This is a genomic window from Raineyella sp., from assembly GCF_034933565.1.
Taxonomy (GTDB): Bacteria; Actinomycetota; Actinomycetes; order Propionibacteriales; family Propionibacteriaceae; genus Raineyella.
The window spans coordinates 1-57,671 of the sequence record NZ_JAYFNG010000006.1; the positions used below are offsets into that span (position 1 = coordinate 1).

The 57,671-nt window shown below is 70.7% G+C and carries 49 protein-coding genes and 2 pseudogenes (1 of these 51 running past the window's edge); 13 read left to right on the forward strand and 38 right to left on the reverse strand.

What is annotated here, in order from left to right; genetic code table 11:
* The first annotated feature begins 475 nt into the window (after positions 1–475).
* Together VB059_RS01700 and VB059_RS01705 are read left to right on the forward strand one after the other, a co-directional pair.
* On the forward strand, positions 476–1,852 hold the full coding sequence (locus tag VB059_RS01700) for a sensor histidine kinase (protein ID WP_323420293.1): 1,377 nt from the start codon (positions 476–478) through the stop codon (positions 1,850–1,852).
* Positions 1,849–2,547, forward strand: a complete 699-nt coding sequence (locus VB059_RS01705) for a response regulator transcription factor (RefSeq protein ID WP_323420294.1) — start codon at positions 1,849–1,851, stop codon at positions 2,545–2,547. Before VB059_RS01700 ends, VB059_RS01705 begins: the two co-directional genes overlap by 4 nt.
* 214 nt (positions 2,548–2,761) lie before the next feature.
* Here VB059_RS01705 and VB059_RS01710 read toward each other — a convergent pair whose 3' ends face one another.
* The 3 genes from VB059_RS01710 to VB059_RS01720 form a co-directional block, all read right to left on the reverse strand.
* Positions 2,762–2,929 carry a hypothetical protein gene (locus tag VB059_RS01710; protein ID WP_323420394.1) on the reverse strand — a complete coding sequence of 56 codons (168 nt, stop codon included), beginning with the start codon at positions 2,927–2,929 and terminating at the stop codon, positions 2,762–2,764.
* Between the two features lie 353 nt (positions 2,930–3,282).
* Positions 3,283–4,527 (reverse strand): MFS transporter, encoded by a 1,245-nt coding sequence (locus VB059_RS01715; protein WP_323420383.1) that lies wholly within the window; start codon positions 4,525–4,527, stop codon positions 3,283–3,285.
* Between the two features lie 150 nt (positions 4,528–4,677).
* Positions 4,678–5,376: a YafY family protein gene (locus VB059_RS01720; RefSeq protein WP_323420295.1), complete on the reverse strand. Its 699-nt coding sequence runs from the start codon at positions 5,374–5,376 to the stop codon at positions 4,678–4,680.
* A 73-nt stretch (positions 5,377–5,449) separates the two neighbouring features.
* Here VB059_RS01720 and VB059_RS01725 point away from each other — a divergent pair, with 73 nt between their 5' ends.
* On the forward strand, positions 5,450–6,181 hold the full coding sequence (locus VB059_RS01725) for an alpha/beta hydrolase (RefSeq protein WP_323420296.1): 732 nt from the start codon (positions 5,450–5,452) through the stop codon (positions 6,179–6,181).
* 23 nt (positions 6,182–6,204) lie between these two features.
* Here VB059_RS01725 and VB059_RS01730 read toward each other — a convergent pair whose 3' ends face one another.
* From VB059_RS01730 to VB059_RS01740, 3 genes are all read right to left on the reverse strand, one after another.
* Complete coding sequence (locus VB059_RS01730) at positions 6,205–6,402, reverse strand: hypothetical protein (RefSeq protein WP_323420297.1); 198 nt, start codon at positions 6,400–6,402, stop codon at positions 6,205–6,207.
* A gap of 62 nt (positions 6,403–6,464) precedes the next feature.
* Positions 6,465–8,861 (reverse strand): MMPL family transporter, encoded by a 2,397-nt coding sequence (locus VB059_RS01735; RefSeq protein WP_323420298.1) that lies wholly within the window; start codon positions 8,859–8,861, stop codon positions 6,465–6,467.
* Between the two features lie 64 nt (positions 8,862–8,925).
* A complete protein-coding gene (locus tag VB059_RS01740; protein ID WP_323420299.1) occupies positions 8,926–9,501 on the reverse strand; it encodes a TetR/AcrR family transcriptional regulator in 576 nt (191 codons plus the stop codon).
* Between the two features lie 147 nt (positions 9,502–9,648).
* Between VB059_RS01740 and VB059_RS01745 the strand changes: the two genes are divergently transcribed.
* The 5 genes from VB059_RS01745 (at position 9,649) to VB059_RS01765 (ending at position 15,892) form a co-directional block, all read left to right on the forward strand.
* The gene (locus tag VB059_RS01745) at positions 9,649–12,381 is read left to right on the forward strand and encodes a cation-transporting P-type ATPase (protein WP_323420300.1); all 2,733 of its coding nucleotides are present in this window, start codon (positions 9,649–9,651) and stop codon (positions 12,379–12,381) included.
* Between the two features lie 536 nt (positions 12,382–12,917).
* The gene (locus VB059_RS01750) at positions 12,918–13,526 is read left to right on the forward strand and encodes a biotin transporter BioY (protein ID WP_323420301.1); all 609 of its coding nucleotides are present in this window, start codon (positions 12,918–12,920) and stop codon (positions 13,524–13,526) included.
* Positions 13,527–13,596: 70 nt separating this feature from the next.
* On the forward strand, positions 13,597–14,598 hold the full coding sequence (locus VB059_RS01755) for an acetyl-CoA C-acyltransferase (RefSeq protein ID WP_323420302.1): 1,002 nt from the start codon (positions 13,597–13,599) through the stop codon (positions 14,596–14,598).
* Positions 14,592–15,284 carry an ABC transporter ATP-binding protein gene (locus VB059_RS01760; protein ID WP_323420303.1) on the forward strand — a complete coding sequence of 231 codons (693 nt, stop codon included), beginning with the start codon at positions 14,592–14,594 and terminating at the stop codon, positions 15,282–15,284. Before VB059_RS01755 ends, VB059_RS01760 begins: the two co-directional genes overlap by 7 nt.
* Positions 15,284–15,892: an energy-coupling factor transporter transmembrane protein EcfT gene (locus tag VB059_RS01765; RefSeq protein ID WP_323420384.1), complete on the forward strand. Its 609-nt coding sequence runs from the start codon at positions 15,284–15,286 to the stop codon at positions 15,890–15,892. The genes VB059_RS01760 and VB059_RS01765 overlap by 1 nt, the downstream gene beginning before the upstream one ends.
* 106 nt (positions 15,893–15,998) lie before the next feature.
* Here the strand turns inward: VB059_RS01765 and der are convergent, their stop codons facing one another.
* From der to metH, 14 genes and pseudogenes are all read right to left on the reverse strand, one after another.
* Complete coding sequence (gene der / locus VB059_RS01770) at positions 15,999–17,327, reverse strand: ribosome biogenesis GTPase Der (protein ID WP_323420304.1); 1,329 nt, start codon at positions 17,325–17,327, stop codon at positions 15,999–16,001.
* A 74-nt stretch (positions 17,328–17,401) separates the two neighbouring features.
* On the reverse strand, positions 17,402–18,229 hold the full coding sequence (locus tag VB059_RS01775; protein WP_323420305.1) for a lysophospholipid acyltransferase family protein: 828 nt from the start codon (positions 18,227–18,229) through the stop codon (positions 17,402–17,404).
* A gap of 16 nt (positions 18,230–18,245) precedes the next feature.
* Positions 18,246–18,923, reverse strand: coding sequence for a (d)CMP kinase (gene cmk, locus VB059_RS01780; protein WP_323420306.1), 678 nt, complete (start codon positions 18,921–18,923; stop codon positions 18,246–18,248).
* Between the two features lie 190 nt (positions 18,924–19,113).
* Entirely contained in the window at positions 19,114–20,184 is a 1,071-nt protein-coding gene (locus VB059_RS01785; protein WP_323420307.1) for a prephenate dehydrogenase, read from the reverse strand.
* Positions 20,181–20,909 carry a proteasome subunit alpha gene (prcA, locus tag VB059_RS01790; protein ID WP_323420308.1) on the reverse strand — a complete coding sequence of 243 codons (729 nt, stop codon included), beginning with the start codon at positions 20,907–20,909 and terminating at the stop codon, positions 20,181–20,183. The genes VB059_RS01785 and prcA overlap by 4 nt, the downstream gene beginning before the upstream one ends.
* 127 nt (positions 20,910–21,036) lie before the next feature.
* Positions 21,037–21,837 (reverse strand): proteasome subunit beta, encoded by an 801-nt coding sequence (gene prcB / locus VB059_RS01795; RefSeq protein WP_323420309.1) that lies wholly within the window; start codon positions 21,835–21,837, stop codon positions 21,037–21,039.
* On the reverse strand, positions 21,834–22,019 hold the full coding sequence (locus VB059_RS01800) for a ubiquitin-like protein Pup (protein ID WP_323420310.1): 186 nt from the start codon (positions 22,017–22,019) through the stop codon (positions 21,834–21,836). Before VB059_RS01800 ends, prcB begins: the two co-directional genes overlap by 4 nt.
* Before the next feature lie 35 nt (positions 22,020–22,054).
* Positions 22,055–23,557 (reverse strand): depupylase/deamidase Dop, encoded by a 1,503-nt coding sequence (gene dop, locus VB059_RS01805; protein WP_323420311.1) that lies wholly within the window; start codon positions 23,555–23,557, stop codon positions 22,055–22,057.
* Positions 23,554–23,919: a DUF3054 domain-containing protein gene (locus VB059_RS01810; protein WP_323420312.1), complete on the reverse strand. Its 366-nt coding sequence runs from the start codon at positions 23,917–23,919 to the stop codon at positions 23,554–23,556. Before VB059_RS01810 ends, dop begins: the two co-directional genes overlap by 4 nt.
* Before the next feature lie 79 nt (positions 23,920–23,998).
* Entirely contained in the window at positions 23,999–25,669 is a 1,671-nt protein-coding gene (arc, locus tag VB059_RS01815; protein ID WP_323420313.1) for a proteasome ATPase, read from the reverse strand.
* Positions 25,662–26,555 (reverse strand): annotated as a pseudogene (locus VB059_RS01820) (tRNA (adenine-N1)-methyltransferase); the annotation flags it as partial. The pseudogene VB059_RS01820 and the gene arc, both read right to left, overlap by 8 nt.
* Positions 26,556–26,699: 144 nt before the next feature.
* Complete coding sequence (locus VB059_RS01825) at positions 26,700–28,256, reverse strand: ABC transporter substrate-binding protein (protein ID WP_323420314.1); 1,557 nt, start codon at positions 28,254–28,256, stop codon at positions 26,700–26,702.
* The gene (locus VB059_RS01830; protein WP_323420315.1) at positions 28,253–28,987 is read right to left on the reverse strand and encodes an HAD family phosphatase; all 735 of its coding nucleotides are present in this window, start codon (positions 28,985–28,987) and stop codon (positions 28,253–28,255) included. Before VB059_RS01830 ends, VB059_RS01825 begins: the two co-directional genes overlap by 4 nt.
* On the reverse strand, positions 28,977–32,471 hold the full coding sequence (gene metH, locus VB059_RS01835; RefSeq protein ID WP_323420316.1) for a methionine synthase: 3,495 nt from the start codon (positions 32,469–32,471) through the stop codon (positions 28,977–28,979). Before metH ends, VB059_RS01830 begins: the two co-directional genes overlap by 11 nt.
* A 70-nt stretch (positions 32,472–32,541) precedes the next feature.
* Between metH and VB059_RS01840 the strand changes: the two genes are divergently transcribed.
* Positions 32,542–33,387, forward strand: coding sequence for a PAC2 family protein (locus tag VB059_RS01840; RefSeq protein ID WP_323420317.1), 846 nt, complete (start codon positions 32,542–32,544; stop codon positions 33,385–33,387).
* A gap of 3 nt (positions 33,388–33,390) precedes the next feature.
* Here VB059_RS01840 and thrC read toward each other — a convergent pair whose 3' ends face one another.
* Together thrC and rpe are read right to left on the reverse strand one after the other, a co-directional pair.
* On the reverse strand, positions 33,391–34,836 hold the full coding sequence (gene thrC / locus VB059_RS01845; RefSeq protein WP_323420318.1) for a threonine synthase: 1,446 nt from the start codon (positions 34,834–34,836) through the stop codon (positions 33,391–33,393).
* Positions 34,837–34,923: 87 nt separating this feature from the next.
* A complete protein-coding gene (gene rpe / locus VB059_RS01850; RefSeq protein ID WP_323420319.1) occupies positions 34,924–35,601 on the reverse strand; it encodes a ribulose-phosphate 3-epimerase in 678 nt (225 codons plus the stop codon).
* Positions 35,602–35,643: 42 nt separating this feature from the next.
* Here rpe and VB059_RS01855 point away from each other — a divergent pair, with 42 nt between their 5' ends.
* From VB059_RS01855 to VB059_RS01865, 3 genes are read left to right on the forward strand one after another with little or no spacing between them, the layout of a single operon-like run.
* Positions 35,644–37,611 carry a primosome assembly protein PriA gene (locus tag VB059_RS01855; protein ID WP_323420320.1) on the forward strand — a complete coding sequence of 656 codons (1,968 nt, stop codon included), beginning with the start codon at positions 35,644–35,646 and terminating at the stop codon, positions 37,609–37,611.
* 15 nt (positions 37,612–37,626) lie between these two features.
* Positions 37,627–38,550: a methionyl-tRNA formyltransferase gene (gene fmt, locus VB059_RS01860; protein WP_323420321.1), complete on the forward strand. Its 924-nt coding sequence runs from the start codon at positions 37,627–37,629 to the stop codon at positions 38,548–38,550.
* Positions 38,547–40,013 (forward strand): RsmB/NOP family class I SAM-dependent RNA methyltransferase, encoded by a 1,467-nt coding sequence (locus VB059_RS01865; RefSeq protein ID WP_416339473.1) that lies wholly within the window; start codon positions 38,547–38,549, stop codon positions 40,011–40,013. The genes fmt and VB059_RS01865 overlap by 4 nt, the downstream gene beginning before the upstream one ends.
* 838 nt (positions 40,014–40,851) lie before the next feature.
* Here the strand turns inward: VB059_RS01865 and VB059_RS01870 are convergent.
* The 12 genes from VB059_RS01870 to efp all read right to left on the reverse strand — a co-directional run bounded on the left by VB059_RS01870 (position 40,852) and on the right by efp (position 52,367).
* Entirely contained in the window at positions 40,852–41,241 is a 390-nt protein-coding gene (locus VB059_RS01870; protein ID WP_323420323.1) for a hypothetical protein, read from the reverse strand.
* Positions 41,238–42,017, reverse strand: a complete 780-nt coding sequence (locus VB059_RS01875; RefSeq protein ID WP_323420324.1) for a TRAFAC clade GTPase domain-containing protein — start codon at positions 42,015–42,017, stop codon at positions 41,238–41,240. The genes VB059_RS01870 and VB059_RS01875 overlap by 4 nt, the downstream gene beginning before the upstream one ends.
* 50 nt (positions 42,018–42,067) lie before the next feature.
* On the reverse strand, positions 42,068–43,297 hold the full coding sequence (gene coaBC / locus VB059_RS01880; protein ID WP_323420325.1) for a bifunctional phosphopantothenoylcysteine decarboxylase/phosphopantothenate--cysteine ligase CoaBC: 1,230 nt from the start codon (positions 43,295–43,297) through the stop codon (positions 42,068–42,070).
* A gap of 9 nt (positions 43,298–43,306) precedes the next feature.
* Positions 43,307–43,726, reverse strand: coding sequence for a DNA-directed RNA polymerase subunit omega (gene rpoZ, locus VB059_RS01885; protein ID WP_323420385.1), 420 nt, complete (start codon positions 43,724–43,726; stop codon positions 43,307–43,309).
* Positions 43,727–43,763: 37 nt separating this feature from the next.
* A complete protein-coding gene (gmk, locus tag VB059_RS01890; protein ID WP_323420386.1) occupies positions 43,764–44,258 on the reverse strand; it encodes a guanylate kinase in 495 nt (164 codons plus the stop codon).
* Positions 44,259–44,320: 62 nt separating this feature from the next.
* Positions 44,321–44,632 (reverse strand): integration host factor, actinobacterial type, encoded by a 312-nt coding sequence (mihF, locus tag VB059_RS01895; RefSeq protein ID WP_323420326.1) that lies wholly within the window; start codon positions 44,630–44,632, stop codon positions 44,321–44,323.
* 47 nt (positions 44,633–44,679) lie between these two features.
* Positions 44,680–45,567, reverse strand: a complete 888-nt coding sequence (gene pyrF / locus VB059_RS01900; protein WP_323420327.1) for an orotidine-5'-phosphate decarboxylase — start codon at positions 45,565–45,567, stop codon at positions 44,680–44,682.
* 77 nt (positions 45,568–45,644) lie between these two features.
* Complete coding sequence (locus VB059_RS01905) at positions 45,645–46,769, reverse strand: quinone-dependent dihydroorotate dehydrogenase (RefSeq protein WP_323420328.1); 1,125 nt, start codon at positions 46,767–46,769, stop codon at positions 45,645–45,647.
* 1 nt (position 46,770) lies between these two features.
* On the reverse strand, positions 46,771–50,229 hold the full coding sequence (carB, locus tag VB059_RS01910; RefSeq protein ID WP_323420329.1) for a carbamoyl-phosphate synthase large subunit: 3,459 nt from the start codon (positions 50,227–50,229) through the stop codon (positions 46,771–46,773).
* Position 50,230: 1 nt separating this feature from the next.
* Positions 50,231–51,367, reverse strand: a complete 1,137-nt coding sequence (gene carA, locus VB059_RS01915; protein ID WP_323420330.1) for a glutamine-hydrolyzing carbamoyl-phosphate synthase small subunit — start codon at positions 51,365–51,367, stop codon at positions 50,231–50,233.
* Between the two features lie 26 nt (positions 51,368–51,393).
* On the reverse strand, positions 51,394–51,813 hold the full coding sequence (gene nusB / locus VB059_RS01920) for a transcription antitermination factor NusB (RefSeq protein WP_323420331.1): 420 nt from the start codon (positions 51,811–51,813) through the stop codon (positions 51,394–51,396).
* A complete protein-coding gene (efp, locus tag VB059_RS01925; protein WP_323420332.1) occupies positions 51,810–52,367 on the reverse strand; it encodes an elongation factor P in 558 nt (185 codons plus the stop codon). Before efp ends, nusB begins: the two co-directional genes overlap by 4 nt.
* A 639-nt stretch (positions 52,368–53,006) precedes the next feature.
* Here efp and VB059_RS01930 point away from each other — a divergent pair.
* Positions 53,007–54,197, forward strand: coding sequence for a pyridoxal phosphate-dependent aminotransferase (locus tag VB059_RS01930; RefSeq protein WP_323420333.1), 1,191 nt, complete (start codon positions 53,007–53,009; stop codon positions 54,195–54,197).
* Positions 54,198–54,362: 165 nt separating this feature from the next.
* Here the strand turns inward: VB059_RS01930 and aroB are convergent, their stop codons facing one another.
* The 4 genes and pseudogenes from aroB to VB059_RS01950 form a co-directional block, all read right to left on the reverse strand.
* Entirely contained in the window at positions 54,363–55,502 is a 1,140-nt protein-coding gene (aroB, locus tag VB059_RS01935) for a 3-dehydroquinate synthase (protein ID WP_323420387.1), read from the reverse strand.
* Positions 55,491–56,021 (reverse strand): annotated as a pseudogene (locus VB059_RS01940) (shikimate kinase); the annotation flags it as partial. The gene aroB and the pseudogene VB059_RS01940, both read right to left, overlap by 12 nt.
* Complete coding sequence (gene aroC / locus VB059_RS01945; RefSeq protein WP_323420334.1) at positions 56,018–57,214, reverse strand: chorismate synthase; 1,197 nt, start codon at positions 57,212–57,214, stop codon at positions 56,018–56,020. The gene aroC and the pseudogene VB059_RS01940, both read right to left, overlap by 4 nt.
* Positions 57,215–57,227: 13 nt before the next feature.
* Positions 57,228–57,671: the 3' portion of a shikimate dehydrogenase gene (locus VB059_RS01950; RefSeq protein WP_323420388.1), read on the reverse strand. It continues 387 nt past the right edge of the window; the window shows 444 of its 831 coding nt (coding positions 388–831); its start codon lies beyond the right edge, outside the window — the gene reads right to left on this strand; its stop codon occupies positions 57,228–57,230.

Here is a 57,671-nt window from a genome sequence, read left to right on the forward strand (position 1 = left end):
ACGACACGAGGACCCCGGAGAACCGCAGCCCGGCAGCGCCAGCCGGCCCTTCACCATGCCCCCACACCACACCGACCACCGGCGGGGACGACGACATCGCATGACCTCGCCTCACCGACACTCATGAAAGACCGGGGCTAGCATGGCCAGCGCGAAATCGAACCCCGCCCGAGCGACCCTCCGCGCTCATGCCGCAATGCCACGAGAAAGGCTCTCCCGGTCAGCTTCGGTCTCATTCTGTGCGTCGTGGGAATGCTGATTACCTGGTCACCCCGTCACCGTGACAGCATGCGTTGGCGGCACGGCGGCGCGGATCGGCTGCTGCCTCTTGTTGGTCTTTCGGAGCCTCCGCATTGTCGTCGGAAGCCTGTCGGTCGCGCTCATCCAGTAGCCGACCGGTGAGCTGATGACGTTCATCGGGGGCTGGTACCCCGACTTTGTCGCAGGATAAGGATGGTTGCATGCGAGGGGAGACATGAGCGAACAGGCCGGCAGCACATCGCATAGCAGCGTGCAGCACCTCTGGCCGTCGCTCGGTGACTGGGTGCAGCAGTCCACCGTCGCCCCTGCACGCCCAACCATCGGTGCGATCATCTCCGTGCTGCTCTGTACCAGCTATCAAACGCTCCTCACCGCCCGCCTACTGTTCGCCGGCACCACGCTCGACGGAAACGCCTACAACTTCACCCGCAACTGGTACGGGGCGCTCATCGTCGCGTTCATCGCGATCGGCGCGGCAGTGCTCCTCATCTGGCGATCTCGGCAGCCATTGACCGTGCTCCTGATCGAGTGCACCCTCTATGCCATGGCCTCGGCTGCCGGAATGAGCAATTACCTGGTGTTCCCGCTCCTGTTCGCTCTCTTCAGTTGCATCGCCCGCCCTCCCGTCCGGCAGATGATCGTCGGGACGGGTTCGGTGTGGGTGGTGATGACGTTCAACGTATTCGTCGCGCCGACGTCGGCGGGCTTCGCAGTGGAATACCTAAGTCAACTCCTCACTGCGCTTGCCACGACTGCGCTGGCCGTCGCCACCCGCAGCATCCACGGTTGGCAGCACTCCCGGAGACGTGCTCTGGAAGAAGCACGCCGCTCCGAGAAGCTTGTTCGACAGCGCGCTCGAGCCGTGTCCCGTACGCAAATCGCCGCCAAGCTGCATGACAGCGTCGGACATGGCCTGACGACAATCATCGCTCTGGCCGAAGGGCTGGCGGGGACTACAGGCGACGCGGAGATTGACGAGGCCCTGGCCGGAATCAATTCGGTGGCCAGAGAAAGCCTGAAGGACACCCGGCAAGCAGCCCGGGCTCTCTCCGGCTCCGACGAGGGTGCCGCCGCCGAAGAGTTCGTGAATGCCCCGCCTCCAGCTGACGACGCATCCCCAGGCCCTGTGGCGTCGCTTCACGAGTGGGCCGAGATCCTTCCCGTACTCGGGCACGTTCGCTCTCTCGGCGTGACCGTAGTCTTCACCGAAACCGGCCGACGCTCCTCGAACATGCATCACGCCGACCTGTGCTTTGCCATCACACGAGAGGCCATCACCAACGCGATGCGCCACAGCGACGGACTGCGGCAGCTCGCCGTGTCCTGGGATCACGATGCCGTCCAAGAGACAACCGTGACAGTACGGAGCATCAGCGGCACACGGGTCGGGACGACCGACCGTTCGGCTGTATCTCCGCCCGGCACCGGGTTGTACCGACTGCAGCTCACCGTGGAAGAAACCGGCGGGACAATGTCCTATGGATGGACCACCGACGATGAGTGGGTGGTGAGGGCAGTCGTGCGAACCGGCGGTGACACCGCTATTGCGACACCTCCGAACCGCGCCGACCCTCCGGAGGAGAACCCGTGACGGCCCCCAGCGAGACAGGTATTTCCCGGATCAGCGTCATGCTGGTCGACGACCAGCACTTGGCGCGCACGGGGTTCTCCCTGATGTTGCGAAAAGCACCTGATATCGACATCATCGCGGCGGCAGGAGACGGGCAAGAAGCACTCGACGTCATCGCCCAGCGAGCACACGGCCGCAGCGGCCTCCCCGATGTCGTGCTCATGGACGTGCGGATGCCCCGGATGGACGGCATCGAGGCGACCCGCCGGATCGCCGGCGCACACCCGTCCGTCAAGGTTCTCGTGCTCACGACCTACGACGAGGACGATTATGCGTTCGGTGCTCTTGCCGCCGGTGCCTCGGGTTTCCTCCTGAAAGACGTGCGCACTCCACAACTCATCGCGGCTATTCACTCCGTCGCCCAGGGGGACGCCATCCTCACCCCGAGAGTCACCAGACAGGTCATCGAACGCGGCGTACCGCGCGCGCTTCCGGCAGCTCAACGCGAGCACATTCGGGCCCTCTTCAGCACTCTCAGCCCGCGCGAGGCAGACATCGCGCGACTAATAGCAGACGGGCTCTCCAACGCCGAAATCGCCGACCGGCTCGTCATCCAGCAAGCATCAGTCCGCCGGAATGTCAGCAGGATCCTCGCCAAGCTCGGCCTCCGAGACCGCGTGCAGATCGCCGTCGAGTGGTACAGGAGCGGCATGTAGCAGGAATCTCAGGGTCCTTGTCGAAGTGCAGTTCCACAAGGATAGGAAGACGCAGATGGCCTCCTCACTGGCACGCTCTTGAGGTTCCTGAATGCGGGTTCTCTGAGCTGGGTCGCCCGAAGCCTTACCAGGCGATCGTCATTCCGCCCCTCACGCTCGGTATCTGACCTGTCCACCAGGAGCACAGCGTGACCTCGAGACGTGCTCCGGGCCGTCAGCGCAGGTCCCGGCGGAGCGGTGCGAGCACCGCGACGCCCGCGGCGACCAGGGCGTAGCCGACGAGCACCACCGCGCCGGCCAGCTGAGGCCGCAGCGGCACCGATCCCAGGGACGTCTCGGCGGCGACCGCCTCCGTGAGGAACGCGAAGCACGTGAGCGACACCGTGGCGTCGCCGGGAGGGTACAGGTACAGGACGTTAGGGTCTGAATCCGCCGGATTCGAGCAGGTAGCAGGCGTTGTAGAGCGAACAGGGCCTGGATGCGTTCGGTGAGCAGATCGATGCCGATGTGCAGGGTCTGCCGGGCGGTGGTCAGGCGGGCGACCACGAGTCCCTCCACGGTCCAGCGCAGCCCTCTTCGGGACAGCTTCGCCCTGGGCCCGGCCGCCTTCAAGGTATCCGGACGCCACGCATGGCCGCACAGCTCATCGTCGTGTCGGAGGCGCTGGCGGGCACTACGTGAGCGTCCACCGCCCAAGGCGCCGCCCCGCTCGTTTCCGGGACGACCCCGCACGCGCTACTCCGCGCCGCCGGCGCGGCGCGGAGTACGGACCTGCCAGGCGACCGCGACCACGAGCAGTCCGACGGCGATCACGAGGAACGTCGTCGGCATTCCGACCGCGCCTGCCACGGCCCCAAAGCCGGCTGCACCGATCGGCAGGGTGCTCATGATCGCCACGCGTGCGGCGGCGTTCACACGACCGAGCAGCTGCGGGGGTGTGAGCCGTTGCCGCATGGTCACCAGGGTGATATTGATCAGCGGCGCACTGAGTCCAAAGCAGAGCTGGGCGGAGGCGAACAGGACCAAGCCGCCGTACGCTGGCGCCAAGAACAGCAGCACCGCGCCTGCCGTCATCAGGCAGAACGACGCAAACACGATCCCGCGCTCGCCGATCCGGCGCGTGAGCCACGGGGCCAGCGCCGCCGCGGCGAGCGCCGCGCCGCCCTCGAGTGTGAGCGCCAAACCTAGCTCGGCCGGCGACATGCCGAGCAACTGCACTGCGAACAGCACCTGTAGCGCCATGGCGCCCGCAGTGAACAGGTTACTGGCGGAGGCGGCTGTGATAACTAGGCTGATCATCGCGCTGCCCCGGATGAAGCCGATCCCTTCCCGGATTGACGCCACCATGCCCTGGTTCACGCGCGGTTGCACCACGCTCGCCTCCGGCGCCCGCCACAACGGCGCGAGTAGGAGGACGGCGACCGCGAAGCTTGCCGCGTCGACAAGGACCGCGGTCGGCGCCGATAAGGCGGTTACAAGAAGGCCCGCCGCTGCGGGCCCGAGCAGCTGCGCGACGGACCTGCTCAGTTCAAGTCTGCTGTTCGCCGTTGCGAGGTTCTCCCGGGAAACGGTTTGCGGTAGGTATGTCTGATAGGCCACGTCGAAGAAGACGGCGCCGATGCCTGCGGCAAACACCACGGCCAGCAGGATCGGCACGCTCAGCATTGAGGTGGCGTATGCAACGGGTATCAGCGAGATCAGCACGAGTCTGACCATGTTGCTGGCAACCATGATCCATACCGGCCTCCCGCGGTCGACGTACGCCCCGGCGAGCAGGCCGAAGACTACGATCGGCAGCCAGCCTGCGGCCGACAGTAGACCCATCGTCGTGCTCGATGCTCCCAGCTGCTGCACGGCAACAAGCGGAACGGCGACGAGCGTTACCTGCGTGCCGACCAGCGACACGCTCTCCGCCCCCCCCAGAGCGACCAGAACCGCCTGCCTACTGGCGATCCTGAATGCTCCGTATCGACCTCGAATGCGGCCGGATCAGCCATGCGTCAGTCCCCTCCAGTACGTAAGGTTGATCGACCGGCGAGGTGTCACTCTTGCCGCGAGCGAGGTCCTTCACGGACGAGTGGGCGCTCGCTGCTAGCGCATCTCATAGTTGCAACAACTCGTGAGATTGACTTACTCGCCGCGGCCGTGCACCGGTCTTGCGTTCACCGGGGGCTCTCCGACCTCGTGGATGGTGTGGCCGCTGCAGGCCGTCTTGGTGACGCTGGCCCGCTCGATGCGCGACACGGCGAACCACCGCATCGCGTCGCGCAGGCGGCACCACCCGACCAGGTACCACCGGCCGTTCGTGGAGGCGAACAGCACAGGCTCGACGTCACGGGTGGTCGTGGCGCCGTTCCCTGATGTGTAGCGGATCCGGATCACCCGCTGCTCGGCCATCGCCTCCTCCAGCCCCGACCTGATTGCGCGCGAGGAGGAGGGAGACGAGTTGACCCAGACGCGATGGGCCAGCTCGTCGGCTTGCGCTCGGGTCCTGGGATCAAGGACGTCCATGATCTTCCGGATACCGGCTGCTGCCAGATCCGCGTAGGGGGCATCGGGTGCGGCTGACACGGCCGCCATGAGCGCCACGGCCTGCGCCGGGGACAGGCTGACGGGCGGCAGGGACGCGCCTTTGGCCAGTCCATATCCACCGCCCGGGCCCGGGCGGGACCAGATCGGCGCGCCGCTGTTCTCCAGCGCATCGAGGTCTCGCTTGACGGTGCGTACGGACACCTCGAACTCTCGTGCCAAGCGTTCGGCGGAGACGCCCCGCGCGCCGCTGCGACGCAATATCTCGGACAGGGCATGAAGACGTTCGGCTCGCCTCACTGTTCAGGCCTTGGCAAATTCATGACATAAATAGTGACACACTCTTGTCCATCGGGGCTGGGAGGGTTGTCACATGACAACTACTACGAGCAGTCCGACCATCATTCTCATCGCCGGTCATTGGCTGGGAGCATGGGCATGGGACGAAGTCCTTGAATACCTCGAAACTAACCACACTCTCGCAGTCGCGATGACCCTGCCCGGTCTCGACGGAGACGACGCCGACCGTGCGGCGAAGACTCTCGACGACCAGGCAGCAGCGATCCGAGACGTCATCGCCCAGCACGGGGATCAGCCTGTGATTCTCGTCGCGCACAGCGGGGCCAATGCCCCCGTCAGCCTCGTCCTCGACCGCTACCCCGAGCTTGTCCTCCGGGTGGTATGGGTCGACTCCGGGCCCGTGGCGGAAGGCAGCGTGTTCGCTCCCGACTTCCCGGATGAGTCGGAAGAATTGCCGCTGCCGTCGTTCGATGCCCTCGGGCAGCAGGCGAGCCTCGAAGGCCTGAGCGCCGAGGCCCTTGAGCGCTTTCGGGCGAAGGCCGTCCCTGAGCCTGCACCAGTGGTTCGTCAGCCTGTCGAGCTCGTGAACGAGGCCCGCCGCGGCGTCCCGACGACCCTGGTGTGCTGCTCGATCTCGGGCGAGCAGGTGATGGCGCTGGTCCAGGCGAGTCACCCGATGTTTGCCGAGGTCGCGAACCTCGAACACGTCGACGTCATCGACCTCCCCACAGGGCATTGGCCGATGTGGAGCCGACCACGCGACCTCGCCGGGATTATCGACTCAGCGGCGTCCCGCATCGACTGAACCGCACACGCACCTGAAAGGGGTCAGCCGAATTCGGCTGACCCCTTTCCTCGCCACCGCCCGCTGCCGAAGATCACGATCGGGAACCGGCCTGCGGCCGACAGCAGACCCATCGTCGTGCTCGACGTGTCCAGCGGTTGTACGGCGACCAGCGGAACGGCGACGAGCGTGACCTGCGTACCGACCAGCGACAGATTCTCCGCGCCCACCGCACCGACCATGGACCGCCGAGGGTGGCCGCTGATACCCACCGCACCATGACCACACTGAGCGGACGCAGCAGCTAGCTCAGTGAGTCGGCCGTGCTCCCCACTGCTCCCCGGGTGTCCCGGGACTCCCTTTCGCGCAGATAGCCGGCGAGGCGATCTCCCTCGATGTCGAGATTCGGGAGCAGCTTGTCCAGCCAACCCGGGATCCACCATGCCGCCTTCCCGAGAACGGCCATGAGAGCTGGGACGAGGGTCATGCGGACGAGGAAGGCGTCGATGAGGATGCCGACGGCCAGGGCGAGCCCGAACTGCTTGACCATCCTGTCATCACTGAAGATGAATCCGGCGAAGACGGAGACCATGATGATCGCTGCGGCGACCACGACCCGGCTCGCCTGTTCGAAGCCGTGGACCACGGCCTTTTTCCCTTCGTAGCCATGGACATGCGCCTCCCGCATGGAGCTGACGAGGAACATCTCATAGTCCATCGCAAGCCCGTAGAGGATGCCGGTGACCATGATCGGCAGGAAGCTGAGGATCGGGCCCGGCGTGTCGAATCCGACCAGGTCCTTGAGCCAACCCCACTGGAAGATCGCCGTCATGATGCCGAACGTGGCGCTGATCGTGAGGAGGAACCCGGCGGTCGCTTTGATCGGGATGAACAGGGAGCGGAAGACGACGAGCAGCACGAGGAGCGACAGGACGACAATGATGGTGATGTAGAGCGGGAGGACGTCCGCCAGCTTCTCGGAGATGTCGAGATTGATCGCGGTCAATCCCGTGACGCCGATGCTGGTGCCGGCGACACCGGTGAGCGTTCCGGTGTCTTCACGCAGCGCGTGTACGAGAGTCTTCGTTGATTCCGCTTCGGCACCTGCCACCGGAATCACTGAGAAGAGCGCCAGCGACCCATCCGGAGAGATCCCCATCGGCCTGACAGTCTCGATCGAATCGTCCTGTTTGAATGCACCGGCGATGCGGGGCAACTGTGCGGCGGCGAAATGTCCGCCCTCAGGGGCACGGACGACCGAGATCAGCGGAGCGTTGTATCCCGCGCCGAAGCTGCGCGTGATCGCGTCGGCCGCCTGACGTTCCGTCGTGTCGTGGTTCGCGGTGGCGCCGCTCGGCATGCCGAGGGTCATCTGTGACATCGGGACGGCCGCCACGCCGAGGAGCGCGATCACTCCGACGATGACCACCCATCGCCCCTTGACCAGTGCCGAGGCGTAGTGATGGGCGAGGCCGTGTCGTTGTTCGTAGCTGCGCTGCTGTTCGCGACGACGCGTACGAGCGCTCAGGATCCGCTCTCCGATCAGACCGAGGAGGGCCGGCAGGAGTGTCAGGGCGATCAGCACGGCACAGAGCACGGTCGCGGCAGCCACCAACGCCATCGTCGTCAGGAACGAGATCCTGATCAGGGTGAGCCCGCTCAGCGCGATGATGACGATCAGGCCCGCGAACGCGACGGCACTCCCTGCCGTTCCCAGGGCCCGGCCGGCGGCCTCTTCCGCAGCGAGCCCCTCGCGCAGGATGAGGTGCCGCTGCCTGTTCACGATGAACAGGGCATAGTCGAGGCCCACCGCGAGCCCGATCATGAGCGCGAGCACCGGGGTCGCACTCGTCAGTTCGATGCTGCCGGACAGCGCGAATGCTCCGCCGAGGCCGATGGCGACACCGATGATCCCGGTGACGAGCGGCAGACCGGCAGCGCTCAACGACCCCAGCGTCAGGACGAGCACCAGTCCTGCCACCAGCAGTCCCAGCGCTTCATGACCGCCGAGCGGCGGCTTCTGGGGCTTCAGCGACTCCGTCGGCAGGGCCGTGAGACCGGTCGCATCGGCCCGGTGGGTGGCGATCCCCACGACGTCGTCGACCACTCCTGCCGGGAGATCTTCGACCTGTTGGGTGAATTGGATCTGCATGAGGGCCACTGAGCCGTCGGCAGACACCAGTACTCCTGGGGCGAGCATGCCCTGTTGCAGCAGAGCCTGCTGCAACATCTTCTCCTGATCGGCGGGGCTCGGCTTCTGGCCCGGCCGTCCCCCGGCGGGTGATTGCGCCGGACCTGTCCCGGTCGTTGCTCCAGCGCGGGACGGGTCCGTGACCCGACCGTCCTGGGGAGCTTTCGAGGTCAGGGCCGAGGTGTCACGCTCCACGACGAATTCGTTCGCCGAGATCTCCTTCATCGCCGAGCGGATCGCCTCAGCGCGCTCTCCGCTGTCGAGGCGCTGACCTTCCGGGGCCGTGAAGACGATCGTCCCTTGACCACCCGAGGTCTCGGGGAACTCGGTGCGGAGCTGATCGATCACCGCTTGACTCTGGGTGCCGTTGATCGTGATCGCTGAACTGATCTTCGCATCGCTGGTCACAGCGAGCCCGACGACACCTGAAAGGATGACCAGCCAGGTCAATATGAAGACCCAGGGGCGGTGATATGAAAAACGCCCCAGGCGATAGAGGAAGATTGACATCAAGAGACCTTTCTGGCATGCCAAAATAACGTAGGGGTATCACCTACGTCGGAGATTGTGAAGATCAGAGGCCGGATCTGAGCTTGGCGAAGACTTCTTCCACGAAGTCTTCGAGCGATGTTCCGGAACAGGGTTCCGCCACATCGATGAAGGCGATCAATGCGCCGTACGCTGCCCCGACCATGATGGGCACCGTCCACTTCGACGTGGCGTCACCTGCCTGTTCCGTCACCACCGCCTGGGCGGTCCGCCGGATCTCGCCGTGCAGGTTCTCGACAAACGGCCTCAATGCCGGATATTTTCTGGCAAGGTCCCGAAGGCCGACGAGAAGATCCAGCATTCCGCCCGAGAGCTGGTGGAGCGCCAGACGTCGGACCCATTCCAGCAGAGGAGTTTCCGGCGGAACGGTCGGCATCGAATCGATTCCGTCCCGGAGTTGCTCGATCGCGAGAGCGGTGACCGCTTCTTCTTTGCATGAAAAATAGTTCGCGAAAGTTCGCCGAGAGACACCGACGGTGTTCACAACGTCATCGATGGTGAACCCGTCGAGACCACGTTCCGCGGTGAGATCGAAGGCAACCTTTGCGAGGGCGTGTGCTGTCTGCTTACGTTTCTGGTCCCTCAAGCCGCCTTCCACCATGCCGGAACCCTAGCAGCAAAATTGCCGGTTGGGCAAGATTGCTCAATCGGCATCGACCTCTGGGGGATGTTGTGGTGTCGGTACGCCACCGCCACCGTGATGCCCGGACGTGTGGTCATCGGCGCGGTTCCGCGGTCTACTGCAGGTATGGAGCGTGAGCAGCCACCCTCCCCCGGCGCCGACCAGGTCGATCCGCGATGCTCCGTGGACCGGCTCCTGCGTGACCTGCGCTCGTCGCGCCGAGGGTTGACCGGCCGGGAGGCCGAACGGCGCCAGGTCGTGTACGGGCCGAACGTGCTGGCGCGACGCGGGGGTCGGGAGTGGCCCAGGCAGGTGCTCCGGCAGCTCGCTCAGCCGCTGGCGCTGCTGTTGTGGGTCGCCGCCGCGCTCAGCTACGTCACCGGGTCCGGCGCGCTGGCCGGCGCCATCGTGGCGGTGATCCTCCTGAACGCCGGCTTCGCCCTCCTGCAGGAACGCCATGCGGAACGCGCGGTCGAGGCACTCGCGGCCTATCTGCCGCTCACGGCCAGGGTGATCAGGGACGGTCAGGAGAGCGAGCTGGACGCCCGGTCGCTGGTGCCGGGCGATGTCATCGTCGTACGTGAAGGGGACCGGGTCTGCGCCGATGCGCGGCTGCTCGCCGGATCGGTCGAGATGGACATGTCCACGCTCACCGGCGAGTCGCTGCCGGTGCTGCGGAGTCCGGAGGCCGGCTCACTGGGGGAACGACTGCTGGAGGCCTCCGACATGGTCTTCAGCGGGACCAGCTGTACGGCAGGTGACGCGACGGCGGTCGTCTTCGCCACCGGGATGCACACGGAGCTGGGCAGGATCGCGGCCCTGTCTCAGCGCACCGGGCACGAGAGCAGTCCGCTGGAGCGACAGGTGACCCGCGTGACGCGGGTGATCGCCCTCGTGGCGGTCGCCATGGGGGTGGCCTTCATCCCCGTCGGGACGCTGCTGGCCGGGCTGCCGCTGGCCGACACGCTGAAGTTCGCGATCGGGCTGCTGGTGGCCAACGTCCCTGAGGGACTCCTGCCCACCATCACCCTCGCCCTTGCCGTGGGGGTCCGGGTCCTGGCCCGCGAGGGCGCGCTGGTGAAGCGCATCTCGGCCGTCGAGACGCTCGGCTCGACGAGCGTGATCTGCACGGACAAGACCGGGACGCTGACCATGAACCGGATGCGGGCCGTGACGCTGTGGACCCCGGACGGCGGCCCGGTCGCGCTCGACGGTGCGGTCCCGACGGCCGTGGCGGGATCGGGCGCGGCGCGGCTGGCGATCGCGGCGGTCGCGTGCAACAACGCGCAGATCGCACCCGACGGGACCGAGACCGGGGACGCCACCGAGCTCGCGTTCCTCCACGCCGCTGCCTCACTGGGGAGGCCGAGCGACCCCGCGACGTACGTCCGGGTCCAGCAGTTCCACTTCGACCCCGGACTGCGCCGGATGTCGACCGTTGACGACAGCGGCGGGCAGCGCTGGCTGCACTGCAAGGGGGCCCCGGAGGAACTGCTCCGGATCTGTACGGCGATGGCTGCCCCTGACGGGGGCTCGCGGCCACTCACCGACGCTGACCGGACCCGTGTGCTGGCGATGGTCGACGACTGGGCCGAGCACGGCCTGCGGGTCCTGGCGGTGGCCGAGCGACGCCTTCCGGAGGGCGAGATCGACGAGCTGACCAGGTCACAGGCCGAGCAGGGTCTCACCCTGCTCGGCCTCCTGGCGCTGCTCGACCCGCCTCGCCCGGCGGTCGCCGACGCCGTGACGCGGTGTCACACAGCGGGGATCCGCCTGATCGTCGTCACCGGGGACCACGGTCTGACGGCCCGCGGGATCGCGGCCCGGGTGGGGATCGGCGGCGACGACGTACGGATCGTGACCGGCGCCGAGCTGGACCACATGCCGGAGGCCGAGCTCGACGACCTCCTGGCGACCGAGCGGGAGATCATCTTCGCGCGCAGTTCACCGGAGGCCAAGCTGCGCATCGCCGACGCCCTGCGCAGCCTCGGCCACGTGGTCGCGATGACCGGGGACGGCGTGAACGACGCCCCCGCGCTGCGCCGGGCCGACATCGGCGTCGCGATGGGGCGCTCCGGGACCGACGTCGCGCGCGAGGCCGCCGACATGGTCCTCACCGACGACGACTTCGCCACGATCGTGAGCGCCGTCCGTTCGGGGCGGCAGGTCTACGACAACGTCCGCAAGTTCATCGTGTACATCTTCGCCCATGCCACACCGGAGGTCGTGCCGTTCCTCCTGTACGCGGTGGCCGGCGGCGGGATCCCGCTGCCCCTGACGGTGATGCAGATCCTCGCCGTGGACCTGGGCACCGAGACGCTGCCCGCCCTGGCCCTCGGCCGGGAACCCGAGGAACCAGGAACGATGGAACGCCCACCGCGCAAGCGCGGTCAGAACGTGATCGACGGGCCCATGCTCGCCCGCGCCTGGGGCCTCCTCGGGGGCGTGTCGGCCGTCCTCGTCGTCGGCGCGTTCCTGACGACCCTCGTGGCGGGCGGGTGGACCTACGGCGCCGACACGAGCACCGGTTCCCTCCACGACGTGTGGGTGCAGGCCACCACGATGTCGTTCCTGGGGATCGTCGCCTGCCAGATCGGGACGGCCTTCGCGGCGCGGACCCAGACCGCATCGCTGCACCGGATCGGCATCGCCACCAACCGGCTCCTGCTGTGGGGCATCGCCTTCGAGATCGCCTTCTCGGCGGCCATCGTCTACATCCCACCGCTCCAGGAGGTGTTCGGGACGGCAGCCCCGGAGCCGCGGCAGCTTCTCCTTCTGCTGCCCTACCCGTTCCTCGTCTGGGGAGTGGACGAGCTGGTGCGCTACGCCCGTCGCACACGACGCTCGGGGTCCTCCTGATCCGGCGGTGCGGACGGCCGTCGCCGACGTCGGTTCCTGACCGGCTGGTTTCGGGGTCCCAGGTCTCCTGACCCTGCTGCGGCGAGCCTTCGCCGACCCACCGTGGTGGCAGGTCCGGTAACTACAGACCCGTACGTGCGGGTGATGACTTTTGGGGGGGGATGTCATCGCCACACGTACGGGTCGACCGGACTTGGTCATGCGACCAAGAGGGGCGGCGACATCATGTCATGCCTGACCGGCCCGCTTCAATGCGGGACGGGACGGTGCGACCAACATCACAGGCGCCGGAGCGTGATCGGTGGCTTCTGCCCACTGAAGGTCAGGTCAGAGGTCGCGGTGGACCGACTGTCAGGCCAGAGGTCGCGGCGGGCGTACAGCCGGTCGGACAGCAGGGTGGAGGCGGCCGGGAGCGCCGGACATGCCGGATCCCCGGCACCGATCCCTGAACACTGTTCACCTACTGAACGGTGTACAAGTCCGGGTCGTGACCCACCTACACTCTCGGTGTCCGTTCCACGACCCAAGGACTCGACGTGGCCAACAACCGCACCCCCGCCCGTGACCTCGCACTGATCGCCGTCTTCGCGGGCGTCACCGCTGCCCTCGGGCTCATCCCTCCGCTGTACGTCCCGCTGTCCCCCGCGCCGATCACGCTGCAGACGTTCGGGGTGATCCTGGCGGGCACCGTCCTGGGCGGCCGGCGCGCTCTCCTGTCCCAGTTGCTCTTCATCGCCCTGGTCGCCCTCGGCCTGCCGTTGCTGGCCGGCGGCCGCGGTGGCATCGGGGTCTTCCTCGGCCCGACGGCCGGCTTCCTGGTCGGCTTCGTGGTCTGTGCCGGCGTCATCGGCTGGGCGACCTGGCGCAAGGGTGCGCCGTACTCGATCGTCTGGGGTCTGGTCATCAACATCCTCGGTGGCATGGTGCTGATGTACGCCCTCGGCATCGCCGGCATGATGGTCATCGCGCACCTCTCCCTCACGGCCGCGCTGCTGGCGAACCTGCCCTATCTGATCGGCGATCTGATCAAGGTCATCGCCGCGACGCTGATCGCCAAGGGCGTCCACGCCGCCTACCCCGGCCTGCTGCCGTGGCGTGGCGCGAGCGCGGAGCCCGCCGAGGCGGCCCACGACGTACGGGCCTGAGCCCGACACCGGACGATAGGGTGCTGTCTGCGGGGCCGTCCCGTCCCCTTGTCATGCCCTGGAGGATGCAGTGATCAACAACGCGGTCATCATCGATGCCGTTCGTACGCCGCTGGCCCACAACGGCGGGCCGCTCGCGCCGTACACCTCCGTCGCCGTGCTCGCGCCCCTGCTCGGACGGCTGTACGAGGCCTGCCCGCAGCCCGACCTGTTGCGTGACGTCGTCATCGGGCACGCCCACGGCCTGGTGGGTCTGGGGCGCGACGCCCTCCGACTGGCCGGCGCGCCGCTCGAGGTGCCCGCCATGTCGGTGGAGCGGGGCCGCGCCTCGGGGCTCTCCGCGATCGACTACGCGGCCGACAAGCTGGTCTCGGTCAACACCCCCGGCTACATGATCGCCGGCGGCGTCGAGTCCGGCTCGCAGGCGAACGCCCCGGTGAACCCGGCGATGGCCGATGCCGCCCACGCGCTGGCCGAGGAGTTCCGTGTCACCCGGGAGCAGCGCCGTGCCTACGCCGAACGCTCCCGCGCCCGGGCCGCCGCCTCCGCCGACAAGGGCCTGTTCGACCAGGAGATCGTGCCCGTCGGCGATGTCACCACCGACGATCTCAGCTGGGAGGACGCCGATCCGTCGGTGATCGACGACGGTGCCGCCGCGGTGCTGATGATCGACGGCGCCACCCACCGCCGGCTGCGCCGGCCCGGTCTGCGGGTCACCGCCAGCGCGACGTTCGGCTGCGACCCCGCCCGGGTCGGCTGGAGCATCGTGCCGGCGATCGAGAAGGTGCTCTACGCCACCCGGCTGAAGCTGGAGCAGTTCGACGTGATCGAGTTCGACGAGGCGTTCGCCTCCAATGTGCTGGTCGCCTGCACCGCCCTGCGCGTCGACCCCGAACGGGTCTGCCGTCAGGGCGGGTCGATCGCCTTCGGGCATCCCTGGGGCGCGTCCGGCGCGGTCGTGATGACCCGCCTCTTCACCCAGCTCGTCCGCCAGGGGCAGGGCCGCTTCGGCCTCGCCGCCGTCTCCGCCGGATCCGGCCAGGGCATCGCCATGGTGGTCGAACGGTGCTGATCGAGGCCGACCACGTCACCCACACGTACGGGGAGGGCCCCGCTGCCCGTACGGTCCTGACGGACCTGTCGGTGCGACTGGAGGAACCCCGGGTGGGCGTGGTCGGTCACAACGGATCGGGCAAATCGACCTTCGCCCGGATGGTGAACGGCCTGATCGTGCCGTCCCGGGGCAGGATCCTGGTCGACGGCCGCGACACCGCCGGCCAGGCCAAGGAGATCCGCAGGCATGTCGGGTTCCTGTTCACCGACCCGGACAACCAGATCATCATGCCGACGGTGGCCGAGGACGTCGCCTTCGGGCTGCGCCGCAGCAAGCTCCCCCGCGAGGAGATCGACCGCCGGGTCGGGGAGCTGCTGGACCGGTTCGGGCTGTCGGGACACGCCGACCACCCGGCCCACCTGCTCTCCGGTGGCCAGAAGCAGCTGCTGGCGCTGGCATCGGTCCTGGTCACCCGGCCGGACATCCTGGTGATGGACGAGCCGACCACCCTGCTGGACCTGCGCAACGCCCGGATCATCGGCGAGGTCGTCGCCGGGCTCGACCAGCAGGTGCTGCTGGTCACCCACCACCTGCACCTGCTGGAGACCTTCGACCGGGTGCTCGTCTTCGACGGCGGGCGCCTGGTGGCCGACGACTCCCCCGCCCCCGCGCTGGCGTACTACCAGGAGCTGATGGCGGTTTGATGCAGTCCACCCTCGGCCTGTACCGGCCCGGCAGCAGTCTGCTGCACCGGGCCCCGGCCGGCCTGAAGCTCCTCGCCCTGGTCGTCCTCGGTGCCTCGTCGGTCCTGCTCACCCACTGGTGGCTCGTCCTCGCCCTGCTGGGCGTGCTGCTCGGGGCGTACGGACTGGCCGGCATCGGTCCCCGGGTGATCGTCAAGCAGATCCGCCCGATGCTGTGGCTGCTCTCGTTCACCGCCGTCTACCACGTGTGGGCCGCGACGTGGCAGCGCGCGGTGGTGGTGACGTTCACCATCGTGCTGCTGGTGCTCGCCGCCGCGCTGGTCACCCTGACCACCCCGACGTCCGCGCTGATCGACGCGGTGGTGCGGGTGGTCGGGCCGCTGCGACGCTTCGGCGTGGACCCGGACCGGGTCGGGCTGATGCTCACCCTCGGCATCCGCTGCGTCCCGCTGGTCGCCGACCTCGCCGCCCAGGTCCGTGAGGCCCAGCTGGCCCGCGGTGCGGGGACCAGCTGGAAGGCCTTCGCGGTGCCGCTGATCGTCCGCGCCCTGCGGGAGGCCGATGCGATGGGCGAGGCCCTGGTGGCCCGCGGCGTCGACGACGACTGACGTCCCTGCAGGTTCCCCAGCCGCGACGCGTGCCTTCCCGACCGGTCCGTACGGCCCTCGCGGGAGCGCTTCGCCGCGCCTCTCAGCTGCGCTTCGCGTGCGCCTCTCAGGAGCGCTTCGCGCGGGGCCGCACCTCCACCTGCACCGGGGTGCCGCGGAAGCCGAAGTCCTCCCGCAGCCGCCGCTCCACGAAGCGGACGTAGCCGGCGTCGAGGTCACCGGTGGTGAACAGGACGAAGGTCGGCGGACCGGCCTGGGCCTGGGTGCCGAAGAGGATCCGCGGCTGCTTGCCGCCGCGCAGCGGGTGCGGGTGGGCGGCGACGAGCCGGCCGAGGAACGCGTTGAGCTTGCCGGTCGACACTCGGGTCTCCCAGCCTTCGAGCGCGGTGTCGATCGCCGCCCGCAGCTTGACGACGTTGCGGCCGGTGAGGGCCGAGATGTTGACGTGGTCGGCCCACTGGAACTGCACCAGGTCGCGTTCGATCTCGCGGTCCAGGTAGCGACGCCGCTCCTCGTCGGTGAGGTCCCACTTGTTGAAGGCGATCACCAGGGCGCGTCCGGCGTCCTCCACCATCGACAGGATCCGCAGGTCCTGCTCGGAGACCTCCTCCGAGGCGTCGATCACCGCCACGCACACCTCGGCCCGCTCGATCGCCGTGGCCGTCCGCAGCGAGGCGTAGTACTCGTGGCCGGATGCCTCCTTGACCCGCTTGCGCAGGCCCGCCGTGTCGATGAACCGGTAGACCTCCCCGCCGACCTCGACGAGCTCGTCGACCGGGTCGACGGTCGTACCGGAGATGTCCGAGACGACCGAACGCTGGGCGCCGACCAGCCGGTTGAGCAGGGACGACTTGCCGACGTTCGGCTTGCCGACGATGGCGACCCGTCGCGGCCCGCCCACCGGCTCCTCGGCCACCGCGGAGGTCTGCGGCAGCACCTCGACGATCGCGTCGAGCAGGTCACCGGTGCCGCGACCGTGGATGGCCGACACCGGCCACGGCTGGCCGAGACCGAGGTTCCACATCGAGGCGGCCTCCGCCTCGGTGCGCTGGTCGTCCACCTTGTTCGCGGCGAGCACGACCGGCTTGCGCGACCTGCGCAGCACGTTCACCACTGCCTGGTCCTCGTCGAGGGTGCCGACGGTTGCGTCGACGACCAGCACCACGGCGTCGGCGGCGTTGATCGCCAGCTCGGCCTGCTCGGCGATCCGGGCGGCCAGCCCCTTGGCGTCGGAGGCCCAGCCGCCGGTGTCGACGACGACGAAGTCGCGCCCGTTCCAGGTGGCGTCGTACGAGATGCGGTCGCGGGTGACCCCGGGAACGTCCTGGACCACGGCCTCGCGCCGGCCGATGATGCGGTTCACCAGCGTCGACTTGCCGACATTGGGGCGTCCGACGATGGCGACGACGGGCTTCTGGGTCTCGGTCACCGACACAGCCTAGTGCAGGGCCGCACCGATCCGCGCCTGGCCGGGTGCCCGGCCGGGCTCATCCCGGACGTGTCCCGGGCTCAGGCCGGCACGATCCGGCCGCGCGGGATGCCGGGCAGTGGGGTCCCGGTCAGCTCGGTGGCCTGCCGGACGTGGGCGGCCAGCTGCACCCGCAGCTCCTCCGCGGCGGAACGTACGACGGCCTGGAGCCGCGGCCACGGCACCTGCCGGACGGCCAGCGGGGCGCCGAAGACGACGTGCATCCGGGAGCGCAGTCGCGGGGTGCTGTGCGGGCTGTCCCCGGCGGCGCGGGTCCCGAGCATCGCCACCGGCACGATCGGGGCACCGGTGACCATCGCCAGGTAGCTGGCCCCCGACCTGATCCAGGCGAAGTCGCCGGTGTCGCGCATCCCCTCCGGGAAGACCACCAGGGCCGAGCCGTCGCGCAGCACCCGGATGCACCGGTCGACCGCCGTACGGTCCACGACGACGTCCCGGTCGATCGGGATCTGGCCCGAACGGCTCAGGGCGCCGCCCATCATCCCCCGGAACAGTTCCTGCTTCGCCAGAGCGTACGTGGGGCGTCGCGGCGACATCAGCACCGCCAGCGGCCCGTCCAGGGTCGCGATGTGGTTCGCCGCGAGGATCACCGGCCCCTCGGCGGGCACCTGCTCGGCACCGTGCACCCGGACGTCCCACAGGGCCCCGACGACGGCCCGACCGGGCCCGCGGAGGATGCGCAACAGGCCGCGGCGCGGCGCCGGGAGGTGATCCGTACGCGGCAGCCCGGCCGGCCCCTCGGCCCGATGGACGCCCGTGGTGCCCGGACCGTCGACCGACTCCGCGGGGCTCGTGGAGCCCGGCACGGTCGCGGGGGACGCCAGGTCGCTGCGGGTGTCCACGGTCATCGCGGGGTCCTCTCGGTCAGTGCTCCTCGGCGAGCGTCTGCTCGACGAGGCCGACGACCCGGCCCACCACGGTGGGCAGGTCGTCGTACGTGGAGTCGATGACGGTGACGCCCTCGGCCGCCTCGGTGAAGGCCGTCACCCGGGAGTCGTCGCGGTCGCGGCGGATCACCTGGTCGGTGACCTCGGCTCCGGTGGCCCGGCCGCCGAGTTCGGCGGCCCGGCGTGCCACCCGGGCCTGCGGATCGGCGACCAGCAGGATCCGGACCTGCGCGTCCGGGGCGACCACGGTGGTGATGTCACGGCCCTCCACCACGATGCCGTCTCGGGCAGCGGCGATCGCGGCACGCTGGCGGGCGATCAGCTCGTCGCGTACGCCTTGGATCGAGGACACCTTGGACACCTCGGCGGAGACCCGCGGGGCGCGGATCGCGGCGGTCACGTCGGTCCCGTCGACACTGACCGTCGGGGCCGCCGGATCGGTGCCGACCCGCAGGTCGGTGCGACGCACCATCGCGACCACCGCGTCGGCATCCTCGATCGCGATCCCCGAGGAGAGCCACGCCCAGGCCATCGCCCGGTACATCGCTCCCGTGTCGAGATAGGCCCACCCGAAGTGTTCGGCAACGGCCCGTGAGGTCGAGGACTTGCCCGACCCGCTCGGCCCGTCGATGGCCACGACTACCACGCTGATCACTCTGCCTTTCCTGGTCGACGGTTCCCCACGCCCACATGTCCGGCAGGTGGCCGCCGGGGAAACGTTGCGGCGAAGTGTCTGATCGTAGCCCGCCCGGCGGGCGCGGCGTCCCCGGGCCGCCCGTCATGGAGCAGGCCCCGATGGGGGCCGGACGTCAGGCGTTCCCGGTGCCCGGCGAGGAACCGTCCGGTCAGTCCACCCGCCAGCCGGCGGCCCGCATCGCCTCGGACACCTCGCGGACATGGCCGGGCTCGACGGCCACCTCCAGGTAGCCGACCTGACGGACCAGGTCGTGCTGGATGTCGATGTCCTCGATGTTCACCCCGGCATCGGCGATGTCACGGAACAGCTGGGCGAGTGCACCGCGGGTGTCCGGGATCTCGATCACCACCCGGGCGTAGTCGATCGCCGGCGCCCCGTGCTTGCCCGGGATCTGGCGGGTGCCGTTCACGCCGCGCTGCAGGATCGGGCGCACCTTGTGCGTCGGGTCGTCCAGCGCGGCGATCATCTCGTCGAGGTGATCGCGGACCTCCTCCAGCTCCGGGCGCAGCGCATCGACGTTGCCGGCGATGATCTGCTCCCACAGCTCGGGGTCGGAGCCTGCGATCCGGGTGACGTCGCGCAGCCCCTGGCCGGCGAGCGTCAGGTGGCTGGTCGGGATGCCGAGCAGGTGGTCGGCCATCAGCACCGAGACGAGCTGGGGCAGGTGCGAGACCTGTGCCACGGCACTGTCGTGCTCGTCGGGGGTGAACGCCACGTACCGGGCGCCGCACACCCGGATCAGCGCCCGGACCCGATCGGCGGTGGCCTCGGTGACCTCGCGGTGCGGGGTCACCGCCCAGGTGCGGTCGACGAAGAGGTCGGGGCTGGCGCTGACCGGCCCGGAGTGCTGGCTGCCGGCCATCGGGTGCGAGCCGAGGTAGCGCGACAGGTCCCGGCCGGTGGCCTGCAGCTGGCGCAGCACCCGGCCCTTCACCGAGCCGACATCGGTCACCGCCGCGTTCGGGTAGCGGTCCAGCGCCTCGCCGATCACCGCCGCCAGCGACCGCGGCGGGGTGGCGACCACGACGAGCCGTACGGCCTGCGGGTCGGCCTTCTCGGTGGTCCCCGCGCCGAGCGTCGCCGCGACCCTGGCATGCGACAGCACCGCGTCGGACAGGTGCACCCGCACCCCGGCCCGGGTCAGCGCGGCACCGATCGAGGCTCCGAGCAGTCCCGCACCGATCACCACGGTCGGGTCGAGCTCCTTGACGTCGTTCACTTGGTCTCCTGATCGTCCGGACCGCCGTCATCCAGCAGGCCGGCCAGCGCGGTGCGGCTGATCCGCCGGAACTTGCGCGGCCGGGGCCTGGTGCGGTCCAGGATCGCCACCTCCAGCGCGTCCGGCCCGAGCACCCGGGGGGACGGCGCGGACGTGTCGGCCGCCAGCGCGCGGACCGCGAGTCGGACGACCGTGCCGAGATCGGCCTGCGGGTCGATGCCGCGACGCACCACCTCGGCGATCGCCTCCGTCGCCCCGCCCATCGCGGTGAAGTTCTCCTCATCGGCGATCGACCCGTCGTAGGTCAGCCGGTAGATCTGGTCACCGGCCGGTTCGTCACCGAGCTCGGCGACCACCAGCTCCACCTCGAAAGGCTTCTCGGCCCCGGAGGAGAACGTCGAGCCGAGCAGCTGGGAGTAGGCGTTGGCCAGCATCCGCCCGGTGACGTCCGAACGGTCGTACGCGTAGCCGCGCAGGTCGGCCTGCTGGATGCCGGCGATCCGCAGCTGTTCGAACTCGTTGTAGCGCCCGACGGCCGCGAAGGCGATCCGGTCGTAGATCTCGGAGATCTTGTGCAGGGCCAGCGAGCGGTTCTCGGCGACGAAGCAGATGCCGTCCCGATAGCGCAGCACCACCACCGCCCGCCCGCGGGCGATGCCCTTGCGGGCGAAGTCCGAGCGGTCCTTCATCTGCTGCTCGGGCGCGACGTAGAACGGCATGCTCATCAGCTGTCCCTCCTCCTTCGGACCTGCGATGCGTCCGGCCGGTCGGCCGGTGGAAACGTGGCTGGGTGGTGCCCCGGTCGGGCACCTCGGCCGGGCGGGCCGGTGACCGGGGCCGGTGACCCGAGGGTCAGACCAGCGGCGCGGCCGGACCGTCCGGGCGTCGGCGACGGCCCTCGATCACCCGGTCGGTGATGGCGGTCATCTCCTCGTCCGACAGCTGGTGCACGCCATCGGGCCCGGCGACCATGATGATCGGGTAGATCCGCCGCATCAGGTCGGGGCCGCCGGTCGCCGAATCGTCGTCGGCCGCGTCGAACAGCGCCTGCACCACGACGGTGGCACATCCGGTCAGATCGAGGTCGGGGCGGTAGAGCTTCTTCAGCGAGCCGCGGGCGAAGATCGAGCCGGAGCCGACCGAGTGGAACGCGGTCTCCTCGTAGCGGCCACCGGTCGCGTCGTACGAGAAGATCCGGCCCAGGTCACCGGCCAGGTCCCAGCCGGCGAACAGCGGCACCACGGCCAGGCCCTGCAGCGCATTGCCCAGGTTGCCCCGGATCAGGGCGGCCAGCCGGTTGGCCTTGCCGTCGAGGGACAGCGGCGCACCCTCGATCTTCTCGTAGTGCTCGAGCTCCACCCGGAACAGCCGGACCATCTCGACGGCCAGCCCGGCGGCGCCGGCGATGCCGACCAGCGAGAACTCGTCGGAGGCGTACACCTTCTGGATGTCGCGCTGGGCGATCATGTTGCCCATCGTCGCCCGGCGGTCGCCGGCCATCACCACCCCGTGCGGGAAGGTCGCCGACACGATCGTGGTGCCGTGCGGCGTCAGCCCGTCGGCCGGGCCGGTCGGCACCCGGTGGGTCGGCAGCAGGTCGGGCGCGACCCGGGACAGCAGCTCCGCGAAGGAGCCGGTCAGCTCGTCGGTCACTGTCCGCCCTTCTGCACGAAGCCGCGGACGAACTCCTCGGCGTTGGTCTCCAGGACCGCATCGATCTCGTCGAGCAGGGCGTCGAAGCCCTCGTCCTGCTGCTGCGGCGCCGTGACCAGCGTCTCGGTCTCCTCGACCGCCGCCTCCTCGGCTTGGTGTCGCGCATGCTGCTGCTCGGACATCGGGTCTCCTTCCGCAACCAGGGGCAGGGTCGAGTCTAACCGGCGAACGTGGCGGGGAAGAGATCCACGAGGTCGGCGGGCCGGGTCGCCCGCTCGACCCGCTCCCCCACCAGCGCCCGGGTGCCGGCGAGCGGATCGGTCAGCTCCAGCCGGACGATCCCGCGCCCGCCCTCACCGGCGAAGGTGAGACCGTCCCAACCGGCGCCGAGCAGCTGGTCGACGAACCGGCCGACGATCCGGCCGCGGGCCCAGGCCCGGGTGTCGCCGGGGGGCGTCCGCCGGGCCGCCTCGACCTCGGCGGGGCTGACCAGCGTACGCAGCCGGCCGGCCTGTTCCAGCCGCAGCGCCAGGCTGCGGGTCGGGTCGATGTCGGCGTACTGCAGATCGACCAGGGCGAGCTTCGGGTCGTCCCAGGACAGTCCGTCGCGGGCCCGGAAGGACTCCAGCAGCAGCCGTTTCGCGGCCCAGTCCAGCCGGTCGGCCGTCGCCCGCCAGTCGACCCGCAGGTCGTCGAGCACCCGCTGCCAGGCCTCGAGCAGCGCCAGCTCCTCGGTGCCGAGGTCGTCCAGGCCGCGACAGGCGTCGAGCCAGGCCTGCTGGATGTCCAGCGCGGTGGCGGCGCGGCCGTCACGCAGGGCGACCGTACGGGTCAGGTCGGGGTCATGGGAGATCGCCCGGAAGGCCTCGACCGGGCGCAGCGGGCGCAGATCGGGGGCCCGGTCGGCCTCCACCAGCCGGACGGCCAGGGCGGCGGTGCCGACCTTCAGCCAGCCGGCGACCTGGGCCTGGTTGGCGTCGCCGGTGATCACGTGCAGTCGCCGCCACCGCCGGCGCAGCGCATGCGGCTCGTCGCGGGTGTTGATGATCGGCCGGTGCACGGTGGTCTCCAGGGCCACCTCGGTCTCGAAGAAGTCCGGGCGCTGGCCGAGCTGGAACCCGGCCGCCTGGCCCGCCTGGCCGATCCCGACCCGGCCGGCGCCGATCACCACGGTCCGCGAGACCAGGAAGCCGGTGAGATCGCGGACGATCCGCTCGAACGGCACAGCGCGGGCCACCAGATAGTTCTCGTGGGTGCCGTACGAGGCGCCCTTGGAGTCGGTGTTGTTGCGGTAGAGCCGGATCTCGTGACCGATCGCCGCCGAGGCGGCCCGGGTCGCCTCGAGCATGATCGCGTCACCGGCCCGGTCCCAGACCACGGCGTCGCGGGCGGTGCGGACCTCCGGCCCGGAGTACTCCGGGTGGGCGTGGTCGACGTAGAGCCGCGCCCCGTTGTCCAGCATGGCGTTGCCGAGGCCCTGGTCGGTGTCGGTGAGCTGGTCGAGGCTGGCCCGTTCCCGCGGCAGGGTGAAGCCCCGGGCGTCGATCAGCGGCGACTCGGCGGTGTAGTCCCACCGGCCCTGGCCGAAGCCGATCGACTCCAGATAGGTGCGGACGACATGGTTGGCCAGGTACATCGGGTGCGGGACCTCGGCCGCCGGCACACCCAGCAGGCTGATGCCGTACTCGGTCTCCAGCCCGTGCACCCGGGGCCCGCTCACCGCGCGGTGACGCTGCGGCGGCGCAGCACCGCACTCGCGACCAGCCGCCAGCCGACCAGCAGCACCGACAGGGTGATCACGCTGACCAGCACGAAGGTCCAGTGCGTCGACCCGCCGGTGAGCACCCGGACGGTGTGGCCGATCACGACGGTGACCAGCATCAGCCACAGGCCGTTGAGCGGACGCGTCCCGTCGCGCCACAGCCGCAGCACGCCCCAGCCGGCGAGGCAGCCGAGCAGGAACGGCCATGCCGTCGCGGCCACCGACCCGAGGCCGACCGCCTCCCCGTGGGCGCCGCGGCCCAGCGCGGCGAAGACGACGACGCAGACGAGATCGAGCAGTAGCACGTACGGGGTCCTCATGCGCCCATCCTGACAGGTGCGGCCGGCCCCGGGCCGGAGCAACCACGGGGCGACCGTCCGGTCATCGGCAGGGATCCGCTCACAGGTACTGGCCGGTGCCCGGTCCCGGGGCCGCTTCGGCGTGGTGCAGCGCCCGGACCGCGACGATCGTCTCCCCGGCGTGGTCGCCCTGGTCGGTCCCCAGCACCCGGGCCCAGTCGGCCGGGTCCGCGGTGGGCCGGTCGGTGTTGTCGGTGAGCTCGGTGCGGGTCGACCGGAGCAGATGGTCGACGCTGATCCCGGCCGGGCCGCCGGCGAGCACGTCCTTGATGGCGTACTTCTTCGCCCGCGCGACGATCGACTCGATCATGGCGCCCGAGACCAGGTCGCCGGAACGGATGACCCCGGTCGCCCCGGAGGCGTACGTCACCTCGAAGACCTCGGCGGCGGCGTCGGTGGCGTAGAGCCGGTCGAGCGTCGCCTCGATCATCGCGGCCCGGCTCTCGCCGGCGCGGATCGGCACCCGGGCGTTCAGGTAGGTGGCGAAGATCTCCTCGGCGGCCTCCCGGTCGGGCCGCTGGATCCGGATCTTCACATCGAACCGGCCGGGGCGCAGGATCGCCGGGTCGATCATGTCCTGACGGTTCGAGGCGCCGATCACGATGACGTTGGCGAGCTTCTCCACCCCGTCGATCTCGGCCAGCAGCTGCGGCACGATCGTCGTCTCGACATCGGAGGACAGGCCGGTGCCGCGGGTGCGGAAGATCGACTCCATCTCGTCGAAGAAGATCACCACCGGGGCACCGTCGGAGGCCTTGTCACGGGCCCGCTGGAAGACCACCCGGATCTGGCGCTCGGACTCGCCGACGTACTTGTTGAGCAGCTGGGGGCCCTTGATGTTGAAGAAGTACGCCCGGCCGTCGGCGCCGCCCTCGCCGGACAGCGAGTGGGCCACCGCCTTGGCGATCATCGTCTTGCCGCAGCCGGGCGGGCCGTAGAGCAGGATGCCCTTGGGTGGGGTGAGGTCGTAGGCGCCGAACAGCTCCCGGTGCCGGAACGGCAGCTCCACCGCGTCGCGGATCTGTTCGATCTGGGCGCCGAGCCCGCCGATGTCCTCGTACCCGACGCTCGGGGTCTCCTCAAGGATCAGGTCGGCGACGTCGGTGGTGGGGACCCGGCCCAGCGCGATGCCGGCGCGGGTGTCGACGAGCAGGGACTGGCCGACGCGCAGCTGCTGGTCGGCCAGCACTGCGGACCGGTGCAGCACCTCCTCGCGGTCGGTGCCGGTGGTGACCAGCACCCGGCCGTCGTCGAGGGCCTCCTTCACGGTCGCCAGCTCGCCGGTGAGCGCGGCCTCCGTGACGCCGATCACCTGCGGGACGTCGTTGAGCAGCACCTGCGTGCCGACCCGCAGCGCCGACATCTCCACCGACGGCGAGACCTGCACCCGCAGCCGGCGCTGGCCGATCGCCACGTCGGCGAGCTGCTCGCCGGCCACTCCGGTGACCAGACCGAAGGACGACGGCGGCCGTCGCAGCTCGTCGAGCTTGCCCTTCAGCGCCACCAGCTGGTCGCGGGTCTGGGCCAGCACGTCGGTGAGCCGCTGGTTCTGGTCGGCGGCGCCGCGCGCGTCGGTGCGCAGCTGCGCGACCCGGCGGTCGGCCGAGCCCTTCTCCTGGGACAGCCGCCGGGACTGCTCGGTCAGCGTACGGACCTCGTCGCGCAGGCGGTAGATCTCCGCCTGCAGCTGGTCCGGGCTCGGGTCACTCATCGGTGTCCTCCTCGGCCTCGGCGATCGGCACCCCGGGCGGGATCGGGCCGTGGTAGTCGGGACCGTACGCCCCCGGGGCGGGGCGGCGCTTGCGCAACGGCGCGTCGACACCGTGGGCCATCCGGCGGGCGATCACCAGGAAGCCGGTGTGGCCCGAGGTCTGGTGGCCGGGCCGGATCGCCAGGCCCTCGGCATGCCAGGACCGGATGGTCGTCTCCGTCGCCCGCGGCTCGGTGTAGCAGCGGGTGGCGCGCATCGTGTCCATCACCCTACCCATCTGGGTGGTCGTCGCGACGTACACGCACAGCAGACCGCCGCCGACCAGGCGCTCGGTGACCGCCTCGAGGCAGTCCCACGGTGCCAGCATGTCCAGCACCACCCGGTCGACCTCGTCGTCGGTGATCACCTCGGCGAGGTCGCCGTGGTGCAGCTGCCAGGTGGGCGGCCGGCCACCGTAGAACCCGGTGACGTTGCGCTCGGCGACGGCGGCGAACTCCGGGCGCCGCTCGTAGGAATGGACGACGCCGGTCGGCCCGACCGCGCGCAGCAGCGACACGGTCAGCGCGCCCGAGCCGACCCCCGCCTCCAGCACCCGGGCCCCGGGGAAGACATCGGTGAACATGGTGATCATCGCGGCGTCCTTGGGATAGATCACCGCCGCGCCGCGCTTCATCGAGACGGTGAACTCCTCCAGCAGCGGCCGGAAGCACACGTACGTCTGGCCGAGGCTGGACTCGACGGTGACCCCGTCCGGGCCGCCGATCAGCGCGTCGTGGCGGATCTCGCCGCGGGCGGTGAAGAACGACCCGCCCGGCTGCAGCACGATGGAGTGCCGCCGCCCCTTGACGTCGGAGAGGTTGACCCGCTCCCCCGCCTCGAGGGGACCCAGCCGTACGCCGGACCAGTGGGGGTCGTTTCCGGTCACGTGGTGCCGCCCTTTCGCGTTCGTTCGTGTCTCAGCTGTTCGTGCTCGACTGCCATGGCCCAGGTGTCCGTGCCGGACAGCGCGGCTCGGGTGTTCGTACTCGACTCAGGTGTTCTTGGTGAAGGCCGCCAGGTCGAGCTGCCAGCCGGGCCCCATCCGGGCGAGGTCGACGCTCCAGCCGGTGCGGACGAAGACGACCTCGTCGCTCTGACCCAGTGGCATGACGTACGCGTCCTCGGCGGCGAAGGACTGCAGCTGGCTGACCGCCGCCTTGTGGGTGGCCTGGTCGGAGGACGGCAGGCCCCGGGTCAGGATCGTCGCGATCTCGAGGGCATGCGGGGAGGAGGTGACGCCCAGGGCACGCTCCAGCCAGGCCCGGGTCGTCCAGGTCGAGGCCCGCTCGTCGAGGATCTGCAGGTCGGCCGCCCCGGTGTCCGCTCCGGCGGCGTTGGGGACGACGGCCACGGTCGCCTGGCCGGTGCCCTCCAGGGATCTGGCCAGCTCGGCGGCCAGGTCGGCCCCGTCGGGCATCCGCGGGTCGTAGCCCAGGGTGAGCTTCAGCGGGGCGCCGTTCGGCTTGTCCGGGGTGGGGGTGCCGCCGGCCGGGAACAGGCCGGTCCGGGCGCCGGTCACGCCGGCGGGCAGCAGACCGGTGAGGGTCCGCCGGTCCCCGGTGGCCTGGCTGACGAAGGCCCGTACGGTGGCGTCCCCGGCGTAGTGGGAGCCGGTGTTCCAGGCCAGCCGGAGCACCCGGGAGCCGGCCATGGTCACCGGGGTGAGCCCCGAGGCGGCCCGGGTGGGTGGAGTGGCGGTGTCGACGGTGGCGGCCGCGCGCTGTCGGGTGACCGCCGCGGCGGACAGGCCGCGCCAGGTGGCATCGACATCGCCCGCCATCATCGCCTGCTCCAGGGCCGCGGAGCTGTCGTACTCGCGCAGCACCACCCGGACGATCGAGGCCGGGATGTAGCCCTGGTAGCCCTCGTAACGGCCGAAGGACCAGGTGCCGCCACCGCTGGCGGTGACCCGGTAGGGGCCCGACCCGATCGGCCTGGTCGTGGCGTCGGTGGCCTTGTCGGCCGGGTAGACCTCCGGGTCGACGATCGAGGCGGCCGGGGTCGCCAGCGCGTAGCCGATGTCGGTGTCGGCGTAGGAGAGCACGAACCGGACGGTCTGCGGGTCGGGGGTCTCGATCGAGCTGATCGAGGCGAGCTGTTCGGCCCCGGAGCCGGCCACATTGAGCTTCCTGGCCCGCTCGATGGAGTACTTGACGTCGGCGGAGGTCAGCGGTCGGCCGGACTGGAACCGCAGGCCGTCCAGCAGCGTGCAGGTGTAGACGGTCGCCTGGGAGAAGATGCAGTCGCGGGCGGCGTCGGGCTTCAGCAGATCCTGCCCGGCGGGGGTGGTCATCAGCCGCTGGAAGACCGAGAAGGCGACGGTCTGGGAGCCACCGGTGGTCATCACGGCCGGGTCGGTGGTGGTGATCGCGTCGGTGGTGCCGACGGTGAAGTCCCGGTCGGGGCGTGGTGTGGGGGTGGGGCCGGCCGATTCGTGCGGCACCGGGCGGTCCACGTCGGGCGCCGGGGGCGCCGGCGGCTGGGTGCAGCCGGCGGCGGTGACGGCGAGGGTCAGTACGAGGGCCGCGCCGAGCAGGCGCGGTCTCACGGCCGGTCCTGGCAGATTGCCGCCCCGCGCATCGCGTAAAGGGCGGCCGGGGTGATCCCCTCCAGCGTCCGCAGCACGGTCCGTCGTGGCATCGCCGGCAGCGGGATGAGGTTGGGCACGCCGATCACCCAGGCGCCGGCCGCCTGCCCGGCGGTGCTGCCGGTCACCGAGTCCTCGAACACCAGGCAGTCCTCGGCGGGGACCCCGAGCAGACCTGCGGCCTGCAGGTACGGGTCCGGGGCGGGCTTGCCGGCGGTCACCTCGTCGCCCCCGACGCTGGCCCGGAAGGTGCCGGCCGGCAGCCGTTCCAGGACCGCGTCCAGGACGGGGCGCCAGGACGAGGAGACCAGGGCGCAGGGCACCCCCTCCTCGGCCAGGGCCGCGAGCAGCTCGCGCGCCCCTGGTCGCCACGCCAGGTCGTCCGCGGTGCGGATCCGGCCGGTGACCCGGGCGACCATCCAGTCCACCACCCACCGGGGGGCGAGGTCGTCGCGCCCGGCGACCGCCAGCATGTAGCGGGCGGCGTCGGTCAGGTCGGCCCCGATGATCTGCCGGGCATGGTCGTCGTTCCATTCCCCGCCGAGCATGTCCGCCAGCTCGTACTCGGCGCCGATCCAGAACGGCTCGGTGTCGGCCAGCGTGCCGTCGAAGTCCCACAGGCAGGCGGCGGGCCGGCCACCGCCCGGGCCGGTCGGCAGCGACGGCAGGGTCCAGGAATCGTCAGCGGGCATTGAAGTACGTGGCCTCCGGGTGGTGGACGACGAACGCGTCGGTCGACTGCTCCGGGTGGAGCTGGAACTCCTCGGACAGCTCCACGCCGATCCGGGCGGCGTCGAGCAGCCGGGTGATGGTCGCCCGGTCCTCGAGGTCGGGGCAGGCGCCGTACCCGAACGAGTAGCGCGAACCGCGGTAGGCCTGGTCCCGGACCATCTCGTCGATGCTGGTGTCCTGGGCGGCGAAGCCCAGCTCGGCACGGATCCGGGCGTGCATCCACTCCGCCATCGCCTCGGCGAGCTGGACCCCCAGGCCGTGCAGCTCGAGGTAGTCACGGTAGGCATCGGCAGCGAACAGCTTCGCGGTGGCCTCGGAGAGCACCGGGCCCATGGTCACCAGCTGCAGCGCCATCACGTCCGGCCCCTTGGCCCGGGCCAGGGCGCGGTCGCGGAAGAAGTCGGCGATGCACAGGAAGCGCGGCCGCTGCTGGCGGGGGAAGTGGAAGCGTCCCACCTCACGGTCCAGATCCTCCGGGGTGGCCGGGTCGAGGATCACCACATCGTCGCCGCTGGAGTAGACCGGGAAGTAGCCGTAGACCGCGGCCGGCTCGGCGAGGTTCTCGGTGCGGATCCGGTCGAGCAGCTGGCGGATCCGGGGCCGGCCCTCGCGGGCGGCCAGCTCCTCGTACGACTCACCGCCGCGCGTCCCGCGCAGCCCCCAGCGGCCCATCAGGGTGGCCCGTTCGTCGAGCCAGTCGATGATCTCGCGCAGCGGGGTGCCCTTGACGATCCGGGTGCCCCAGAACGGCGGGGCCGGCACGTCGATGTCGTACGCCACGTCGGAGCGGGCGGGGACCTCGACCGCCGGCTGGTCGGGGCGGTCCACGGCCCTGACCCGACGCTCGCGCGGAGCGGGCAGGGCTGCGCCGGGCACGCCACGCTTGACGTCCATCACTGCGTTCATCAGGGACAGCCCCTCGAAGGCGTCCTTGGAGTAGCGCACCTCGCCGTCGAACAGCCCCTGCAGGTCCTGCTCCACGTACGAGCGGGTCAGCGCGGCGCCACCCAGCAGGACCGGGTACCGGCCGGCCAGGCCGCGGCTGTTCAGCTCGAGCAGGTTGTCCTTCATCACCACGGTCGACTTGACCAGCAGGCCGGACATGCCGATCGCGTCGGCACGGTGCTCCTCGGCCGCCTCGATGATCGCCTGGACCGGCTGCTTGATGCCGAGGTTGACGACGTCGTAGCCGTTGTTGGTGAGGATGATGTCGACGAGGTTCTTGCCGATGTCGTGCACGTCGCCCTTCACCGTGGCGAGGACGATGGTGCCCTTGCCGGCGCCCGAGGCGTCGGAGTCCATGTGCGGCTCCAGGTACGCGACGGCGGTCTTCATCGTCTCGGCGGCCTGCAGTACGAAGGGCAGCTGCATCTGACCGGACCCGAAGAGCTCACCGACCACTTTCATGCCGTCCAGCAGGTGGGTGTTGATGATGTCCAGCGGGGCGGTGTCGTGCATCGCCTCGTCGAGATCGGCCTCGATCCCCTTGGACTCACCGTCGATGATCCGCTGCGTGAGCCGCTCGCCCACCGGCAGGGCGGCCATCGCCGCCTCCCGCTCGGCCTTCTGGTCAGCGGTGGTGACGCCCTGGAACATCTCCAGGAAGGTGGACAGCGGGTCGTAGTCCTCGGTGCGCCGGTCATGGATCATGTCGAGGGCGACCCGGCGCTGCTCCTCGGGGATCCGGTTCATCGGCATGATCTTCGCGGCGTGGACGATGGCGGAATCCAGTCCGGCCTCGACCGCCTCGTGCAGGAAGACCGAGTTGAGCACCACGCGGGCGGCCGGGGCGAGGCCGAAGGACACGTTGGAGACGCCGAGGGTGGTGTTCACCTCGGGGTGGAGCCGCTTGATCTCACGGATGGCGTTGATCGTCTCCAGCGCGTCGCGGCGGGTCTCCTCCTGCCCGGTGCCGATCGGGAAGGTGAGGGTGTCGACCAGGATGTCGCCCGGGCGCAGGCCCCAGGTGCCGGTGAGGTCCTCGATCAGCCGGTTGGCCACCCGGACCTTCCACTCGGCGGTGCGGGCCTGGCCCTCCTCGTCGATGGTCAGGGCGACGACGGCGGCGCCGTGCTCCTTGACCATCGGCATCACCTTGGCCAGCCGGGAGTCGGGCCCGTCGCCGTCCTCGTAGTTGACCGAGTTGATCACCGAACGCCCGCCGAGGCGCTCCAGTCCGGCCTCGATCACCGGCGGCTCGGTGGAGTCGAGGACGATCGGCAGGGTGACGGCGGTGGCGAACCGGAAGGCCAGCTCGTCCATGTCGGCGCGGCCGTCGCGGCCGACGTAGTCGACGCACAGGTCGAGCAGGTGGGCGCCGCCGCGGGTCTGCTGCTTGGCGATGTCGACGCACTCGTCCCAGTTCTCCGCCAGCATCGCCTCGCGGAACGCCTTCGAGCCGTTGGCGTTGGTCCGCTCGCCGATGGCCAGGTAGGAGAGGTCCTGCCGGAACGGCACGTCGGTGTAGAGCGAGGAGGCGCTCGGGGCCGGGGTGAACGGTCGCGGGGTGAGCTCGCGCCCACCGACCCGCTCGACCACCCGGCGGATGTGCTCCGGCGTCGTGCCGCAGCAGCCGCCGACCAGCGACAGGCCGAAGTCGTGGACGTACTCGTCGAGGGCGTCGGCGAGCTGGTCCGGCTGCAGCGGGTAGCGGGCACCGTCGGCGGTCAGCTCGGGCAGGCCGGCGTTCGGCATGCAGCCGACCATGATCCGGGCGTTGTCGGCGAGATGGTGCAGGTGCTCGCGCATCTCGGCCGGACCGGTCGCGCAGTTCATCGAGATCATGTCGATGCCGAGCGGCTCCAGCGCGACGAGCGCGGCACCGATCTCGGACCCGACCAGCATCGTGCCGGTCGTCTCGACAGTCACCGAGACGATCACCGGGACGTCCCGGCCCGGGCCCTCCTGGTTGAACGCGGCGATGGCCCGCTTGGCGCCGATCACCGCGGACTTGGCCTGCAGGATGTCCTGGGCGGTCTCGATCAGCACGCCGTCGATGCCGCCGGCCAGCATCGCCGCCACCTGCACCTGGTAGGCGTCGCGCAGGTCCCGGAACCGTACGTGGCCCAGGGTCGGCAGCTTGGTGCCGGGCCCGACGCTGCCGAGCACCCAGCGGGGCCGCTCGGGGGTGGACCAGGCGTCGGCGGTCTCCCGGGCGACCTTCGCCGCCGCGTACGCCAGCTCGGCGATCCGGTCGGAGATGCCGTACTCCCCCAGCGCGGAGAGGTTGGTCCCGAAGGTGTTCGTCTCCACGGCGTCCGAACCGGCCTCGAAGTACGCGGCGTGGATCTCGCCCAGCACGTCCGGCCTGGTCACCGACAGGATCTCGTTGCAGCCCTCGTGTCCCTCGAAGTCATCCAGACCGAGATCGTACTGCTGCAGCATCGTGCCCATTGCCCCGTCGGCGACGACGACACGGTGGGCCAGAGCAGCACGGAGGCTCAAGGGAGCGGACGAAGAGTGGGTCACATCGGAACACTCTACGTGGTGGGTGCGGACAGGTAACCTGCCTCTCATGACGTCAGGCCCCGCCGAGAACGAGCACCCCGCCCCCGTCGCCCTGGTGGCGTTCGGCGGCTGGGGGGACGCCGGCGACGCCGCCAGTGCGGTCGCCGACCACCTGCTGCAGACCTATCCGTGCGAGGACATCGCCGACCTCGACGAGGAGGACTGGTTCGATTACCAGACGACCAGGCCGCTCACCGCGTTGGTCGAGGAGGGCGGCGAGCGCGAGCTCACCTGGCCGGCGATCAGCGTCTCAGTGGCCCACCTGCCCCAGATCGACGTGGTCACCGTCACCGGCCCCGAGCCCAACCTGCGCTGGCGCACGCTGAGCGCGATGATCGTCGCCATCCTGCAGGAGGCCGGGGTGGAGCGGGCCGTCGTCCTCGGGTCGATGCTGGCCAACACCCCGCACACCCGGCCGTTCCCGGTGTCCGGCTCGCCGCTCACCGCGCTCCAGGCCCGTGAGCTGGGTGCGGAGGTCTCCGAGTACGAGGGCCCGACGGGGATCACCGGAGTGATGACCCAGGCCCTGCTGGCGGCCGGGATCGACACCACCGCCCTGTGGGTGGCGGTGCCGCACTATGTCTCGGAGCCGCCCCAGCCCAAGGCGTCGCTGGCGCTGGCCCGACGCGTCGAGGCGCTGCTGGACCTGCGTGCCGACTGGCAGTCGTTCGTGGTCGACACCGCCGCCTGGGAGAACGGCGTGGACGAACTCGTCCGGGCCGACGAGGACATCGCGCAGTACGTGCAGATGCTGGAGTCGGAGAAGGACGCCACCGAGGAGCCCGAAGCGAGCGGGGAGGCGATCGCCGCAGAGTTCGAGCGCTTCCTGCGGCGTCGCGACGACAAGAAGTGAGCCTCAGACCTCGGCGGTCCCGGCATCGATGTTGCCGGCGATGTAGGCCTTGAGCTGCTCGACGTCGACCGGCAGCTCCACCACGTGCTGCTCCAGCGAGGCGAGGCCGGTGTACGCCGCGGGCACCTCGGGTGCACGGCCCAGGGCCTCCCGGATCGTCTCGGCGAACTTCACCGGCTGCGCGGTCTCCAGCACCACGATCCGCTCGCCCGGCGCCTGCAGCCGACGGGCGACCGTCACCGCGTCGGCGGTGTGCGGGTCGATCAGCACGCCGCGGTCCTCCCACACCTCGCGGATCGTCCGCAGCCGATCGGCGTGGGTGCTCTCCCCCGCCCGGAAGCCGTACCACTGGGCGCACTGCGTGAAGATCGGGTCATCGCTGAGGTCGAACTGGCCCAGCCGGGTCAGCTTCGCCGTGAACAGGTCGAGCACCCGCGCCGCGTCACGGCCGACCAGGTCGAAGACGAAACGCTCGAAGTTCGACGCCTTCGAGATGTCCATCGAGGGGCTGGAGGTCTTGATTGTCTCCTGGGAGCTGCGCGGCCGGTAGACCCCGGTGCGGAAGAACTCCTCGAGCACGTTGTTCTCGTTGGTGGCGAGCAGCAGGCGGCGGATCGGCAGGCCCATCTGGCGGGCGATGTGACCGGCGCAGATGTTGCCGAAGTTGCCGGTCGGCACCGCGAACGACACCTCCTCGTCGGTCGAGGTGGTGGCCCGCAGGTAGCCGGCGACGTAGTAGACCACCTGGGCCACCAGCCGGGCCCAGTTGATCGAGTTGACCGAGCCGATGTGGGCGGCGCGCTTGAACCCGGCGTCGGCGGAGACCGCCTTGACCAGGTCCTGGCAGTCGTCGAACACCCCGTCGACGACGATGTTGTGGATGTTGTCGTCGACCAGGGTGTACATCTGGGCCCGCTGGAAGGCGCTCATCCGGCCCTTCGGCGACAGCATGAACACCCGGATCCCGGCCCGGCCGCGCATCGCGTACTCCGCCGCCGAGCCGGTGTCGCCGCTCGTCGCGCCGAGCACGTTCAGCTCCTGGCCGCGCCGGCCCAGCTCGTACTCGAACAGGGCGCCGAGCAGCTGCATCGCCATGTCCTTGAAGGCCAGCGTCGGACCGTGCGACAGCCCCTCGAGCTGTACGCCGTCACCGAGGTCGGTGAGCGAGACCACCGCATCGTCGCCGAACACCTCGGCGGTGTAGGTCCGCTCGCAGATCGCCCGCAGGTCATCGGCGGGGATGTCGTCGATGAACAGCGCCAGCACCTCGTACGCCAGGGCGGCGTAGCCCTGCTCGGCGAGGACCGTACGCCACCGGTCCAGCATCCCGGGGGTCACGTGCGGGTACTCCTCCGGCAGGTAGAGGCCGCCGTCGGGGGCGAGCCCCTCCAGCAGGATGTCGGAGAACGTACGCGGCTCGGCGCCGCCACGGGTGGAGATGTAGCGCATGTCGTCCTTGGTGCGTGTCGGTCGGGGTCTCGGGGTCAAGCGGCGCGGGGTCAGGGTCGGTGGACCGGTGCGCGTGGTCGCGGTGGATCAGTGCACGTGGTTGTGGTGGATCTCGGCGTCGCCGTGGGCGCGCAGCGACCGGACCATCGCGTCCGGGTCCTCGGCGCCGTAGACGGCTGAGCCGGCGACGAACACGTCGGCCCCGGCCGCGATCGCCTGGTCGATGGTCCGCTCGGAGATGCCGCCGTCGACCTGGATGGCGATCTGCAGCCCGGTGTTGCGGATCAGCTCGCGGGTCCGGCGGATCTTCGGCATCACCACGTCCAGGAACGCCTGCCCACCGAAGCCCGGCTCGACGGTCATGATCAGGATCCTGTCGAACTCGACCAGCAGGTCCGCGTACGGCTCGATCGGGGTGGCGGGCTTGATCCCGAGGGCGGCCTTCGCGTCCAGGGCACGGATCTCGCGGGCCAGCCGCACCGGCGCGGCGGCCGCCTCGGCGTGGAAGCTCACCGACTGCGCCCCGGCCTCGACGTACTCGGGCGCCCAGCGGTCGGGGTCCTCGATCATCAGGTGCAGGTCCAGCTCGTGGGTGGTCCGCCGGCGGAGCGCCTCGACGACGGGCAGCCCGATGGTGAGGTTGGGGACGAAGTGGTTGTCCATCACATCCACGTGGATGGCATCGGCGCTGGGCACCGCCGCGATGTCGCGGTCGAGGTTGGCGAAGTCGGCGGCAAGGATGCTCGGCGTGATCTGGATTCCCACGCGGCAGAGTCTAGTGTCTGGGGCCCGCCCTACGATCGACCCATGAGCGAGATGGTGCGACAGCCGGTGGCCCGGGTGGCCGTCGACATGCCCCTGCTGCACCTCGACCGGCTGTTCGACTACCGGGTCGGCACCGCCCAGGGCCCGACCGCCCTGCCCGGGGTCCGGGTCCGGGTCCCGTTCGCCGGTCAGCAGCGCGACGGCTTCGTGCTGCAGCGCATCGACGGGGACGACCTCGGCCCCGGCACCGCTGTGCAGCAGCTCTCCGAGCTGGGCCGGGTGGTGTCCGCCGAACGGGTGCTGACCGAGGAGATCGCCGGCCTGGTCCGCGCCGTCGCCGACCACTGGGGCGGCTCCTTCGCCGACGTCGTCCGGCTCGCCGTGCCGCCGCGCCACGCCGCGGCCGAGGCCGCCGAGCCCCCGTACCGTCCCCCGCTCGACGCGCGGCGGGCGCTGGCCGCCCCCCATCCGCTGGGCCGGTACCCGGCGGGCACGGCCTGTCTCGAGGCGATCGGGCACGGGGCGGCACCCCGGGCGTTCTGGCAGGTCGCCCCGACCCCGGGTCCGCTCGGTGACTGGGCCGCCGGGCTGGTCGCGGGCGCCGCCGCCGCGGTCGGCGCCGGACGCAGTGCCGTCCTCGTCGTCCCGGATGCCCACGACGTCACCAGGCTGGCCGAGGCCTGCCGAGTGGCGTTCGCCGACAGCGGTTTCGTCACCCTCACCGCCGATTCCGGCCCGGCCGCCCGCTACCGGAGCTTCCTGGCCGCCCTGCGGGGCCAGGCCCGGGTGGTGATCGGCACCCGCGGCGCGGTCTGGGCGCCGGTGCAGGACCTCGGGTTCCTCGGCGTCTGGGACGAGGGGAACGACCTGCTCGCCGAACCGCGCGCGCCCTACCCGCACATCCGCGAGGTCGCCGCGCTGCGCGCCCAGCGGGCCGGCGCCGCGCTGATGCTGGCCGGGTACGGCCGCAGCACCGAGGCCCAGGCCCTGGTCGAGCGCGGCTGGCTGCGCCCCATCGCCCTGGCCGGCCACGACCAGCGTGAGCTGTCCGCAGTGGTCCGGACCCCCCGCGACCGGCCCGACCAGCTCGGCCGGCTGCCGCACGACGCCTTCGACATCATCCGGGCCGGGCTCGCCTCGGGACCGGTGCTCGTCCAGGTGCCACGCGGCGGTTATCAGGTGGTCGTGGTCTGCCGGCAGTGCCGCACCCAGCTGCACTGCGGTGCCTGCGGCGGCCCCCTGCACGGCCGCGAGGACGGGCTGATCTGCGGCCTGTGCGGTGCCCGCCCGCAGGCCTGGGCCTGCCCCGAGTGCGGCTCCACCGGCTGGCGCGCCCCCGTGGTGGGCGCGGAGCGGACCGCCGAGGAGCTCGGCCGGGCGTTCCCGCAGGTGCCGATCCGCCAGTCGCACGCCGGGCACATCCTCGCGACGGTCGACGACCGCAGCGCGCTGGTGATCTGCACCCCCGGCGCGGAGCCGGCGGCCGAGGACGGCTACAGCGCCGCGGTGCTGCTGGACGCCGACACGCCCCTGCTCCGGGCCGACCTGCGGGCCGCCGAGGAGGCGCTGCGGCGCTGGTTGCACGTGTGTGCCCTGGTCCGGCCCGGCGAGCACGGCGGCTCGGTGCTGGTCGTCGGTGCCGCGGACCACCCGGCGGTGCAGGCCCTGATCCGACTGGATCCGGCCGGGCTGGCCGCCCGCGAGCTGGAGGACCGCCGCGAGGCCGGCTTCCCGCCCGCGGCCCGGCTCATCGTGGTGGAGGGCGACCAGGTCGGCGTGGAGGGCCTGGCCGGCCAGCTGATCCTCGCCGACGACGTCGAGGTGTGGGGGCCGGCACCGGTGCTCGAGGTGGACGGGGCGCTGGGCGACACCTGGCGGCTGACCGTACGGGCCCCGCTGGCCGCCGGTGCCGCTGCGGTCGAGACGATCCGGGACGTGCAGGCGATCCGGACGGCCCACAAGGACCCCGGCGCAGTCCGGATCGTCGTCGATCCGGTGCGGATCGGCTGAGGATAGACTCGGCAGGTGCGCCTCGTCTTCGCCGGTACCCCTGATGTCGCCCTGCCCAGTCTCGAGGCCCTGGTCGCCTCGCGCCACGAGGTCGTCGCGGTGGTGACCCGCCCCGACGCCCGGCGGGGACGCGGCGGGGCGCTCAGCCCCAGCCCGGTGGCCGCCCGGGCCGCCGAGCTCGGCATCCCGGTGCTGAAGCCCGCCCGCCCGCGCGACCCCGAGTTCCACGCCCAGCTGCGCGGGCTCGCCCCGGACTGTTGCCCGGTGGTGGCGTACGGGGCGCTGCTGCCCGGTTCCCTGCTCGAGATCCCCGCCCGGGGCTGGGTCAACCTGCACTTCTCGCTGCTGCCCGCCTACCGTGGCGCGGCCCCGGTGCAGTCCGCGATCCTGCACGGCGAGACCGAGACCGGCGCGGTCACCTTCCGGATCGTCGAGGAGCTCGACGCCGGGCCGGTCTGCGGCACCCTGCGCACCCCGATCGGGCCCCGGGAGACCGCCGGTGACCTGCTCGGCCGGCTCGCCGTCTCCGGCGCCGCCCTCCTCACCGAGACGATGGACCGCCTCGAGGACGGCACCGTCAGCTGTGTCGAGCAGCCGGCCGACGGCGGGACGTACGCCGCGAAACTGGGGCCCGACGACGCCCGGATCGACTGGACCGCCCCGGTCGAGGAGATCGACCGGCGGATCCGCGCCTGCACCCCCACCCCCGGAGCGTGGACCACCCTGGACGGGCAGAAGTTCCGGGTGCTCGAGGCGCTGCCGACCGATCTGCCCTCGGCCCGGCCCGGCACCGTCGAGCGGGCCCGGCGCAGCGTGCACGTCGACACCGGCACCGGCCGGCTCGAACTGCTGCGGGTGCAGCCCGCGGGCAAGCGGGCGATGGCCGCCACCGACTGGGCCCGGGGCCTGCACGCCGACGTGATCGGGTTCGACCGATGAGCGGGGACCGGCGCGGCGGCACGCGACCGGGCGGGCGACCCGGGCCCGGTCAGCGGCACCGACCGGCTCCCCGCCGCCCGGTGGACCCGGCCCGCCGCGCGGCGTACGACGCCCTCCGCTCGGTCCACGCCGGCGGGGCGTACGCCAACCTCGCGCTGGGCGACATCCTCGACCGGCGCCGGCTCGACGACCGGGACGCCGCACTGGCCACCGAACTCGTCGCCGGCACCAGCCGGCTCCAGGGCACCTACGACGCGATCCTGGCGGCCGCGGCCGGCCGGCCGCTCTCCTCGTTGCAACCGGCGGTCGTCGACGTGCTGCGGATCGGCGCCCACCAGGTGCTGTCGATGCGGATCCCGACCCGGGCCGCCGTCGACAGCGCCGTCGACCTGGCCGGCACGGCGATCGGTGAGCGGGTGACCGGCCTGGTGAACGCGGTGCTGCGCAAGGTCGCCGCCCGCGACCTCGACGGCTGGCTGGACGAACTGTCCGCCGGCACCACCGGCGTGGCCCGGCTGGCCGTCCGGACCCACCACCCGCTGTGGATCGCCCGGACCTACGCCGACCTGCTCGGTGACGGGGCCCTCGCCGCGCTCGACGCCGACAATGTGGCGCCCCGCCCGACGCTCGTGGTCCGCCCGGGGCTGGCCGACCGGGACGAGTTGGTGGCCGCCGGCGCGGTCGCGACCCGCTGGTCGCCGTACGGCGCGGTGCTGGACGGCAACCCGGCCGACCTGGCCGCCGTCCGCGAAGGCCGCGCCGGTGTGCAGGACGAAGGGTCCCAGCTGGTCGCCCTGGCACTGTCCCGGGTGGACGCGCCGGCCGGTCCGTGGCTGGACATGTGTGCGGGCCCGGGCGGCAAGGCGGCGCTGCTCACCGGGCTGGCCCGCGACCGGGGCGAGGACGTGCTGGCTGCCGAGGTGGCCGAACATCGCGCCGGGCTGGTGACGCGGGCACTGAGGGCCTATCGGCCTTGTCCCGGGGTGATCTGTGCCGACGGCACCCGGCCCGCCTGGCCGGCCGGTGTCTTCGCCCGGGTGATGCTCGACGCGCCGTGCACCGGTCTGGGTGCACTGCGCCGCCGCCCCGAGTCGCGGTGGCGCCACCAGCCCGAGGACGTGGACGATCTCGTCCCGCTGCAGGCGCAACTGCTGGTCAGCGCGATCCGCTCCACCCTGCCCGGCGGCGTGGTGGCGTACGTCACCTGCTCCCCGCACCCCTCGGAGACCGAGGACCTCGTCCGCACGGTCGTCGAGGAGCTGGACGGTCAGGGCGACGCCGAGGGCCCGGACAGCAGGGCGATCCGGGGGATCCGCGTGGAGGTCCTCGACGCCCCGTCGTACCTGCCCGAGGTGCCCGACTGTGCCCGCCCCGATCCGTGGGGCGGACAGCGCTTCGTCCAGCTGTGGCCGCACCGGCACGGGACCGACGCAATGTTCCTGGCGCTGCTACGGGTCGGGTGAGGGCCGCTGGCACAGCAGGATGATCTCGAGGGTGCTGCGCTGTCGGGACCAGCGGAGCGCGCCGCGATGGGACACCGAATGCACCCGGCCCATGGTGTCCGCCAGATCCACAGACCGGGCACCGGCTGTCGCAGGGAGAAGCCACTGTGCGTACGGGCCCGGTGGACCGTACGACTCAGCGGACCGAGATTGTCGACCCGCCAGGTGCTCACCGGTCGCGATCGGATCGACGGGTAGCGGCCCGCTCGGTGACACCCAGGCCAGGCATCACCACCGTCCCACCAGGGACGATCCTCGTTCACGATCATGCCTTCAGGCCACGGACGGCCTCTGATAATTCAGCCAGACGTGCGCGTCTTTCGCTGAGGGTAGTGGCACCGGTGTCCTGCCGTGGGCATGGCTCGACTGATGCCGCCAGCCGGAGGTGCCGAGAGCACTTGACAGTCGTCTGCCGGGTGGCTGATTCACTCTTTGACAGGGGGAGGCTCCGGTAAGTCCCAGAGGCCAGCGAATCTGTCCTCGACCTCGGGCCAGACCAACAAGCGCCCCGTCTCAACCGAGTCAATCCGCCAAGCGTCGTCGCCCAGCACGACGAACTCCTGGGGGATGACTCTGCCGGCACGATCTCGCCGATCCAATGGATCTCGGAATCGCAGGGCGGTGGTGGCGCCTTCACTCCCGTACCGGAGCCTGGAATTCGATCCCGTACGCTGCCAGGCTTCCAGATCGTCGGGCATGCCCGAGAACGCTTCTTCGAAGACCGGGAGGGGATCCGGGAAACCACCATCGAGGAGAAACCGGAAACCCCAGGTCCGGCCACGAGTAGCCCAGATCAGTCTCACAGGTGGCTCCTGAGAAGGATGTCTTGCTGCTCGCCCTTCTCCAAGTCCATCTTGAACCCAGTCAATGTGGCTGTCAGATTGTCATGCTTGACCAAAGCGTCGGAGTTGACTTCCTCGAGCTTTTCCCCTACCAACTTGGCCGCTTCTCTCAAGGTGTCCTCGCTGATACCAGAGAAAATGAGACCCAGTACAAGGCCGATTGCGCCCGGCAGTTTCTTCTTGTTAAGAGCACCGATCAGCAGCGGGGCCAACGCAACCGCGCCACCAAGCAGGTCTTCCAGCATCTTGGGGGGCAGCTTCTTGGCATCGCCCCATCCGACGAGTCTCTCGAACGGCAGGATGGCGGCCACAGGCAGGATCAGGTCCAGTCCGACACGCTTCGTCACCTCGATCTTGTCCTCACCGAACTCAGCCGACGAAAGAAGTAGGAAGTCCTCGCCCACAGCCAATGCGCTGCTGGCTGCGACCAGCCCAGCGAGCACATCGCGGAGCAGAGCCAACTCGTCGCCCGCCTTGCCGATAACGAGATCCCGAAACTTGTACACGTCCAGGTCAGGCAGGAGATCGGCCTTCGACAGAGCGACGATCCATACCCGGGGAACTCGACCAGCGGCTTGCCATCCGTCAAGAGCTCATCCTTGAGTAACAGCAGTCCATTCTTGAAGCTGGTGAACAAGGACTTCAGGTATGCTTCCTCTTGACCAGCGTTGTCCAGCAGCCGTTGGCCATCCACCAGCAGGAGAGCGACGTCGGAGATCAGCAAGGACCTGAAGGTTTCGACTCTACGTTGGGCTTCTTCGGGTCCGCTGACGTCCTGCTCGAACCACTCGCCCGGATAGTCGTGCCAAATGAGGCGTAGGCCGTCGAAGGGCTTCGCATGCGATGGCCTGGGGTTCCCTTCCTTCAGCTTGAGCGAGAAGGCGTAGGACGTGGCCGAAAAGTGATTGGCCGGAGGGACCCGCGCTGAATCTTTCATGCCGAGGTAGTTCTTGTGCAGTTTCGTACCTTGGCCGATGTCGTCAGCCACCACGTGGAACAGGCTCTTCTTCAGGAACTGAGGCTCCTGCGCGGCTCCGTAGAATGAAGAGAGTAGGACGGTTTTGCCGCTGCCGCTCTCTCCGAATACTGCAATATGCTGGACGAGGTCCTTGCTGACATCCATGGGAAACAATGTACGCTATTGCAGGTCTCGGACACCCACGACCTGGTGCGTCAGGGTGTGGCGGGATGCGTGTGCTGCGCGAGCACGGCGTCGCAGATCGCATGGGCGACGACGTCCTTGCGGCCGGCGCACTCGGTGACGAGCCCGGCACGATCGATGATCACCGCTGCGGTGTCGGCGTCGCCGAAGACCTTGCCGCCACTCACGTCGTTGCAGACCAACAGGTCGGCCCCCTTGCGGCGCAGTTTCGCGGTCCCGAGCTCCACCAGCTCGGCGCGGCTGTCGGCCGTCTCGGCGGCGAAGCCGACCAGGGTCTGTCCGGCGGGCTTCGAGCCGGCCAGGGTCGCCAGGACGTCGGTGGTCTGCACCAGGTCGAGGGTCAGGCCGGCCTGGCCGTCCTTCTTGATCTTGTGGTCCGCGGGGGCGGCGGTGGTGAAGTCGGCCGGGGCCGCGGCCATCACCACGACATCGGCCGACGGGGCGAGCTCCAGCATGGCCCGGGCAAGGTCCCCGGTGGAGACGACCCGGCGCACCTCGACCCCGGCGGGTGGCTCGTGGTCCATCCGCGCGGCGACAAGGGTCACGTCGGCGCCGCGCAGCCGGGCGGCGCGGGCGATGCCGATGCCCATCAGGCCCGAGGAGTGGTTGCCGAGGAAGCGCACCGGGTCGAGGGCCTCCTGGGTGCCGCCCGCCGAGACCACCACGCGCAGCCCGGTCAGGTCCCGGGCCGCCGCGGGGCCGGCCAGTGCGGGAAGCTCCAGCACTGCCTCGGCGACCGCGCGGATGTCGCCCGGGTCGGGCAACCGGCCCGGGCCGCTGTCCGCGCCGGTGAGCCGGCCGGAGTCGGGATCAGCGACCACGACGCCCCGGCCACGCAACGTCGCCACGTTCGCCCGGGTGGCCTCGTGCAGCCACATCTCGGTGTGCATGGCGGGGAACATCACCACCGGACAGCGGGCGGTGAGCAGGATGTTGGTCAGCAGGTCATCGGCCCGCCCGCCGGCGGCGCGGGCGAGCAGGTCCGCCGTCGCCGGGGCGACCAGGACGAGATCGGCCTGCTGACCGAGCCGGACATGCGGCACCTCGGCCGCCCCCGTCCACACGTCGGTGGCGACGGGGTGGCCGGACAGTGCCTCCCAGGTGGTGACGCCGACGAACTGCAGTGCGTTCGCCGTCGGCACCACGCGTACGTCATGGCCCGGGTCCCGGAGCCGGCGGATGACCTCACATGCCTTGTAGGCGGCGATGCCACCGGCGACGCCGAGGATGACCCGAGCCATGACCGGCGGTCAGCCCTGCTGGTCGGTCGACTCGCCGCTGGCGGGCTCGCTGCCGGGCAGCTCGAAGCCCTCACCGGCGTCCAGGCCGTCGCCGAAGTCGTACGACCCGAAGTCGCCCTCCATGAAGTCCTCACCGAACGCGGCCTGCTGGGCAGCGGCCTCGGCCTCCGGGTCGATCTCGGTGAACTCGAGCAGGCCCTCGTTGATCTCGCGCAGCGCGATCGACAGCGGCTTCTCCTGGATCTCGGTCTCGACCAGCGGACCGACGTTCTCCAGCAGCCCACCGCCCAGCTGGGCGTAGTAGGCGTTGATCTGGCGAGCACGCTTCGCGGCGAACAGCACCAGGCGGTACTTCGAGTCGACCCGCGTCAGGAGGTCGTCGATCGGGGGGTTCGTGATTCCCGGGGGCGTGGATTCAGTAGTCAAGATCAGCCTTCTGCAACCTAGGAGCGTGGCACCGACGGTGTCACAGACCACACAACTCTACCAGCTTGTCGACGGTTCCTTCGACATCCTCGTTCACCACCACGACGTCGAATTCGTCACGTGCCGCCATCTCGGTCCGGGCCGTCTCCAACCGCCGGGCCTGCTGCTGCGGGGTCTCGGTGCCACGCCCCTGCAGCCGGCGGATCAACTCCTCCGGACTCGGCGGCGCGAGGAAGACGAAGAACGCGTCGGGGCAGTTCTCCCTGACCTGGCGGGCACCCTGCAGGTCGATCTCCAGGATGACCGTACGACCGGCCGCGACGGCATCGTCGACCGGGCGGCGCGGCGTGCCGTACCGGGCAGCACCGTGCACCTCGGCCCATTCCAGCAGGCCGTCGGAGGCGATCATCTCGTCGAACTCCGTGTCCGAGACGAACCAGTAGTGCACCCCGTCGCGCTCCCCCGGCCGGGCCGGCCGGGTGGTGGCGGAGACGGAGACGTACGCCTCGGGGTGGAGCTCGCGCAACCGCGTCATGACGGTGCCCTTGCCGACCGCCGTCGGTCCGGACAGCACGACGACCCGACCCGGGGCTACGGTCACGAGAACTCCTTCTTCAGCGCGGCGATCTGGTGGCGGCCCAGGCCGCGCAGCCTCCTTCCGGAGGCGATGTCGAACCGTTCCATCAACACCTCGGCGCGCTTGGGACCGACCCGCGGGACCGACTTCAGCAGGTCGACGACGCGGATGTGGGCGATGATATCGTCCCGGGCGGCCAGATCCAGCACATCGCCGACGGTGAGTTCACCAGCCTTGACCTTGGCCTTGACCGCAGCCCGTTCCCGGCGTGCCTGGGCGGCCGCCGCCCGGGCGTCCTGCAGCTGCTCCTCGCTCAAGGGTGGGATCGGCACCGGTGTGCCCCTTTCGAATGACGTCTCCCGCTGCTACGGCATGCACGTTAGACCATCGAGATGACCTGCTCGCGCGCGGCCCGACGCAGTGCATCGGCGTCCGGCCCCGCGCCCATCACACCACGACTCGTGGTCGGCAGCACATTCCCTAGTGAAGCGCCGAAAATCCGGGGGAGATCGGCCACCTTCCCGCCCTGGGCACCGATCCCGGGAGCCAGGATCGAGCCGTTGAAGGCATCCAGGTCGATGCCGGTGTCCAGCCGGGTGGCGCCGACGACCAGCCCCACCGGGCCCATCGCCCCCGGGCCGTTGGTCCCGGCGACACTGCTCCCGGTGACACTGCTCCCGCCGGCAGTGCTGTCGAGGACCTGCCGGTTGGTCCCGGCGGCCTCGTCGACGATCTGCTGGGCGACCGGTCGGCCATCGGGGCCGGTGGCGAGCTGGACGTGGTCGCCCTCGGGGTTGGAGGTCCGGGCCAGGACGTACACGCCGCGACCGTGCTCGATGGCCAGGTCGAGGGCCGGGCGCAGCGAGCCGTAGCCGAGGTAGGGGCTCAGAGTGATCGCGTCGGCCGCCAGCGGTGCCCCCTCCACCAGGTAGGCCCGGGCGTACCCGGCCATCGTGGAGCCGATGTCGCCGCGCTTCACGTCGAGGATCGACAACGCGCCGGCCGCCCGGACGTCGGCCAGGACCTGCTCCAGCACGGCGATGCCGGCCGCGCCGTACTCCTCGAACAGGGCCGACTGCGGTTTGAAGACCGCGACGGTGCCGCCCAGCGCCTCGACCATGCCGCGGGCGCAGGCCTCGAGCCCGGCCACCGTCCGGGGCAGGCCCCAGCTCTCGAGGATGGCCGGGTGCGGGTCGATGCCGACGCAGAGCCGGCCGCGGGTGGCGGTCACGGTGGCGAGTCGGGCGGCGTAGCTGATCTCGGGCATGGTGTCTCCTGCGTGGCGGCCCGGGCCGCCGGATCTGGTCGGCCCGACGGGGTGCCCGCCGGGAGACGGTCGGTGGGTCAGCCTCGTGGGACGGCGAGCCGGTCGGTGGTGAGTCGGTTGATGTCGCGGACCAGTCCGGGCCCGCTGTAGATGAAGCCGGTGAAGATCTGGACCAGCGACGCCCCGGCCTGGAGCATCGCCCGGGCGTCGTCGGCGGTCATGATGCCGCCGACACCGATCACCGGCAGGTCGGTGTGCGCCGTGACGTACGAGACGACCTCGAGGGCGCGGGCGGTCAGCGGCGCGCCGGACAGGCCGCCGGCCTGCCCGGCCAGCGGCCTGTCCTCGGGCGCCAGCCCGTCACGACCCAGCGTGGTGTTGGTGGCGATGATCCCGGCCGCCCCGGCCGCGGCGCAGACCTCCAGGGCCTGGTCGATCGCGGACCACTCGAGGTCGGGGGCGATCTTCACGAAGACCGGCACCGGGCCCAGCGTCGACTGGGACGACTCCTCCGCCTGGACGGCGGCCTCGTCGACCAGCGCGCGGACCAGGCCGGACAGCTCGTCGGCGCCCTGCAGGGACCGCAGGCCCGGCGTGTTGGGGCTCGACACGTTGATCGCCAGGTAGTCGACGAGGTGGACCAGCCGGCGCAGGGAGGACAGGTAGTCCTCGACCGCGTCCGCCAGCGCGACGACCTTGGTCTTGCCGATGGAGACCCCGACCGGCATCCCGGCGGCATGGTTGCCGCGCCGCACCCCGGCCAGCTCCAGCCGGGCGGCGATGGCCTCCGAGCCCGCGTTGTTGAAGCCCATCCGGTTGATCACCCCGTGGCTGGGGCGCAGCCGGAACATCCGCGGCTTGGGATTACCGGGCTGGGGCTGCCCGGTGACCGTGCCGAACTCGACGTGGGAGAAGCCCAGCCGGGCCCAGGCCATCAGTGCCCGGGCGTCCTTGTCCATCCCCGCGGCGAGGCCGACCGGGCCGCCGAAGCGGATCCCGGCCACCTCCACCGGGGTGCCCCGGCTGCCGAAGGCCAGCTCCAGCAGGGCCCGGCGGGCGGGTGTCCGCCCCCACCAGGCGAGCCAGTCCAGCGTCGTCTCGTGGGCGACCTCCGGGTCTCCCCCACCCAGCCGGAACAGGGTCGGCCGGCCGACGCCGGCGTAGGCGGCGTCGACCAGGGCTCCGGGGATGTGTACGGCCACCTCAGGCCCCGGCGTGGGTGGGAGCAGCGTGGCGGGGAGCGGCGCCGGTGTGGACCGTGTCGGTACGAGCAGCGCCGGTCGGAGCGGTGCCGGTAGGAGCGGCGCCGGTAGGAGCGGTGCCGAGATGGGCCGCGACGATGTCGGAGGTGGTCCGTTCCCAGTCCTGCAGCGAGCGGACACCGATGCCGCCGTTGCGCAGCGCCTCGATGCCCAGCACCGCGGCCGACAGGCCCTGCGAGGTGGTGACCGAGGGAACGTTGTGCAGCACCGCGGCGGTGCGGATCTCCCAGCCGTCCTTGCGGGGCTGGCCGCCGGCCTGGGTCGAGCCGTGCGGGGTGTTGAAGATCAGGTCGACCTCACCGCTGTTGATCAGATCGGTGACGGTCGGCTCGCCGTTCGGGCCGGTCCCCTCGCTGGCCTTGCGCACCTCGACCACGTCGACCCCGTGGCGACGCAGCACCGAGGCGGTGCCGCCGGTCGCCATGATCCGGAAGCCCATGTCGGCCAGGTGCTTGATCGGGAAGACCATGTTGCGCTTGTCCCGGTTGGCGGCCGACACGAAGATCGTCCCGCCGGTGGGCAGGGTGCCGTACGTGGCGATCTGGCCCTTGGCGAAGGAGGTGCCGAAGTCGTCGTCGAGGCCCATCACCTCGCCGGTGGACTTCATCTCCGGGCCGAGGACAGTGTCGACGAAGGTGCCCTCGGTGGTGCGGAAGCGGTTGAACGGCAGCACCGCCTCCTTGAGCGCGATCGGCAGACCCGGCCAGATCGCGGCCCCGTCGGTCTCGGCGCGCAGCATCCCGCCGGCCCGCAGCTCGGCGATCGTCTCCCCGAGCATGATCCGGGCGGCCGCCTTGGCCAGCTGGGTGCCGGTCGCCTTGGAGACGAACGGCACGGTCCGGGAGGCCCGCGGGTTCGCCTCGAGCACGTACAGGGTGGTGCCCTGCAGGGCGTACTGGATGTTGATCAGGCCGCGGACGCCGACGCCCTCGGCGATCGCCTCGGTGGCGACCCGGATCGCGTCGATGATCTCCTGGCCGAGGGTGGCCGGCGGCAGCGAGCAGGCCGAGTCGCCGGAGTGCACGCCGGCGGCCTCGATGTGTTCCATCACGCCGCCGAGGTAGAGCTCGGTGCCGTCGTAGAGGGCGTCCACGTCGATCTCGGTGGCGTCGTCGAGGAACCGGTCGATCAGCACCGGGTGCTTCGGCGAGATGGCGTGGGCCCGGCCGATGTACTCGGCCAGACCGTCCTCACTGTCGACGATCTGCATGCCGCGCCCGCCCAGCACGTACGAGGGACGGACCATCACCGGATAGCCGATCTCACCGGCGACCTTGGAGGCCTCCTCGAACGAATAGGCGGTGCCGTACTTCGGCGCCAGCTGCCCGGCCTCCTCCAGCACCGCGCCGAACGCCCCGCGCTCCTCGGCGAGGTCGATCGACTCAGGGCTGGTGCCGACGATCCTGACCCCGGCGTCCTTGAGCGCCTGGGCCATCTTCAGCGGGGTCTGCCCGCCGAGCTGGACGATCATCCCGGCGATCGGGCCGGCGGCCGACTCGGCGTGGTGGATCTCCAGCACGTCCTCCAGGGTGAGCGGCTCGAAGTAGAGCCGGTCGGAGGTGTCGTAGTCGGTGGAGACGGTCTCCGGGTTGCAGTTGACCATGATCGTCTCGTAGCCGGCCTCGTGCAGGGTCATCGAGGCGTGCACGCACGAGTAGTCGAACTCGATGCCCTGGCCGATCCGGTTGGGCCCCGAACCGAGGATGATCACCGCCGGCTTCTCCCGCGGGGTGACCTCGGAATCGGTGTCGGTCAGCTCGTAGCTGGAGTACAGGTAGGGCGTACGCGCCGCGAACTCCGCCGCGCAGGTGTCGACGGTCTTGTACGCCGGCCGGATGCCCAGCGCCCACCGGACGCCGGCGACGACGTCGGTGCGCAGGCCGCGGATGGCGCCGATCTGGGCGTCGGACAGGCCGTGGTGCTTGGCGTACAGCAGGATCTCGGGGGTGAGCTCGGCGGCCTCGCGGACCTCGTCGACCACCTCGGTGACCAGCAGCAGCTGGTCGATGAACCAGGGGTCGATCTTCGTCGCCTCGAACACCTGCTCCGGTGTGGCCCCCGCACGCAGCGCCCGGTAGACGTCGTTGATCCGGCCGTCGTGCGGGCGGGCGGCGCCGGCCAGCAGCTCCTCGACGGTCGCGGTGATCGGGCCGGCGACGTCGAGCTGGGCCTTGTCGTCCTCCATCGAGCGCAGTGCCTTGCCCAGCGCCTCGGTGAAGTTGCGCCCGATCGCCATCACCTCACCGACCGCCTTCATGTGGGTGGTGAGGGTGTCGTCGGCGGAGGGGAACTTCTCGAACGCGAACCGCGGGACCTTGACCACGACGTAGTCCAAGGTGGGCTCGAAGGAGGCCGGGGTCTCGGCGGTGATGTCGTTGGGGATCTCGTCGAGGGTGTAGCCGACGGCGACCTTGGCAGCGATCTTGGCGATCGGGAAGCCGGTGGCCTTGGAGGCCAGCGCCGACGAGCGCGAGACCCGGGGGTTCATCTCGATCACGACCATCCGGCCGTCGACCGGGTTGATCGCGAACTGGATGTTGCAGCCGCCGGTGTCGACCCCGACCGCGCGAATGATCGCGATGCCGACGTCGCGCATCTGCTGGTACTCACGGTCGGTCAGCGTCATCGCCGGGGCGACGGTGATCGAGTCGCCGGTGTGCACCCCGACCGGGTCGAAGTTCTCGATCGAGCAGACCACCACCACGTTGTCGGCGTGGTCACGCATCACCTCGAGCTCGTACTCCTTCCAGCCCATGATCGACTCCTCGATCAGCACCTCGGTGGTGGGGCTGGCGTCCAGGCCGGCGCCGGCGATCCGGTGCAGGTCGTTCTCGTCGTACGCGAAACCGGAGCCGAGGCCGCCCATCGTGAAGGAGGGGCGGACGACCACCGGGTAGGACAGTTCCGCGGCGGCGGCCACGCACTCGTCCATGGTGTGGCAGATCCGGGAGCGGGCGACCTCGGCCTTCGGGCCGGGCACCTCGAGGGCCTCGACGATCTCCTTGAACTGCTCGCGGTCCTCGCCGCGCAGGATCGCCTCGATCGAGGCGCCGATCAGTTCGACGCCGTACTTCTCCAGCACGCCGTTGTCGTGCAGCGCGACGGCGGTGTTGAGCGCGGTCTGGCCGCCCAGGGTCGGCAGCAGGGCGTCGGGGCGCTCCTTGGCGATGACCTTCTCGACGAACTCGGGGGTGATCGGCTCCAGGTAGGTCGCGTCGGCGAACTCCGGGTCGGTCATGATCGTCGCCGGGTTGGAGTTCACCAGGATCACCCGGTAGCCCTCCTCGCGCAGCACCCGGCACGCCTGGGTGCCGGAGTAGTCGAACTCACAGGCCTGGCCGATGACGATCGGGCCGGAGCCGATGACGAGGATCGATTCGATGTCGGTGCGGCGTCCCATCTCAGGCCTCCATCAGGTCGACGAAGCGGTCGAACAGGTAGCTGGAGTCGTGCGGCCCGGCGGCCGCCTCCGGGTGGTACTGCACGGAGAAGGCCTTCATCCGGCCGTACGCGTCGTGCAGCGCGAGTCCCTCCACGACGTCGTCGTTGAGGTTGACGTGGCTCACCCGCGCCTCCCCGTACGGGGTGGCGGTGCCACCCTCGCGGGGGGCGTCGACGGCGAACCCGTGGTTGTGCGCGGTGACCTCGACCTTGCGGGTGGCCAGGTCCATCACCGGCTGGTTGATGCCGCGGTGGCCGTACTTCAGCTTGTAGGTGCCGAAGCCCAGCGCCCGGCCGAAGAGCTGGTTGCCGAAGCAGATCCCGAAGAACGGTGTGCCGGCCGCGAGCACCTGCTGCAGCAGGGCCACCTGGGCGTCGGCCGTGGCCGGGTCCCCCGGGCCGTTCGAGAAGAAGACCCCGTCGGGCCGGATCGCCATCAGCTGCTCGTACGTCACATCGGCGGGGAAGACCGTGGTCTGCACGCCCCGCTCGGCCAGCCGGTGCGGGGTCATCGACTTGATGCCGAGGTCGACCGCGGCCAGGGTCAGCTGCCGGCCGGTCCGGCTCGTCCCGATCGCCGGCACCACGTACGGGGCGGCCGTCGTGACCTCGCCGACGAGGTTCTGCCCGGCCATCGAGGGCTGGGCCAGCACCCGCTCCAGCAGGGCCTGCGGGTCCGTCCCGACGGTGGAGATCGCCATCCGCATCGCGCCACGCTCGCGCAGGTGGCGGGTCAGCGCGCGGGTGTCGACACCGGCGATCCCGACGATCCCCTGGGCGGCCATCGCCTCCTCCAGGGTGCGCCGGGAACGCCAGTTGGAGGGCACCCGGGCGGGGTCACGGACGACGTAGCCGGCGACCCAGATCCGGTCGGACTCGTCGTCCTCGTCGTTCCAGCCGGTGTTGCCGATGTGCGGGGCGGTGGCCACGACGATCTGGTTGCGGTAGGAGGGGTCGGTGAGGGTCTCCTGGTAACCGGTCATGCCGGTGGAGAACACCGCCTCACCGAAGGTCTCCCCCTCGGCCCCGAAGGACGTGCCGACGAAGGAACGGCCGTCCTCCAAGACGAGTAGTGCGCGGTGACGGACGACAGGCATGGGAGGACGGGTCCTTTCGGGATCGGTCAGTCGAGGACGACGTTGTTCAGGACGCCACTGACGAATGTCGGGGATTCGTCGGTCGAGTACTCCTCGACCAGGGCGATGGCTTCGGTGACCGCGACGCCGATCGGCAGATCGAGGTAGACCATCTCGGTCACCGCGATCCGGCAGGCGGTGCGGTCGACCAGCGGCATGCGGTCGAGCGACCAGTCCTTGTCGAGCGCCGCACTGATGCGGGCGTCGACGTCGGCGGCGTGCTCGTCGAAGGCGCGGACGATCTCGCCGGTGTACTCACGCACCGGCGGTTCCGCGGCGTCCGTACGCTCGGTGAGCGTGGCCAGCACGGACCTGCCGCGCAGCTCCGCCTCGAACATGATGTCGAGCGCGCGCTTGCGGGCCTTGTGCCGGGTGGACGAGGGGTGGCGGGGGGCGGTCCCGGTCACAGACGGCCGAGGTAATCGCCGGTGCGGGTGTCGACCTTGACGCGGTCCCCGACGTTGAGGAAGAGCGGGACCTGGATCTGACGTCCGGTCTGAAGAGTGGCCGGCTTGGTGCCGCCGGTGGAGCGATCGCCCTGCAGGCCGGGCTCGGTGTAGGTGATCTCCATCTCGACCGACGCGGGCAGTTCGATGTAGAGCGGGGTGCCCTCGTGGATCGCGACGGTGGCGGTGTTCTCCTCGAGCAGGAAGTCCTTGGCGTCGCCGACGACCTCGGGGCGCAGCTCGAGCTGCTCGAAGCTGGTCACGTCCATGAAGACGTAGTTCTCACCGTCGTTGTAGAGGTACTGCATGTCCCGGCGGTCGACGGTGGCGGTGTCGACCTTGGTGTCGGAGTTGAACGTCTTGTCGACGATCTTGCCGGACATCACGTTCTTGATCTTCGTACGGACGACGGTGTTGCCCTTGCCCGGCTTGTGGTGCTGGAACCACAGCACCTGCCACAGCTGACCGTCCAGGTCGAGGATCATGCCGTTCTTGATGTCATTCGTGGAAGCCACGCTTCTCCGCCTTTCGCCACCGCTCGCGGACCACCCGGCCGGGCGGGCCGTCGGCCCAGTCTAGTCATACGCTCCTCCTTCGCCCAATCGGTCCGGAACGGGCGCCTCAGCCCTGTCACGCCTCGTCGCCTCGCCCACGTCCTGCGGGGTGCCGTGCCGTCGCTTCTGTGGGTCGCCGTCGCTTCGGCGGGTCGCCGCGCCGTCGATGCTCACGTAGGTCTTGGCGGTCACCGGGCCGCCGGGGACCGTCGCTTCTGCGGGTCGCCGCGCCCCTTCCGGTTGCCGTCACCTCCGTCGGGCGACGTCACCGGGTTGCCGTCGTCTCCACGGCCAGGTGGGAGGTCGTAGGTCCTCGGGTGGGCCGCCGCTCCTTCAGTTGACCGACGCTCCTTCAGCTGACCGACGAAGCTCGGTCGGCCTGCGCGAGGTACGTCAGCTGATGCGAGAACCATCGGCCGCCGCGGCCTCGGCGTTCTCCCGGTCAGCACCACGTCCGCGGTTACCGTGACCATCCTGATCCACCCTCTGGCGCAGCCACGACCATCCTGACCGCCCTCCGACGCAGCCACAACCATCCTGACCCGCCCTCCGACGCAGCCACAACCATCCTGACCGCCCTCCGGCGCTACCGTGGTCGCCGTGACCCGATCCGCAGACTCACCCCTGGTGCCGCGGCTGCGCCCGTTCGGGACGACGATCTTCGCGTCGATGAGCGCGCTGGCCGCGCGGACGGGAGCGATCAACCTCGGACAGGGCTTCCCGGACACCGACGGGCCCGTCGAGGTGCTTGAGGCGGCGGCGCGGGCGATCCGGGCCGGTCACAACCAGTACCCACCGGGGCGCGGCATCGCGCCGCTGCGGGAGGCGATCGCCGAGCATCAGCGCCGCTGGTACGGCCTGTCGTACGACCCGGCGACCCAGGTGCTGGTCACCGCCGGGGCGACCGAGGCGTTGACCGCCGCGATCCTGGCGTTGTGCGACACCGGCGACGAGGTGGTGGTGCTCGAGCCGACGTACGACTCCTACACCGCGGCGATCGCACTGGCCCGGGCGGTGCCCCGGCCGGTCCGGCTGCGGCACCCGTCGGCGACCGAACCCGGCTACCGGCTGGCCGAGGCCGACCTGCGGGCGGCGATCACGGACCGGACCCGGCTGCTGCTGATCAACACGCCGCACAATCCGACCGGTCACGTCCTCGGCCCCGACGAGCTCGACGCGGTCGCCCGGGTCGCAGTGGAGCACGACCTGGTGGTGATCACCGACGAGGTGTACGAGCACCTGCTCTTCGGCGGCCGGCCGTACGTCCCGCTGACGACGTTGCCCGGGATGGCGGAGCGGACCCTCCAGATCTCCTCGGCCGGCAAGACCTTCTCCATCACGGGCTGGAAGATCGGCTGGGTGTGCTCGACCCCCGAGCTGGTGGCCGCGGTGACGACGGCCAAGCAGTTCCTCACGTACGTGAACGGCGCACCGTTCCAGTGGGCGGTGGCCGAGGGGCTGGCCCTGCCCGACGAGCGGTTCGCCGGGCTGAGCCGAGGGATGGAGGCCCAGCACGACGTCCTGCTGCCCGGCCTGGTGGCGGCCGGGATGACGGTCCACCCCACCGAGGGCACCTACTTCGTCACCGCCGACGTCGCCCCGTTGGGCTACGACGACGCGGTCGACTTCTGCTGGCGGCTGCCCGACCTGTGCGGGGTCGTCGCGGTGCCGAGCTCGGTCTTCTACGCCGACCCGACCGGGGCACGGTCCCTGGTGCGGTTCGCGTTCTGCAAACGCCCCGAGATCCTGGCCGAGGCGGCCGAGCGGCTCGCGGGGCTCAGAACCCGGTGACGCCGTGCACGGGGGTGTCGGTGCGGAAGCCGGGGGCGCAGGCCCGGAACCACGCCCCACCTCGTCGGTGAGGACGTCGGGGGCGGGCAGGGTCCGGATCTTGTAGTCGGACACGTCGCTCAACGTCAGCCGAGCGCGGACCGGCCGGGCGGCGAGCGTCCCCGGTCAGCGACAGGTCGCGGCGTACGCCTCGGCCAGCAGATCCTCGTCGACGCCCTCGGCGATCGTCGGGTCACCCAGCCCCCGCAGCACCACGAGCCGCAGCGTGTCACCACGGTTCTTCTTGTCCAACGCCATCGTGGCCCGCAGCTCCGGCCAGGCCTCCGCCTCGTACCGGACCGGCAGGCCGACCGCTCCGAGGAGCGTACGGTGCCGCGCGACCAGCGCCTCGTCGATCAGGCCCAGTCGACGGGCCACCTCGGCGACGAAGACCATCCCGACGCTGATCGCCTCGCCGTGGCGCCAGTGGAAGTGCTCGCGCTGTTCGATGGCGTGGGCCAGGGTGTGGCCGTAGTTGAGCTGTTCGCGGCCGATCCGGTCGGCGGTGCTGGTCCGCTCACGCAGGTCGCCGGTGACGACCCGGGCCTTCACCGCGATGCCGCGGCGGATCACCTCGGTCTGCAGGTCGCTCGCCGGGGCCAGGCCGCCGGCCACATCGCCCTCGACCAGATCGAGGATCTGCGGGTCGGCGATGAAACCGCACTTGACCACTTCGGCCATCCCCGAGCGCAGCTCGCGCGGCTCCAGCGTGCGCAGCACGTCGGTGTCGCACAGCACACCGATCGGCTCGTGGAAGGCGCCGACCAGGTTCTTGCCGGCACCGATGTTGATGCCGGTCTTGCCGCCCACGGCGGCGTCGACCATCGCCAGCACCGTGGTCGGCAGGTTGAGGAAGCGGACCCCGCGCAGCCAGGAGGCAGCGACAAACCCGGCCAGGTCGGTGGTCGCGCCACCGCCGAGCCCGATCACCAGGTCGGAACGGGTGAAGCCGGCGGCAGCGAGCCGGTCCCAGCAGTCGGCCAGCACGGTGACGGTCTTGGCCTCCTCACCGTCCGGCAGCTCGATCAGCAGCGTCTCGGCAGCGATCTCGCCGGCGATCCGACCGGCGACGTCGCGCAGCACCGGCGGGTGCAGCACGGCGACCCGGCGGGTGTCGCCGACCAGCGACGCGACCCGGTCCAGCACGCCCGGCCCCACCTGCACGGTGTACGGGGTCTCGGCGTGCACCTCGAGGCAGGTACGGGTGGCGATGCCGGTACGAGTGGCGGCGCCGGTGTGGGCGGTAGGAAGCACCAGGTCGGCCACCGCGTCGAGGACGGCGTCGGCGACCTGCTCGGGGGTCCTGGTGTCGGTCCCGACCCGGTGGGTGGCCAGCGCCGCGTAGGTCGGCAGCCGCTTCTCCAGCAGCGCACGCATCTGGCCACGGACGTTGCCGAGCAGCAGCGGCCGGGCGACGTTGAGCCCGACCCGGTCGGCGGCGTGCCCGGCCGCGACCTCCAGCCACACCACCGTGTGGCCGGCCAGGCCGTCGCGGATGGCGGGGGTCATCGGCGCGCCGCCGCCGAGGCTGATAACCGCGGGACGGTCGAGCAGCTCAAGGGTGACGGTGCTCTCCAGCGCGCGGAAGGCGGCCTCCCCGTCGTAGGCGAAGATGTCGCGGACCGTACGGCCGGCCCGCTGCTCGATGACATCGTCGACGTCGAGGAACTCACAGCCGAGCCGGTCGGCGAGCAGCCGCCCGACGGTGGACTTGCCGGCACCGGGCGCACCGATCAGGACGAGCGGACGGGCCAGCCCGGCCCGGGCCTCGGAGGTCTCGCTCATGCGTGGATCGCCAGCCCTCGCGCGGCGACGTCGGCCAGGTAGGCCTGGTGGTTGCGCCGGGTCTCAGCGACCGAGTCACCGCCGAACTTCTCCAGGCAGGCGTCGGCCAGGACCAGGGCGACCATCGCCTCGGCGACGACACCGGCCGCGGGGACGGCACAGACGTCGGACCGCTGATGGTGGGCGACCGCCGGCTCCCCGGTGGAGGTGTCCAGGGTCCGCAGGGCCCGCGGCACGGTGGCGATCGGCTTCATCGCCGCCCGGACCCGCAGCAGCTCGCCGGTGCTCATCCCGGCCTCGGTGCCGCCGGCGTGCTGTGACAACCGGAGGATGCCCTCGGTGCCGGGAGTGATCTCGTCGTGTGCCTGCGAACCGCGGACCCGGGCCAGCTCGAAGCCGTCGCCGACCTCGACGCCCTTGATCGCCTGGATGCCCATCAGCGCCGCGGCCAGCCGGGCGTCCAGCCGGCGGTCCCAGTGCACGTGCGAGCCGATGCCCGCGGGCACACCCCAGGCGAGCACCTCGACGACACCGCCGAGGGTGTCGCCCGCCTCGTGGCAGGCGTCGATCTCGGCGACCATCCGTGTCGAGGTCGCGGGGTCGGCGCAGCGCACCGGGTCGGCGTCGATCCGCGACAGGTCGGCGATCGTCGGGTACAGGCCGGTCGGCGCCGTCACCGGGCCGAGCTCGACGACGTGGGACAGCACGGTGATGCCGTACGCCTGCTCGAGGAAGTTGGTGGCCACCCGGCCCAGCGCCACCCGGGCAGCGGTCTCCCGCGCGGAGGCGCGCTCCAGCAGCGGTCGGGCCTCGTCCCAGTCGTACTTCTGCATGCCGGCGAGATCGGCGTGGCCCGGCCGTGGCCGGGTCAGCCGGGCGCCGCGGGCCTGGCCGGCCAGCACCTCGGGGTCGACCGGGTCGGGCGACATCACGGTCTCCCACTTGGGCCACTCGGTGTTGCCGATCTCGATGGCGACCGGGGACCCGAGCGTCTCGCCGAGCCGTACGCCACCGATCATGGTGACCTTGTCCGCCTCGAACGCCATCCGGGCGCCGCGGCCGTAGCCGAGGCGGCGCCGGGCCAGCGAGTCGGCGATGTCCTGCGACGTCACCCGGATGTGGGAGGGCATCCCCTCGAGGACGGCCACCAGGGCCTGTCCGTGGGACTCTCCGGCAGTCAACCAACGCACCATGGGGGCTACTCTCTCATCCCTCCCGGCGGGCGGCCAACGCCGCCCGACCGGCAGACAGCAGGACCTCGACGTCCACCTCACGGCCGGTCATCAGGCGGACCTGGTCAGCAGCCTGGGCGGCCAGCAGGTCCATCCCGTCGAGCACTGCGGCACCGACCCGCTCGGCCGCCGCCGCCAGCGCCGTCGGCCACGGGTCGTAGATGATGTCGAACAACACCGGCGAGACGGCGCCGATCCGGGCCGCCAGATCCGGTGCCAGCTCGGTCGGGGCGGTCGCGACGGTCACCTGGGGGGCGACCATCGGCAGCCGGCCCCAGCCGACGATCTCGAGCCGCTGGTCGAGGTGGGCGGCGACCGGGTCGAGGCTGGCGTGGGCACGCTCGGCCGACCGGGCCATCACCCCGACCGCCCGGACGCCCAGCGGTGCCAGGGCGGCCAGCGCGGAGCGCGCGGTCGC

Coding starts and splice junctions, on each gene's coding strand:
- aroC (WP_323420334.1), bottom strand. CDS start 57,214: ATGGTGCGTTGGTTGACTGCCGGAGAGTCCCACGGACAGGCCCTGGTG.
- VB059_RS01830 (WP_323420315.1), bottom strand. CDS start 28,987: ATGCCCGCTGACGATTCCTGGACCCTGCCGTCGCTGCCGACCGGCCCG.
- pyrF (WP_323420327.1), bottom strand. CDS start 45,567: ATGCCCGAGATCAGCTACGCCGCCCGACTCGCCACCGTGACCGCCACC.
- VB059_RS01740 (WP_323420299.1), bottom strand. CDS start 9,501: ATGGTGGAAGGCGGCTTGAGGGACCAGAAACGTAAGCAGACAGCACAC.
- VB059_RS01855 (WP_323420320.1), top strand. CDS start 35,644: ATGAGCGAGATGGTGCGACAGCCGGTGGCCCGGGTGGCCGTCGACATG.
- VB059_RS01865 (WP_416339473.1), top strand. CDS start 38,547: ATGAGCGGGGACCGGCGCGGCGGCACGCGACCGGGCGGGCGACCCGGG.
- VB059_RS01875 (WP_323420324.1), bottom strand. CDS start 42,017: ATGGATGTCAGCAAGGACCTCGTCCAGCATATTGCAGTATTCGGAGAG.
- VB059_RS01725 (WP_323420296.1), top strand. CDS start 5,450: ATGACAACTACTACGAGCAGTCCGACCATCATTCTCATCGCCGGTCAT.
- VB059_RS01800 (WP_323420310.1), bottom strand. CDS start 22,019: ATGTCCGAGCAGCAGCATGCGCGACACCAAGCCGAGGAGGCGGCGGTC.
- VB059_RS01810 (WP_323420312.1), bottom strand. CDS start 23,919: ATGAGGACCCCGTACGTGCTACTGCTCGATCTCGTCTGCGTCGTCGTC.
- arc (WP_323420313.1), bottom strand. CDS start 25,669: ATGAGTGACCCGAGCCCGGACCAGCTGCAGGCGGAGATCTACCGCCTG.
- VB059_RS01775 (WP_323420305.1), bottom strand. CDS start 18,229: ATGACCGTGGACACCCGCAGCGACCTGGCGTCCCCCGCGACCGTGCCG.
- VB059_RS01735 (WP_323420298.1), bottom strand. CDS start 8,861: ATGTCAATCTTCCTCTATCGCCTGGGGCGTTTTTCATATCACCGCCCC.
- carA (WP_323420330.1), bottom strand. CDS start 51,367: ATGCCTGTCGTCCGTCACCGCGCACTACTCGTCTTGGAGGACGGCCGT.
- gmk (WP_323420386.1), bottom strand. CDS start 44,258: ATGACGCGGTTGCGCGAGCTCCACCCCGAGGCGTACGTCTCCGTCTCC.
- coaBC (WP_323420325.1), bottom strand. CDS start 43,297: ATGGCTCGGGTCATCCTCGGCGTCGCCGGTGGCATCGCCGCCTACAAG.
- VB059_RS01840 (WP_323420317.1), top strand. CDS start 32,542: ATGACGTCAGGCCCCGCCGAGAACGAGCACCCCGCCCCCGTCGCCCTG.
- VB059_RS01730 (WP_323420297.1), bottom strand. CDS start 6,402: ATGGTCGGTGCGGTGGGCGCGGAGAATCTGTCGCTGGTCGGTACGCAG.
- VB059_RS01765 (WP_323420384.1), top strand. CDS start 15,284: ATGCAGTCCACCCTCGGCCTGTACCGGCCCGGCAGCAGTCTGCTGCAC.
- thrC (WP_323420318.1), bottom strand. CDS start 34,836: ATGCGCTACATCTCCACCCGTGGCGGCGCCGAGCCGCGTACGTTCTCC.
- VB059_RS01700 (WP_323420293.1), top strand. CDS start 476: ATGAGCGAACAGGCCGGCAGCACATCGCATAGCAGCGTGCAGCACCTC.
- VB059_RS01745 (WP_323420300.1), top strand. CDS start 9,649: ATGGAGCGTGAGCAGCCACCCTCCCCCGGCGCCGACCAGGTCGATCCG.
- prcA (WP_323420308.1), bottom strand. CDS start 20,909: ATGAGCATGCCGTTCTACGTCGCGCCCGAGCAGCAGATGAAGGACCGC.
- carB (WP_323420329.1), bottom strand. CDS start 50,229: ATGGGACGCCGCACCGACATCGAATCGATCCTCGTCATCGGCTCCGGC.